The organism is Methylobacterium sp. Leaf104 (assembly GCF_001422885.1).
Taxonomy (GTDB): Bacteria; Pseudomonadota; Alphaproteobacteria; order Rhizobiales; family Beijerinckiaceae; genus Methylobacterium.
In genome coordinates this window covers 54,882-111,224 of record NZ_LMMZ01000005.1, presented here as the reverse complement: position 1 = coordinate 111,224, position 56,343 = coordinate 54,882, and the positions used below count along the sequence as shown (strand labels likewise).

The 56,343-nt window shown below is 70.2% G+C and carries 49 protein-coding genes and 1 tRNA gene (2 of these 50 running past the window's edge); 27 read left to right on the top strand and 23 right to left on the bottom strand.

Annotated elements, in window-relative coordinates; translation table 11 throughout:
- From ASF49_RS06990 to ASF49_RS06980, 3 genes are all read left to right on the top strand, one after another.
- Window positions 1–76: the 3' end of a hypothetical protein gene (locus ASF49_RS06990; RefSeq protein ID WP_056469811.1), read on the top strand. The gene continues 275 nt to the left of window position 1, outside the view; the window shows 76 of its 351 coding nt (coding positions 276–351); its start codon lies off the left edge, out of view; it ends in the stop codon at window positions 74–76.
- Between the two features lie 159 nt (window positions 77–235).
- A complete protein-coding gene (locus tag ASF49_RS06985) occupies window positions 236–1,528 on the top strand; it encodes an adenylosuccinate synthase (RefSeq protein ID WP_056469808.1) in 1,293 nt (430 codons plus the stop codon).
- 147 nt (window positions 1,529–1,675) lie between these two features.
- Window positions 1,676–3,190 carry a hypothetical protein gene (locus ASF49_RS06980; RefSeq protein WP_056469804.1) on the top strand — a complete coding sequence of 505 codons (1,515 nt, stop codon included), beginning with the start codon at window positions 1,676–1,678 and terminating at the stop codon, window positions 3,188–3,190.
- A 133-nt stretch (window positions 3,191–3,323) separates the two neighbouring features.
- Here the strand turns inward: ASF49_RS06980 and rpoH are convergent, their stop codons facing one another.
- Together rpoH and ASF49_RS06970 are read right to left on the bottom strand one after the other, a co-directional pair.
- A complete protein-coding gene (gene rpoH, locus ASF49_RS06975; RefSeq protein ID WP_056469801.1) occupies window positions 3,324–4,214 on the bottom strand; it encodes an RNA polymerase sigma factor RpoH in 891 nt (296 codons plus the stop codon).
- 235 nt (window positions 4,215–4,449) lie between these two features.
- Window positions 4,450–5,481, bottom strand: coding sequence for an RluA family pseudouridine synthase (locus ASF49_RS06970; RefSeq protein ID WP_272481496.1), 1,032 nt, complete (start codon window positions 5,479–5,481; stop codon window positions 4,450–4,452).
- 148 nt (window positions 5,482–5,629) lie between these two features.
- On the opposite strand from ASF49_RS06970, the gene ASF49_RS06965 reads away from it, so the two are divergent.
- Window positions 5,630–5,704 (top strand) — tRNA-Glu (locus ASF49_RS06965).
- A gap of 286 nt (window positions 5,705–5,990) precedes the next feature.
- On the opposite strand, the gene ASF49_RS06960 is transcribed toward ASF49_RS06965, so the two are convergent.
- Window positions 5,991–7,484 (bottom strand): FAD-dependent oxidoreductase, encoded by a 1,494-nt coding sequence (locus ASF49_RS06960; protein WP_056469800.1) that lies wholly within the window; start codon window positions 7,482–7,484, stop codon window positions 5,991–5,993.
- Between the two features lie 110 nt (window positions 7,485–7,594).
- On the opposite strand from ASF49_RS06960, the gene ASF49_RS06955 reads away from it, so the two are divergent.
- Window positions 7,595–8,017, top strand: coding sequence for a MarR family winged helix-turn-helix transcriptional regulator (locus ASF49_RS06955; RefSeq protein WP_243214615.1), 423 nt, complete (start codon window positions 7,595–7,597; stop codon window positions 8,015–8,017).
- Between the two features lie 125 nt (window positions 8,018–8,142).
- Here the strand turns inward: ASF49_RS06955 and ASF49_RS06950 are convergent, their stop codons facing one another.
- Window positions 8,143–9,561, bottom strand: a complete 1,419-nt coding sequence (locus ASF49_RS06950) for an ATP-binding protein (RefSeq protein ID WP_156652906.1) — start codon at window positions 9,559–9,561, stop codon at window positions 8,143–8,145.
- Complete coding sequence (locus ASF49_RS06945) at window positions 9,558–10,277, bottom strand: response regulator (protein WP_056469790.1); 720 nt, start codon at window positions 10,275–10,277, stop codon at window positions 9,558–9,560. The genes ASF49_RS06950 and ASF49_RS06945 overlap by 4 nt, the downstream gene beginning before the upstream one ends.
- 188 nt (window positions 10,278–10,465) lie before the next feature.
- On the opposite strand from ASF49_RS06945, the gene ASF49_RS06940 reads away from it, so the two are divergent.
- From ASF49_RS06940 to ASF49_RS06915, 6 genes are all read left to right on the top strand, one after another.
- Window positions 10,466–10,783 carry a GCG_CRPN prefix-to-repeats domain-containing protein gene (locus ASF49_RS06940; RefSeq protein WP_243214617.1) on the top strand — a complete coding sequence of 106 codons (318 nt, stop codon included), beginning with the start codon at window positions 10,466–10,468 and terminating at the stop codon, window positions 10,781–10,783.
- A gap of 83 nt (window positions 10,784–10,866) precedes the next feature.
- Window positions 10,867–11,301 (top strand): EF-hand domain-containing protein, encoded by a 435-nt coding sequence (locus ASF49_RS06935; protein ID WP_082510947.1) that lies wholly within the window; start codon window positions 10,867–10,869, stop codon window positions 11,299–11,301.
- 651 nt (window positions 11,302–11,952) lie between these two features.
- Window positions 11,953–12,156, top strand: coding sequence for a hypothetical protein (locus ASF49_RS06930; protein WP_056469781.1), 204 nt, complete (start codon window positions 11,953–11,955; stop codon window positions 12,154–12,156).
- A 2-nt stretch (window positions 12,157–12,158) separates the two neighbouring features.
- Window positions 12,159–12,719 (top strand): TetR family transcriptional regulator, encoded by a 561-nt coding sequence (locus ASF49_RS06925; RefSeq protein ID WP_056469778.1) that lies wholly within the window; start codon window positions 12,159–12,161, stop codon window positions 12,717–12,719.
- A gap of 42 nt (window positions 12,720–12,761) precedes the next feature.
- The gene (locus tag ASF49_RS06920; protein ID WP_056469775.1) at window positions 12,762–13,928 is read left to right on the top strand and encodes an efflux RND transporter periplasmic adaptor subunit; all 1,167 of its coding nucleotides are present in this window, start codon (window positions 12,762–12,764) and stop codon (window positions 13,926–13,928) included.
- Window positions 13,929–13,974: 46 nt separating this feature from the next.
- A complete protein-coding gene (locus tag ASF49_RS06915; protein ID WP_056469773.1) occupies window positions 13,975–17,133 on the top strand; it encodes a multidrug efflux RND transporter permease subunit in 3,159 nt (1,052 codons plus the stop codon).
- A gap of 107 nt (window positions 17,134–17,240) precedes the next feature.
- Here the strand turns inward: ASF49_RS06915 and ASF49_RS06910 are convergent, their stop codons facing one another.
- The 4 genes from ASF49_RS06910 to ASF49_RS06895 all read right to left on the bottom strand — a co-directional run bounded on the left by ASF49_RS06910 (window position 17,241) and on the right by ASF49_RS06895 (window position 20,962).
- Entirely contained in the window at window positions 17,241–18,410 is a 1,170-nt protein-coding gene (locus ASF49_RS06910) for a DUF3829 domain-containing protein (RefSeq protein WP_243214619.1), read from the bottom strand.
- A gap of 316 nt (window positions 18,411–18,726) precedes the next feature.
- The gene (locus ASF49_RS06905) at window positions 18,727–19,344 is read right to left on the bottom strand and encodes a methyltransferase domain-containing protein (RefSeq protein ID WP_056469771.1); all 618 of its coding nucleotides are present in this window, start codon (window positions 19,342–19,344) and stop codon (window positions 18,727–18,729) included.
- A gap of 183 nt (window positions 19,345–19,527) precedes the next feature.
- Window positions 19,528–19,920, bottom strand: coding sequence for a group III truncated hemoglobin (locus tag ASF49_RS06900; RefSeq protein ID WP_056469769.1), 393 nt, complete (start codon window positions 19,918–19,920; stop codon window positions 19,528–19,530).
- 280 nt (window positions 19,921–20,200) lie between these two features.
- Window positions 20,201–20,962: an isocitrate lyase/PEP mutase family protein gene (locus tag ASF49_RS06895; RefSeq protein ID WP_056469767.1), complete on the bottom strand. Its 762-nt coding sequence runs from the start codon at window positions 20,960–20,962 to the stop codon at window positions 20,201–20,203.
- Between the two features lie 476 nt (window positions 20,963–21,438).
- On the opposite strand from ASF49_RS06895, the gene ASF49_RS06890 reads away from it, so the two are divergent.
- From ASF49_RS06890 to ASF49_RS06880, 3 genes are all read left to right on the top strand, one after another.
- Window positions 21,439–23,601, top strand: a complete 2,163-nt coding sequence (locus tag ASF49_RS06890) for a marine proteobacterial sortase target protein (protein ID WP_056469765.1) — start codon at window positions 21,439–21,441, stop codon at window positions 23,599–23,601.
- Between the two features lie 58 nt (window positions 23,602–23,659).
- Window positions 23,660–24,268, top strand: coding sequence for a class GN sortase (locus ASF49_RS06885; RefSeq protein WP_056469762.1), 609 nt, complete (start codon window positions 23,660–23,662; stop codon window positions 24,266–24,268).
- A gap of 86 nt (window positions 24,269–24,354) precedes the next feature.
- The gene (locus ASF49_RS06880; RefSeq protein ID WP_056469759.1) at window positions 24,355–25,119 is read left to right on the top strand and encodes a helix-turn-helix domain-containing protein; all 765 of its coding nucleotides are present in this window, start codon (window positions 24,355–24,357) and stop codon (window positions 25,117–25,119) included.
- 130 nt (window positions 25,120–25,249) lie between these two features.
- Here the strand turns inward: ASF49_RS06880 and ASF49_RS06875 are convergent, their stop codons facing one another.
- From ASF49_RS06875 to ASF49_RS06860, 4 genes are all read right to left on the bottom strand, one after another.
- Complete coding sequence (locus ASF49_RS06875; RefSeq protein WP_056469756.1) at window positions 25,250–25,900, bottom strand: glutathione S-transferase family protein; 651 nt, start codon at window positions 25,898–25,900, stop codon at window positions 25,250–25,252.
- A gap of 323 nt (window positions 25,901–26,223) precedes the next feature.
- A complete protein-coding gene (gene katG / locus ASF49_RS06870; protein WP_056470066.1) occupies window positions 26,224–28,545 on the bottom strand; it encodes a catalase/peroxidase HPI in 2,322 nt (773 codons plus the stop codon).
- A 402-nt stretch (window positions 28,546–28,947) separates the two neighbouring features.
- Complete coding sequence (gyrB, locus tag ASF49_RS06865; protein WP_056469751.1) at window positions 28,948–31,395, bottom strand: DNA topoisomerase (ATP-hydrolyzing) subunit B; 2,448 nt, start codon at window positions 31,393–31,395, stop codon at window positions 28,948–28,950.
- Window positions 31,396–31,615: 220 nt separating this feature from the next.
- A complete protein-coding gene (locus tag ASF49_RS06860; protein WP_056469748.1) occupies window positions 31,616–32,260 on the bottom strand; it encodes an MBL fold metallo-hydrolase in 645 nt (214 codons plus the stop codon).
- 276 nt (window positions 32,261–32,536) lie between these two features.
- On the opposite strand from ASF49_RS06860, the gene ASF49_RS06855 reads away from it, so the two are divergent.
- The gene (locus ASF49_RS06855) at window positions 32,537–34,171 is read left to right on the top strand and encodes an ABC1 kinase family protein (RefSeq protein WP_056469745.1); all 1,635 of its coding nucleotides are present in this window, start codon (window positions 32,537–32,539) and stop codon (window positions 34,169–34,171) included.
- 15 nt (window positions 34,172–34,186) lie between these two features.
- On the opposite strand, the gene ASF49_RS06850 is transcribed toward ASF49_RS06855, so the two are convergent.
- From ASF49_RS06850 to ASF49_RS06840, 3 genes are all read right to left on the bottom strand, one after another.
- On the bottom strand, window positions 34,187–34,486 hold the full coding sequence (locus ASF49_RS06850; protein ID WP_056469742.1) for a HigA family addiction module antitoxin: 300 nt from the start codon (window positions 34,484–34,486) through the stop codon (window positions 34,187–34,189).
- Window positions 34,487–34,508: 22 nt separating this feature from the next.
- On the bottom strand, window positions 34,509–34,790 hold the full coding sequence (locus ASF49_RS06845) for a type II toxin-antitoxin system RelE/ParE family toxin (RefSeq protein ID WP_056469739.1): 282 nt from the start codon (window positions 34,788–34,790) through the stop codon (window positions 34,509–34,511).
- 181 nt (window positions 34,791–34,971) lie between these two features.
- Window positions 34,972–36,639, bottom strand: coding sequence for an alpha-amylase family protein (locus ASF49_RS06840; RefSeq protein WP_056469734.1), 1,668 nt, complete (start codon window positions 36,637–36,639; stop codon window positions 34,972–34,974).
- 216 nt (window positions 36,640–36,855) lie between these two features.
- Here ASF49_RS06840 and ASF49_RS06835 point away from each other — a divergent pair, with 216 nt between their 5' ends.
- Window positions 36,856–39,930, top strand: coding sequence for a penicillin-binding protein 1A (locus tag ASF49_RS06835; RefSeq protein WP_056469729.1), 3,075 nt, complete (start codon window positions 36,856–36,858; stop codon window positions 39,928–39,930).
- A 74-nt stretch (window positions 39,931–40,004) separates the two neighbouring features.
- Complete coding sequence (locus tag ASF49_RS06830; RefSeq protein WP_056469725.1) at window positions 40,005–41,075, top strand: hypothetical protein; 1,071 nt, start codon at window positions 40,005–40,007, stop codon at window positions 41,073–41,075.
- 269 nt (window positions 41,076–41,344) lie between these two features.
- Here the strand turns inward: ASF49_RS06830 and ASF49_RS06825 are convergent, their stop codons facing one another.
- Together ASF49_RS06825 and ASF49_RS06820 are read right to left on the bottom strand one after the other, a co-directional pair.
- A complete protein-coding gene (locus ASF49_RS06825; protein WP_056469724.1) occupies window positions 41,345–42,475 on the bottom strand; it encodes an FAD-dependent oxidoreductase in 1,131 nt (376 codons plus the stop codon).
- Between the two features lie 556 nt (window positions 42,476–43,031).
- Window positions 43,032–43,832 (bottom strand): pentapeptide repeat-containing protein, encoded by an 801-nt coding sequence (locus tag ASF49_RS06820; RefSeq protein WP_056469722.1) that lies wholly within the window; start codon window positions 43,830–43,832, stop codon window positions 43,032–43,034.
- A 172-nt stretch (window positions 43,833–44,004) separates the two neighbouring features.
- Between ASF49_RS06820 and ASF49_RS06815 the strand changes: the two genes are divergently transcribed.
- Entirely contained in the window at window positions 44,005–44,718 is a 714-nt protein-coding gene (locus tag ASF49_RS06815) for a Crp/Fnr family transcriptional regulator (protein ID WP_243214621.1), read from the top strand.
- Window positions 44,719–44,753: 35 nt separating this feature from the next.
- Complete coding sequence (locus ASF49_RS06810; protein ID WP_056469721.1) at window positions 44,754–45,392, top strand: LysE family translocator; 639 nt, start codon at window positions 44,754–44,756, stop codon at window positions 45,390–45,392.
- Window positions 45,393–45,720: 328 nt separating this feature from the next.
- On the opposite strand, the gene ASF49_RS06805 is transcribed toward ASF49_RS06810, so the two are convergent.
- A complete protein-coding gene (locus ASF49_RS06805; protein WP_056469719.1) occupies window positions 45,721–45,936 on the bottom strand; it encodes a hypothetical protein in 216 nt (71 codons plus the stop codon).
- 224 nt (window positions 45,937–46,160) lie between these two features.
- Between ASF49_RS06805 and ASF49_RS06800 the strand changes: the two genes are divergently transcribed.
- The 6 genes from ASF49_RS06800 (at window position 46,161) to ASF49_RS06780 (ending at window position 51,470) form a co-directional block, all read left to right on the top strand.
- A complete protein-coding gene (locus tag ASF49_RS06800; RefSeq protein ID WP_056220000.1) occupies window positions 46,161–46,412 on the top strand; it encodes a hypothetical protein in 252 nt (83 codons plus the stop codon).
- 191 nt (window positions 46,413–46,603) lie between these two features.
- Window positions 46,604–47,413, top strand: a complete 810-nt coding sequence (locus tag ASF49_RS06795; protein WP_056469716.1) for a Crp/Fnr family transcriptional regulator — start codon at window positions 46,604–46,606, stop codon at window positions 47,411–47,413.
- Window positions 47,414–47,453: 40 nt separating this feature from the next.
- Complete coding sequence (locus ASF49_RS06790; protein ID WP_082510943.1) at window positions 47,454–49,751, top strand: PAS domain-containing protein; 2,298 nt, start codon at window positions 47,454–47,456, stop codon at window positions 49,749–49,751.
- 87 nt (window positions 49,752–49,838) lie between these two features.
- Window positions 49,839–50,636: a heme ABC transporter permease gene (locus ASF49_RS06785; protein WP_056469713.1), complete on the top strand. Its 798-nt coding sequence runs from the start codon at window positions 49,839–49,841 to the stop codon at window positions 50,634–50,636.
- A 64-nt stretch (window positions 50,637–50,700) separates the two neighbouring features.
- Window positions 50,701–50,865, top strand: coding sequence for a heme exporter protein CcmD (gene ccmD / locus ASF49_RS22945; protein ID WP_082510941.1), 165 nt, complete (start codon window positions 50,701–50,703; stop codon window positions 50,863–50,865).
- Window positions 50,862–51,470 carry a DsbE family thiol:disulfide interchange protein gene (locus ASF49_RS06780; protein WP_056469710.1) on the top strand — a complete coding sequence of 203 codons (609 nt, stop codon included), beginning with the start codon at window positions 50,862–50,864 and terminating at the stop codon, window positions 51,468–51,470. The genes ccmD and ASF49_RS06780 overlap by 4 nt, the downstream gene beginning before the upstream one ends.
- Before the next feature lie 12 nt (window positions 51,471–51,482).
- On the opposite strand, the gene ASF49_RS06775 is transcribed toward ASF49_RS06780, so the two are convergent.
- Together ASF49_RS06775 and ASF49_RS06770 are read right to left on the bottom strand one after the other, a co-directional pair.
- Window positions 51,483–52,199, bottom strand: a complete 717-nt coding sequence (locus ASF49_RS06775) for a Crp/Fnr family transcriptional regulator (protein ID WP_056469708.1) — start codon at window positions 52,197–52,199, stop codon at window positions 51,483–51,485.
- 170 nt (window positions 52,200–52,369) lie between these two features.
- On the bottom strand, window positions 52,370–52,603 hold the full coding sequence (locus tag ASF49_RS06770; RefSeq protein ID WP_156652904.1) for a DUF6894 family protein: 234 nt from the start codon (window positions 52,601–52,603) through the stop codon (window positions 52,370–52,372).
- A gap of 576 nt (window positions 52,604–53,179) precedes the next feature.
- On the opposite strand from ASF49_RS06770, the gene ASF49_RS06765 reads away from it, so the two are divergent.
- Entirely contained in the window at window positions 53,180–53,809 is a 630-nt protein-coding gene (locus ASF49_RS06765) for a Crp/Fnr family transcriptional regulator (protein WP_082510939.1), read from the top strand.
- Between the two features lie 24 nt (window positions 53,810–53,833).
- Here the strand turns inward: ASF49_RS06765 and ASF49_RS06760 are convergent, their stop codons facing one another.
- Window positions 53,834–54,457, bottom strand: coding sequence for a septation protein A (locus ASF49_RS06760; RefSeq protein WP_056470052.1), 624 nt, complete (start codon window positions 54,455–54,457; stop codon window positions 53,834–53,836).
- Window positions 54,458–54,525: 68 nt separating this feature from the next.
- Window positions 54,526–55,977, bottom strand: a complete 1,452-nt coding sequence (gene ftsY, locus ASF49_RS06755; protein ID WP_056469697.1) for a signal recognition particle-docking protein FtsY — start codon at window positions 55,975–55,977, stop codon at window positions 54,526–54,528.
- Between the two features lie 41 nt (window positions 55,978–56,018).
- Between ftsY and ASF49_RS06750 the strand changes: the two genes are divergently transcribed.
- On the top strand, window positions 56,019–56,343 hold the start of the coding sequence (locus ASF49_RS06750; RefSeq protein ID WP_056469689.1) for an RluA family pseudouridine synthase. The gene runs 389 nt beyond the window's last position; only the first 325 of its 714 coding nucleotides appear in the window; its start codon is at window positions 56,019–56,021; the stop codon falls past the right edge of the window.

The following is a 56,343-nucleotide window of genomic DNA, read 5'->3' as shown; positions in this document are numbered from 1 at the left end:
TCCGAATCCGGGCGGAATGCCGGTGATCAAGCCCGGCGATCTGCCCGGCCGCCAGCCCGGCACGGAGGCCCGGTGAGGCAGCGCTGCCGGGGTGGCATGGCCGCCCCCGCAGGAGCGGGCGGCCCCCTTGCTTGATTTCCGCGCACGGATCGCGGAAAGACCCGAGGACAGCAGGAGCGGTTCGCCCGTCGGGTCGGACCGCTTTCGCGCGGGTTACGGCACAGGTTTTCAGTGAATGGCAAACGTCGTCGTCGTAGGCGCCCAGTGGGGTGACGAAGGCAAGGGCAAGATCGTCGACTGGCTCTCCGAGCAGGCCGACGTGGTGGTCCGCTTCCAGGGCGGCCACAATGCCGGCCACACGCTCGTGGTCGACGGCGTGACCTACAAGCTTGCCCTCCTCCCGTCCGGCGTGGTGCGCGGCGGCAAGCTGTCGGTGATCGGCAACGGCGTCGTGGTCGATCCCTGGCACCTCGTCGACGAGATCGCCCGGCTCCAGGCCCAGGGCGTCGAGATCTCGCCCCGCACCCTGCGCATCGCCGACAACGCCACACTGATCCTGCCGCTGCACCGCGAGCTCGACCATTTCCGCGAGACCTCGAACGCGGGCCTGAAGATCGGCACCACGAAGCGCGGCATCGGCCCGGCCTACGAGGACAAGGTCGGCCGCCGCGCCATCCGGGTCGTCGACCTCGCCGACGAGTCGACGCTCGAGGCCAAGATCGAGCGGGTGCTCACGCACCACAACGCCCTGCGCCGGGGCCTCGGCATCGCCGAGGTCGATGGGGGCGCCCTGCTCTCCGAGCTGAAGGCGATCGCGCCGACGATCCTGCCCTACGCCGATACGGTCTGGAAGCTGCTCGACGATGAGCGCCGCGCCGGCAAGCGCATCCTGTTCGAGGGCGCGCAGGGTGCGCTCCTCGACGTCGACCACGGCACCTATCCCTTCGTGACCTCCTCGAACATCGTGGCGGCCCAGGCGGCGACCGGCTCCGGCATGGGTCCCTCGGCCATCGGCTACGTGCTCGGCATCGCCAAGGCCTACACCACCCGCGTCGGCGAAGGCCCCTTCCCCACCGAGCTCTTCGACGAGATCGGCGAGACCATCGGCTCCCGCGGCCGCGAGTTCGGCGTGAACACCGGCCGCAAGCGCCGCTGCGGCTGGTTCGACGCGGTGCTGGTGCGCCAGACCGTGCGGACCTCGGGCATCGACGGCATCGCCCTGACCAAGCTCGACATCCTCGACGGCTTCGAGTCGATCAAGGTCTGCACCGGCTATCGCCTCGACGGCCAGGTGGTGGATCACCTGCCCGCCAACCAAGCGGCCCAGGCCAAGGTCGAGCCGATCTACGAGACCATCGAGGGCTGGTCGGGCACCACGGCGGGCGCCCGCTCCTGGGCCGACCTGCCGGCCCAGGCGATCAAGTACGTACGCAGGATCGAGGAACTGATCGGCGCGCCGGTGGCACTGCTCTCGACGTCGCCGGAACGCAACGACACCATCCTCATGCACAACCCCTTTGAGGACTAGGGCCGTTTTCGCTTGATGGGGGCAGGGCCGCGTGGGGAAGATGCGCCCACGCTGGTACCGCGGCGGTCGGCCGGTGCGCGTCCGTCCGTGGGGCTGCGGGACGAGGCGGCCAGCCAGCCGCCGGTGAGAGGGCGGACCTGAGGCACGATGGCCGACTATTATCCCCTGCTGGCACGGGCGCTCGACGCGATGCCCGACCGCTCCCCGGCCTTGCGCCAGGCCGTCTACGAGCGCGCGCGCGGCGCGCTGATCGGGCAGCTCCGGTCCCTCGATCCGCCCCTGTCCGAGGACGACATCGACCTCGAGCGCAACGCCCTCGAAGCCGCGATCCTGCGCCTCGAGCGCGACCACGGCGGTGCGGCGCCCGCCGCGCCGGCTCCGGAGCCGCTCGCCCCCGAGCCAGAGCCCTTCCTCCCGCCGCCGCCGGCCAACGACCCCATCGACCTGCCGGAAGCGACGCTGCCCGAGGCGACCCTGCCGCCCGCGCCGCCGCCGGTTTTCGGCGCGCCGGCCGCGACAGCGCCCGAGCCCGCGCCCGCCTCCCCCGAGCCGCCCGTTCCGGTCGCGCCGCCGATCCCGGTCGCGCCGCCGCGCGAGGCCCCGGTTTCGCCCGCGCCGAGGGAGGTCGCCCCGAACCCCGACACCATCCCGCCGCCCGTCCGCATCCAGGCCCGCAAGGCCAAGTCCCCGCCCTTCATGGCCGCCGAGGCGCCGGACGAGGCGGGGCAGCCGGTCCCGGCCGCCGACGAGGCCGGCTCCGAACTGCCGGCGCCGGATGGGAACGGCCAGCGCCAGCGACCGCGGATCGAGGTGGTCGGCCCCCGGCACGGGCGCTCGCGCCTCCTGCGCAACGTCCTCGTCGGCAGCATCCTGATCGCCGTGATCGGGCTCATCGCGGTGGCGGCCTTCCTCCTGCGCGACAAGCCTGCCGACTTCCAGCCGATCGCCACGGAGCAGCAGGCCGCCCCGGACGGCGCCGACTCGAAGTTCGCCGACCGGGTCGGCGGCGACGCGGCCCCGTCGGCTCCCGCCGCGCCGGCGCGGCGCGCCGCACCCGCGCCGACCCCCGCGCCGAGCCCCGCCGCTCCGAACACAGGCCAGCCCGACCTCGCGGTGACCCAGCGGGCCATGCTCTACGAGGAGGTGATGGGCGGTGGCGCCAACGCCGCACCGACGACCACCCAGGGCCGGGTGGTCTGGCGCCTCGACACGGTGCCGGGCGAGCAGGGCCAGCAGCTCGAGACCGTGGTGCGGGCCACGGCGGAGTTCGCGGATGCGGGCCTGACCCTCGTCATGACCCTGCGCCGCAACCTCGACGCCACCCTCCCGGCCTCGCACACCGTCGAGCTCGTCTTCACGCCGAGCGGTCCCACGGCCGCGCGCCACAACGTCCAGGACATCGGCCTCTTGCAGGGCAAGGACGAGGAGGGCGCCCGCGGCTCGCCGGTGGCCGGCCTGCCGGTGCGGGTGCGCGAGAACCTGTTCCTGATCGGACTCTCGTCGCTGCCCAACGACATCGAGCGCAACACCGACATCCTGCTGCACAAGAACTGGTTCGACATCACCCTGAAGTTCGCCGCCGGTCCGCGCGGGATCATCGCCTTCGAGAAGGGCAGCGCCGGCACCCAGGTGCTGCAGAGCGCCTTCGATCAGTGGCGCTGAGGCCAGACCTCACCGCACGGGCGCTGGTGGGTTCGCCCACGGGACGGCTCTTCCTCTGAACGAGAACGGCCCCCCGGCATCGCTGCCGGGGGGCCGTTCTCTTTTCGGAACCCTCGATTCGTGAGGGATCGTCTCAGGCGTGCGCCTCGGCCCGCGGAGCCTCGCGGGTGGCGAGGTTGCGCTTGACCGCCTCCTGGATCTTCTCGAAGGCGCGCACCTCGATCTGGCGGACGCGCTCGCGCGAGACGCCGAACTCGCCGGAGAGGTCCTCCAGGGTGATCGGGTCGTCGGCGAGGCGGCGCGCCTCGAAGATGCGGCGCTCGCGCGGGTTGAGCACCGAGAGCGCGTCGCGCAGGGCCGTGAGGCGGTTCTGACCCTCCTCCTCGCGGGCGAGCACGGTCTCCTGGCTCGGGCTGTTGTCCACGAGCCAGTCCTGCCACTCGCCTTCGCCCTCCTCGCGCAGGGGCGCATTGAGGGAGGTGTCGCCCGAGAGGCGACGGTTCATGTCGATCACCTCCTGCTCGGGCACGCCGAGCTTGACGGCGATCTGCGCGACCTGGTCCGGCTTGAGGTCACCCTCGTCGAGCGCCGAGATCCGGCCCTTGGCCTTACGCAGGTTGAAGAACAGCTTCTTCTGGTTGGCGGTGGTGCCCATCTTCACGAGCGACCACGAGCGCAGGATGTATTCCTGGATCGCCGCCTTGATCCACCACATGGCGTAGGTGGCCAGTCGGAAGCCCTTGTCCGGCTCGAAGCGCTTGACCGCCTGCATCAGCCCGACATTGCCCTCGGACACCACCTCGCCGATCGGCAGGCCGTAGCCGCGATAACCCATGGCGATCTTGGCCACGAGGCGCAGGTGCGACGTGACGAGGCGGTGGGCCGCGTTGCGGTCGCCCTTCTCGCGCCAGTCCTTCGCGAGCGTGAACTCCTCGTTCGGCTCGAGCATCGGGAACTTGCGGATCTCGTCGAGGTAGCGTGAGAGGCCACCTTCGGTGGCGAGCACTGGCAATGCGCCGGCCATGATCTTACCTCCTTGAAAGGACCCCCTGAGGGGCGGTCCGAAGCGAACCGCCGCTCCCTTGAGCCGGCCGTCCGATTCCCGAGTGTAGCGGGAAACCGGCGGAGACGGAAAGGTGACGCGTGGGACGCGTTCGTCATCAACGCGCGGGATCTCGCTTGGGTCTGTGATGGCACGAATGGCCGCAGCCCGCCGTGTCCTGGCGCACGCCCATGCGGCCTTGACTGTGTCGGCCGCGCTACGCCCCCGCCTTCAGCGTGGCGACGAGCGCCTGGAGATCGGCCGGCAGCGGGCTCTCGAAATGCAGGGTCTCGCTGGTGCGCGGATGGGCGAAGCCCAGCACGCTGGCATGCAGCGCCTGGCGTCCCAGGGTGGCGAGGGCCTCCCGCGCCGCCGGGCCGAGGCGGCCCGCCTTGGTCTTGAAGGCCCCGCCATAGACCGCGTCGCCGAGGAGCGGGTGACCGCGATGGCTCAGGTGCACGCGGATCTGGTGCGTGCGCCCCGTCTCCAGCGTGCAGCGCACGAGCGCCACCGGCGCGTCGCTGCCCAGCACCGCCTCGACGCGGTAATGCGTGATCGCGTGCCGCCCGCCCTCGCCGCGCACCACCGCGATCTTCTCGCGGTTGCGGACGCTGCGGGCGAGGTTCGCCTCGATGGTGCCGGCCCGCGGCTCGGGCACGCCCCAGGCCAGGGCGAGGTAGGCCCGCTCCAGGGGGCCGGTGCGGCCGTGATCGGCGAACTGCGCCGTCAGTCCCGCATGGGCGAGGTCGTTCTTGGCCACCACCAGCAGGCCGCTGGTGTCCTTGTCGATGCGGTGGACGATGCCCGGCCGGCGCACGCCGCCGATCCCCGACAGGCTGTCGCCGCAATGGGCGATGAGCCCGTTCACCAGGGTCCCGGATTCGTGGCCGGGGGCCGGGTGGACCACGAGCCCGGCCGGCTTGTCGATGACGATGAGGTCGTCGTCCTCGTAAACGATGGCGAGGTCGAGGGCCTGGGCCACCGGCTCGGGCGCCACCGCCTCCGGGATCGCGACGGCGAGCGCGGCCCCGGGGCCGACCTTCACGGACGGGTCGCGGCTGACGGCGCCGTCGCGGCGCACCTGCCCGGCGCGGATGAGGTCCTGCAGGCGCGAGCGCGAGACGTCGGGAAAGGCCCGGGCCAGGGCCCGGTCCAGGCGCTCGGTCGCGGCGTCCTCGGCGAGCGTCGCGCACCTTTCCGCAGATCCCGGCGCGTCCGCGAGTTCCGGCAAATCCTCGAGTCCCGGCAAAAAGGCGATCCTTCGGTTCAAAATGTCGCTTGCGCCGCGCCGGCGCGATTTCGGCCCTTGTCGGGCCGTGCGACCCTCGCTATACGATCGCCCATCGGCCGGGAAGCACGGATCGCCGCAGCGATCTCCAGGCGCTTCCCTCCGGTCCGCGCCCATCGTCTAGCGGTTAGGACAGGTCCCTCTCACGGATCAGACCGGGGTTCGATTCCCCGTGGGCGCGCCAAGAACTTTCGTTCCCCGACCTCTGTCCTCTTCCGGCGGCGTCCGATCGCGCGTGCCCCGTGCTCGTGGCCGGATCGATCCGGTGCCTGGATGGAAGGTCGATGCCGTCGGTACGCGAGGTCCGGAGCGAGCCGCCCCTGACGCCCGTCCGGGCGCCGCGCGCAACCGTTCACCACGAGGAGGGCGAAGCTCTCCGATCGCCGCCGTCGCGGCCGTCCGCCGGACCCTCTCATGCAGGCGGGCCGGCCCGTCCCGTCGCACGCTCCTTCTCGAGACGGCGACCGGAGCTAGGCGGCTCTCAATCCGACCTTCGTCAGGTAGTCGTTCAGCGCCGAATCGTCACCGGCGGAGATGATCGCCCCGACATAGCCGTCCGGACGCACCAGCACCCGATCACCGGGCGTGGCGCCATAGGTCGCCGGAAACTGTCCGGCACCGTCGGTGAGATCGCCATGCACGCCGATCGTGTGGACCTGCAATCCCGGCCGTGCGGCGATGGGCTCACCGCCATAGCTGAGCAGCGTCCAGTGCGGCCCCTTGAACAGGTCGAACAGGCGATGCGGCTGGCCCGCCGCGCCTCGGACCTGCGCGTCGGGCGCGCGGTCGCCTGCGAGGAGAACACCCTGCCGCCCGGGTGATTCCACCGCCAGTGGGGATTCGGGATAGCCGATATCGAGTTGATGCGTGCCGCGCCCGCGCCGCATCTCGCCACGCCTCGACGCATCGAGGAGGCCGGTCGTGAGGCCGAGCATGGCCTGTGCGATGGGGCGGCGCTCCGCCTCGTAGGTGTCGAGCAGGGCGTCCCCCGCGCCGCGCATCACCGCCCCGAGCTTCCAGCCGAGATTGTAGGCGTCCTGTACGCTGGTGTTGAGGCCCTGCCCGCCAGTCGGGGGATGGATATGCGCGGCATCGCCGACGAGGAACACGCGGCCGACACGGTAGCGGTCGGCGAGCCGCGCGTTCATGTGGTAGGCCGACGCCCAGGAGACGCTCCGGACGCGGAGATCGTCCCGGCCGGTCCGCTCGCGCAGTAACGCGGTCAGCCCCGCGGCCGAGAGATCGACGTCGCCGTCAAGCGCGATCGGTCCCTGAAGCTGGAAGAGGTCGGTCCCGGCCAGGGGGCAGGCGGCGATCCGGCGCTGCATGTCGCCTTCGCCAAAGTGGTGCCACGCGTCGCGCGACAGCCCCGACAGGATCACGTCGGCAACGATCGCCCGCACGCCCAGCGTCTTGCCCGGAAAGCCGATCCCGAGCGCGTGGCGGACGAAGGAGCGCCCGCCATCCGCGCCGACCAGCCAGCGGACGCGGATCGTCTCCGTGTCGGTCTTCGTGGCGACCCGGGCTGTCACGCCGTCGTCGTCCTGCGTGAAGCTGAGCAGTTCGCAGCCGAACGCGGGCGAATGGCCCAGCACGGCGAGGCGCTCGCGCATGACGCGCTCGGTCAGGAACTGCGGCACCATCAGCGGCAGGGAGTACGGCTCCGCGGGGGTCGCAGGCCCGGCTTCCATCACGTCGGTTTCGGTGAAGCGACCGCCATCCTGATAGGTGCGCTCTTTGGGATAGTGGCCTCCCGCCGCGGCGATCCGGTCGAGGATGCCGAGGTCTTCGAACACCTCCTGCGTGCGGGGCTGGATGCCCTTGCCGCGCGAGCCCCGGAACGGCTCGTCCAGCTTCTCGATCAGGCGAAATGAAATGCCGCGTCGGGCCAGATCGATCGCCAGCGTCAGACCGGCTGCGCCCGCGCCGCAGATCAGCACGTCCGCCGAAAAATCGTTTGTCATGCCACTCTCAATGCGTGCATTATGCACATACATGACGGGGCGGGTCCGGGTCAATGAAAAACGTGCATAATACACTTACACCGGAGCTGTTGCAGGATTTGCATGGAGCCATGATCGACATCACCAGCGTGATGAACCGCCCCCAGCGTGACGCGGTGATGGTCCGTGAGGCGGGCATCGTGCTCGATCGTGCGCTGTTCCCGCTGCTGGTGATGGTGCAGCGGCTTTGGCCGATCGGCATCGTCGACCTCGCCGACCGGGTGGGACGCGATCACACGACGGTCAGCCGCCAAGTGACCAAACTGGAAAGCCTCGGCCTGGTCGCGCGCCGATCGAACGCGGCGGACGGGCGTGTGCGCGACGCCGTGATCACGGCCAGCGGCAAGGCCCTGACCGACAAGATCGACGCGGCGCGCGAGGCGATGGCGCACAAGGTCTTCGCCGATTGGACAGACCAGGATGTTGTCGATCTGGCCCGGCTGATGCGCCGTTTCGCCGATGCCATACGGAAAGACCCCGAGGCGCAGAGCTGACGCTCTGTCCCGGTGGCGGCGGTCCGTGATGGGTGCGCGATATCCGCGGCGTTCGGCTTAAGGACAGCCTGCAGACCGCCCGACCCGGTCATGACGCGGACGGGCGGGTTCCGACCGGACCGGGGTCAGGATCCGCGGCTCGTCCCGAGTCCCGACCCGTCCGCAACCGTCGAGTCCCCGGCTCGGCGCCTCGCCGCAGAAGCGGGCAGGGTCACCTCCACCCTCAGGCCCCTGCCCTCCCGGTTGCGCAGGGCGATCTCGCCGCCATGGGCGCGGATGCCCGAGCGCGCGATGGCGAGGCCGAGCCCGACCCCGCCCGTCTCCACGCTGCGGGAATCGTCGAGGCGGGTGAAGGGAGCGAACATCTCTTCGATCCGCTCGGACGGGATGCCGGGTCCCTCGTCGTCGATCGTGCCGACGACGCCGTCATCCCGGTGTTCGAGGACGATCCTGGCACATCCGCCGTAGCGGACGGCATTGGCCACGAGGTTGTCGAACGCGCGGCGCAGGGCGGTGGCGCGTCCGTGAAACGGGAGGACATCCGGGGCGGACAGGGTCACGTCGTGCCCCAGGAGCCTGTGCTCATCGACGATGGCCGCCAGCAGCCCGGCGAGGTCGAACGGGGCGTCGTCCTGGCCGAGCGCGTCATCGCGCGCGAAGGCGAGCGTCGCCTCGACCATGTCGCGCATGTCCGCGATGGTGCGCACCATCGCACCGCGCAGGTCCGCGTCCTCGACCATCTCCGCGCGCAACCAGAGCGAGGCGATGGGGGTGCGCAGGTCGTGGCTGATGGCGGCCAGCATCCGGGTGCGGTCCGAGACGAAGGCCCGGGAGCGCGCCTGCATCAGGTTGAAGGCGGCCGTCATGGTCCGCAACTCGCGCGGCCCCCGCTCCGGCAGGGGCTCGACGGCCACGCCCCGGCCGGCGGATTCGGCGGCCCGGGCCAGGGCCTGCACGGGTCCGACGATGCCGCGCATGGCGATGCCGGTCACGACCAGGACGGCGACGACGCTGGCTGCGACCTGGATCAGCCCGATGCGGATCCAGGGCGGCGTCGACAGCGCGAGCGGCGCCTCGCCGTTGAGCCAGCGGCCGTCGTCGAGGCGGACGGAGACCCGCAGGACCTGCGGTCGGGCGGCGAGACGGTCCGACGACGCCCCGGGCTGCCGGTCCGGATCCCGCTCGACGAGCAGGAGCCGGGCCTGGCTCGCACCGTCCCGCATGCGCCGGTCGAGGCGACGGGCGAGCCTGGCCTCGTCGGCATCCATCGCGTTGTCCGGCACCAGGCTGGCGGTGTCGATGGTGAAGCGATGCCGGGGCGAACCGTAGGCTTCGATCACGCCGGGGACGGCGTCCGGCGGCACCGTCTCCAGCAGGCGAACGAGGATGGCGACGCGGTCGACGACCTGGGTGCGGGCCGCCGCACGACCGACCAGGGACGATTCCCGCGTGAACATCACGAAGGCGGCGGCCTGCGCGCCCACCACCGCGAGCACCAGCAGGAGCGCCAATCGGCCGGCGAGGGAGCCCTGACCCGGTCTCACGGCGCGGCCCTGACATCGGTCGCGAGGACGTAGCCGCCACCCCAGACGGTCTTGAGAAGCTCCGGATGGGCCGGGTCGCGTTCCAGCTTGCGCCGCAGCCGGCTGACCTGGTTGTCGATGCTGCGGTCGAACCCCTCGGCGGCCCGGCCGCTGGTCAGGTCGAGGATCTGGTCGCGCGAGAGGACGATGCGCGGATGCCGGGTCAGCGCGCAGAGCAGGCGGAACTCTGCGGTGCTGAGGGCCACCGTCCGACCCGCCTCGTCGATGAGTTCGCGGCGGTCGGTGTCGAACACCCAGCGGTCGAAAGCGAGCCGGCTTCCGTCGCCAACGTCGCGGAGGCGGGGAAGCGCCCGGGCGCGGCGCAGGAGGTTCTTGACCCGGGCCAGGAGTTCGCGCGGGTCGAACGGCTTCACGACGTAGTCGTCCGCGCCGATCTCCAGGCCGACGATGCGGTCCGTCCGCTCGGCCAGCGCGGTCAGCAGGATGACGGGCGTGTCGTGGACCTCGCGGATGTGCCGGCAGAGCGAGAGCCCGTCCTCGCCCGGCATCATCACGTCGAGGATGACGAGGTCGATGGCGGAGCCCGAGAGGACGGCACGGGCCGCGGCCGCGTCGGCGGCAACGCTGACGCGCAGGTCGTGCCGCTTGAGATAGGCCGCGAGGGGGTCGCGGATGTCGCGGTGGTCGTCGACCACCAGGACATGGGCGTGGTCCATGGCTGAGTGTCCCATCGGCGGGTTCTAGCGCGGCCGGAGATCCGGCTCTCGACGAAGTTGTCGCAACCTGTGCCAGGCCGCCCGGATCCGCGACCCTTCGCGACACAATCGGTGGCTCCCGGCAAAGTCCTGCGACAGGAGGCGGGCAATCTCGCCGCATCGCAATCACCCACCAGGGAGACCCTGCAATGACGGGACTGACGAACATCGCCTCCAGCGGACTGAAGCGCTTGGCTCCGGCGGCCCTCCTGGTCGCGGGGCTGGCGGCGCCGCTGGCCACCGCCGGCACGGCGGAAGCCCGCGACGGCTGCGGCCTCGGCTTCCACCGCGGCCTCTACGGCTATTGCCGCCCGAACCTCGGACCGCGCGTCGTCTACGCGCCCTACGTCGTTCGGCCCGCCTTCTACGGACCCCGGTTCTACGGTCCCCGCCGAATCGGCTGGGGCGGCCCGCGCTGGCACCGTTGGGGCGGCTACCGCCACGCCGGCTGGCATCACCGCTGGTGACGCGGCTGGCCCGGCCTTCCCCGCGCGGGATCGCGCCCGAGAGATGCGATCCCGTCCCCTCCCTCCAGCACAGGGGTGCCGCTATGGCCCGTCGAACCTTATGCCTGACGCTCGCGGTGTTCCTGTCGGCATCCGCCGCCATCGCCCAGACTTCCGGGGGCCAGCCCCCCGGGGCCCAGACTCCCGAGGCGCCCTCGCCACCGTCGAGGCTCGAGGACCGCAAGCCCGATGGTGTCGACCTGGCGACCTTCCAGGCGCGGCATCGGATGCGCCTGATGCGGGCGGACACCGACCACGACAACCGGATCAGCGAAGCGGAATGGACCGCCTGGTGGGCCGCCCATCCGGGCAAGGGCCCGGCCGATCCGGCGAAGCGCTTCCGCCGGCTCGACGCCGACCGGGATGGATTCGTCACGGCCGAGGAGATCGACGCCGTCACGGCCAAGCGCTTCGCGCGCTTCGACGACAATCACGACGGACGCGTCACGCGCGCGGAGCGCCCCTGCCGGACACGCTGAACCGGCCGGACCGGACGGACCCGACCGGCAGGCGTCGACCCGTGCCATCCACGCCCCGGCCCCGGCGTCTGGACGCGACGGCGACAGCCGTCGCGTCACCGGGCTTCTCCAGGCCGCGGGCTGGCAGGCCGGCAAGGCTCGGGTTCGACGCATCCGGCGTCGCGAGGAGATCCCGCGGAAACGCCGGCCGCGAAGCCGGCCGTGGCTGAACGATGGGCCGGGCGGACGGCGTCGGCCGCAGCCTCGCAATCCCGGTCGGCGCCTCGAACCTCGTCCAGGGCCGAACCCGTGACGGTCGAGCCTGGCGCATCCCGTCGCTGAGGCAACGGCTCGGAGACGATCGCGACGGCTTTGCGCGAGGGGTCGCCGAGACAGTCCCGCCGATTCGGTACATGGCGGCGAGATCGCCGTGGGCGACCGGCTCCCCCGAGAGCATCGACGGCAAGCGCGAAGACGAAGACCGGAAACAGGCGCTCTTCGCCTCGTTCGAGACGGTGCGGAGCGTGATCGGCCCGTGGCGGAACACCGACCAGCGCATTCGGCCGACGCATCGCCGGGATGCCGTGCACCGATGCCTGGGCCATCCCGATTCGCCCTTGAAAGATACCAAACAGTCGGTATTTATGGCGGCAACGACTCACCGGTGGGATCATGCCGAACCAGACCCTCGCCGACCCGGCGCCGCGTGCCGCCCGGCCCCGTAAAATCACCGACACGACCACGCTTCAGACCTCGGGGCGATGCAGGAAGGCGGTGCCGACGCTGGCCATGGTCGCTCGCGATCGTGTCGCATTCGACCCGATGTCGCATGCCCGCAGGGCGATGCCCCTCGCCGCGACCGAGACGGGACACTGAGCATGGACGCCGCCCGCCGCAGGAAGCAGCCCGAACGCGTCCGGCGCAGCCTCCTCGATTGCGCCGCCGCCCTCGCCCTCGAACAGGGACTCGCCGCCGTCACCGTGCAGGCCGTCTGCGAGGCGGCCGGCGTCACCAAGGGCGGGCTGTTCCACCACTTCGCGAGCAAGCAGGCCCTGATCGACGCCGTGGTCGCCGAGCTGCTCGAGAAGCTCGACGCCGACATCGAGGCGGCCATGGCCCGGGACCCGGAGGCCTGGGGACGCTTCACCCGCGCCTACGTCACCGTCACCCTGGACGACCTGATGCTCAACCAGAGCAGTCAGTGGACCGCCCTCTACATCTCGTCCCTCACCGAGCCGAGTCTGCGCCGGGTCACGGCGGCGTGGTTCGCGCGCTTCGTCGAGCGCCACCGCGCCACCGACGACGATCCGACCCTGGAGATCGTGCGGCTCGCCACCGACGGGGCCTGGCTCGCCGCCCTTCTTCGGGAGGATGGCGGACCGATGCCGGACCTGCCGGCTCTGCGCGAACGCCTCCTGGCGATGACCCGCCGGGCCTGACGGCCCGCGCACTCCTTCCTCGAGCCAAGGACCCGGACAGCCATGCGTGACCTCGCGCGCCGACGGTGGCCCGTCATCCCCCTCGTGACGCCCTGCATCGTGCTGCTCGCGGTGTTCGGCTGCAAGCCGGCGGCGAACGGCCCGGCCGAGCCCGGGGCGGAGGCCCCGGTGCCGGACGTCTCCACCGTGACCGTGGAGGGCACCACGGTTCCGCGCCTGCTCGACTTCGCCGGGCGTCTCGCCTCGACCCGCGTGGCCGAGGTCCGTGCCCAGGTCTCCGGCATCATCCAGGAGCGCGCCTTCGAGGAGGGCAGCCTCGTCGCCAAGGGCGACGTGCTCTTCCGGATCGATCCCGCCATCTACCGGGCCGAGGTCGACGCCAAGGCGGCGGCCCTCGCCCGGGCCGAGGCGACGCGCGTGCAGGCCCAGCGCCAGTCCGAGCGCACCGAGACGCTGGTGGAGCGACAGGCGGCGAGCACCGCCCAGCAGGACGTCGCCCTGGCCAGCCTGCGCCAGGCCGAAGCCGACGTCGCCAGCGCCCGGGCGCAGCTCGCCCGTGCGCGGATCGATCTCGACTTCGCCACCGTGCGCGCGCCCATCGCCGGGCGCATCGGGCGTGCGCTGATCACCGAGGGGGCGCTGGTCGGCGCGGCCGACGCCACCAGGCTCGCCGTCATTCAGCAGATCGACCCGATCTTCGCCGACTTCAACGCGCCGGCCACGCACCCGGACTCGCTGGCCGGACCGGCCGGCGACAGGCCGGCGACCGAGGTCCGGCTCCTGCAACCCGATGGCGGCCTCTATCCCGATGCCGGCCGCCTGCTGTTCACGGATGTCGGCGTCGATCCCGGCACGGGCCAGGTCTCCCTGCGCGCGACCTTCCCCAACCCGAAGGCCGCCCTGCTGCCCGGCACCTACGTGCGCGTGCGCGTCGGCCAGGGCCAGAAGGCCGATGCGGTCATCGTCCCGGCCCAGGCGATCCAGCGCAGCAGTGCCGGCGAGGCGCAGGCCTACGTGGTGACGGAGGGCCGGACCGCCCTGCGGCCCCTGCGCACCGGCCCCCTCACGGAGGCAGGCTGGATCGTCGAGGAGGGGCTGAAGGCCGGCGAGACCGTAGTGGTCGAGGGCTTCCAGAAGATCCAGCCCGGCATGGCCGTCAAGCCGGTGCCCTGGGCGGGCGCCCGCGCCGCCGCCCTTCCGGCGCCCTGACCGAACGCGCCGTCCACCCTCCCCCCGCTCCCGCAGGCGCAGTCCCATGACCCGGTTCTTCATCGACCGCCCGATCTTCGCCTGGGCGATCTCGCTCTTCATCGTGCTGGTGGGGGCGATCTCGCTCGTCGTGCTCCCCGTCTCGCAATACCCGGACGTGGCCCCCGTCACGATCCAGGTCACGGCGAGCTATCCGGGCGCCCCGCCGGAACGGCTCTACGACGGCGTCACCCGCATCATCGAGGAGGAGCTGAACGGCATCCCGGGGCTGATGTACTTCGAGTCCACCAGCGACACTTCGGGCCAGACCCAGATCATGGCCTCCTTCGCGCCGGGCTCGGACGCATCGCGGGCGACGGTGGCGGTCCAGAACCGGATCAAGCGCATCGAGGCGCGCCTGCCCCGCGCCGTGACCCAGCAGGGCGTCATCGTCGAGGAAGCGAGCACCAGCTTCCTGCAATTCATCACCCTGAGTTCCCGCGACGGCTCCCTGAGCGAGACGGATCTGGGCGACATCGCCGCCCGGCGGGTCCTCGGCGAGCTGCGGCGGGTGCCGGGCGTCGGACGCGCCACCCTGTTCTCGTCGGAGAAGGCGCTGCGCATCTGGATCGACCCGGTCAAGCTCGTCGGGTTCAGCCTGACGCCGGCCGACGTCACGGCCGCGGTCGGCGCGCAGAACGCCCAGATCGCGTCGGGCATCGTCGGCGCCCAGCCCGCCCGGGACGGCCAGCGCATCGCCGCCAACGTCCTGGTGAAGGGACAGCTGACCTCCGCCCGCGAATTCGGCGCGATCGTGCTGCGCGCCAACCCGGACGGTTCGCTGGTGCGCCTGCGCGACGTCGCCGAGGTGGAACTGGCGGGCCAGTCCTACACCATGCAGACCCGCCTCGACGGGCGCCCCGCCGCCGGCATCGGCATCCAGCTCAGCCCCGGCGGCAACGCGCTGGCGGCGGCCACCGGGGTCCGGGCCCGGATCGCGACCTTGGCGAAGACGCTGCCCGCCAACGTGGCGATCACGATCCCCTACGACACGACGCCCTTCGTCGAGGTCTCGATCCGCAAGGTGCTGGTGACCCTGGCCGAGGCGATGGCCCTGGTCTTCGCCGTGATGTTCCTGTTCCTCCAGAACATCCGCTACACCCTGATCCCCACCATCGTGGTGCCGGTGGCCCTGCTCGGCACCTGCGGCGCCCTGCTGCTGGCGGGCTTCTCCATCAACGTGCTGACCATGTTCGGCATGGTGCTGGCCATCGGCATCCTCGTCGACGACGCCATCGTGGTGGTCGAGAACGTCGAGCGCATCATGGCCGAGGAGGGCCTGGCGCCGCGCGAAGCGACCGCCCGGGCGATGGGCCAGATCACCGGCGCCATCGTCGGCATCACCGTGGTTCTGGTCGCGGTGTTCGTGCCGATGGCGTTCTTCCCCGGCTCGGTCGGGGTGATCTACCGCCAGTTCGCGGTCAGCATGGCGACCTCCATCGCCTTCTCGGCCTTCCTGGCCCTGTCGCTGACGCCGGCGCTCTGCGCCACGCTCCTGAAGCCCATCGCGCCGGGCCACGGCCACGGTGGGCACGGGGTCTTCGGCTGGTTCAACCGGTCCTTCGCGGCCGGGACCCGCGCCTACCGCTCCGGCGTGGACGGGACCCTGCGCCGGCCGCTGCGGGCACTCGTCGTCTACGCCGGGCTGATCGCGGCGCTCGGCTGGGGCTACGCGCGGATGCCGTCGAGCTTCCTGCCCGTCGAGGACCAGGGCTACATCATCGTCGACGTGCAGACCCCGCCGGAATCCGCCACCGGGCGCACGCTCGACGTCGCTCAGGCGATCGAGGCGCATTTCGCCCGGGAGCCCGGCGTCGACAACCAGACCTTCCTCCTCGGCTTCGGCTTCTCGGGCCAGGGCCAGAACGCGGCGCTCAACTTCATCGGCCTCAAGCCCTGGGGGGAGCGCGGGCCGGCGGACAGCGCCGACGCGATCAGCGCCCGCGCCAACGCCATGCTGGCCGGGCTGCCCGACGCCGTCGCCATGTCGCTCGCCCCGCCGGCCATCGATTCCCTGGGCAATTCCAGCGGCTTCAGCTTCCGCCTCCAGGACAAGGCCCAGCAGGGCTACGCCGCCCTGGCCGCCGCGCGCGACCAGCTGCTGGCCGCCGCCACGAAGAGCCCGATCCTGCAGGGCGTCTACGTGGAGGGCCTGCCGACCGCGCCGCAGGTGGAGCTCCTGATCGACCGCGAGAAGGCGAACGCGCTGGGCGTCACCTTCGCGGACATCAACGACACCCTCTCGACGAGCCTCGGCTCGGCCTATGTCAACGACTTCCCGAACCAGGCGCGCATGCAGCGGGTGATCGTCCAGGCCGAGGCCGGCCGGCGGATGAAGGCCGAGGACCTGCTCGACCTCCACGTCCGCAACGCCAGGGGCCAGATGGTGCCCCTGCAATCCTTCTCGCGCCTCGACTGGACGATGGGGCCGGCCCAGGTGGTCGGCTTCAACGGCTATCCCAGCATCAAGTTTGGCGGCACGGCGGCGCCGGGCTTCGCCAGCGGCGACGCGATGGCGGAGATGGAGCGCCTCGCCGGGCAATTGCCCGCCGGTTTCGACTTCGCCTGGACCGGGCAATCCCTCCAGGAAAAGCTCTCGGGCTCCCAGGCGATCTACCTGCTCGCCCTGTCGCTGGTCTGCGTGTTCCTGTGCCTGGCCGCCCTCTACGAGAGCTGGTCGATCCCGCTCGCCGTCCTGCTGGTGGTGCCGACCGGGATCGTCGGCGCGGTCTTCGCCATGCTGATGCGCGACATGCCCAACGACGTCTACTTCAAGGTCGGCCTGATCACGGTGATCGGCCTGACGGCCAAGAACGCCATCCTGATCATCGAGGTCGCCAAGGACCGCGTGGCGCAGGGGCGGCCCCTGCACGAGGCCGCCCTGGAGGCCTGCGCGCTCCGCTTCCGGCTGATCGTGATGACTTCCTTCGCGTTCATCCTCGGCGTGGTGCCGCTCGCCATCGCCACGGGGGCCAGCATGAACAGCCAGCGGGCCATCGGCACCGGCGTGCTCGGCGGCATGATCAGCGCGACGGTGCTGGCGGTGTTCGTCACCCCGCTCTTCTACGTGCTGATCGCCTCCGCCTTCCGGCGGCGCGCGCCCTCCGCCGGCGCCGAGGCACCGCCGCCTTCGGCGGATCGCCACGGGGAAAAGGCACCCGCATGAGGCGCGGGCGCGGGACGCCGGCCGGTCGCGCAGGGCCGTCGGCGCTCCGAAGCCGAAGGAGCGGGTGACCGGCCGGACGGGGACTTTCCGAGGTCCCGCGAAGACCCTCAGCTCGGCCGCATCCGGTCCTCGTTCCTCTGGCAGGATTCCAGGTCGCGGACCGAACGATTGTAGGCCTCGTTGAAACGCTGCGCCGGCTGGCTCGGATCGCCCTTCGCGCGAATGTCCCGAGCGACATCCCGGCCGTGGCCGATCAGGCGCGCGACCGTGTCGGTGTAGCCGGTGCAGGATGCGTTCGCCTTCGGGCTCATGCCGTCGAAGGTCGTACCGAGCTGGCGATTGGCGTTCGATACCTCGCCGAGGGCGGCCAGGAAGGGGGCGACATCCGCCCTGGGACCGAGGGCCTCGAACTGGCGGATCGCGCGGCGCAGCGTGAGGCTGGTGGCGACGAGACTCCGCGCCGGCGCATCCTCCGACAGGGCCGACAGGCGGCGCTCGTCCCGGGCGATCTCGCGCTCGAACAGGGCCGTGCCGTAGGCGTCCATCGCCTTGGCCGCCGCCTCGACCCGCGGGACGAGGATCGCGTGCTGCTCGCGCGCGAACTTGAAGCCGTCCTCCTTGAACGCCCGCGTGGTCTGGTAGCGCGTCAGCGCCTTCAGGGTCGGATTGACCTCGCGCAGGGCCGCCAACAGCCGGGCGGCCTGGGCATCGACCTCCGGCACGGCGCCCGGCAGCGCGACGGCCTTCTCCAGCTCCTCGATGACGCCGTCGAAATCCACGATGCCGAAATGGTACCAGGCATTGGCGCCGAGCTTCGTGCCGAGCCTGAGCACCCGCTCGTTGTCACGCCGGTAATCGGCCAGGTGTTGCGTCAGAGGATGCGACCGGACGAGGTGGTTCTGGGCCTCGGTGTAGGCGTTCGCCTTCGCCAGATTCTGAGACTCGGGCGATTGCGTCGGCGCCGGACGGGCGGGCGCCCGAGCCGAGGCGGGCGGCGGTGGCGGGCTCTGCAAAAGGGCCTGGGAGGCCGCGGGTGCGGCGGGGAAATCGCACTTGAAGGCCTCGACCAGGCTCTTGCGGACGGCCTCGTGGGCCTGTGCGCACTGATAGGCCACGGTCGCCCGCGCGGCTTCGTTGCGCGCGACCGAGTCCCGGAAGCTCTCGCGCATCGTCCCGATCCCCTGACGGATGCCGGGGCGGGCGGCCTCCGGCACGTCGGGGCTGGCGGCGCATTGGGCATAGGCGGCGAGGAAGGCGTCGCAGCTCTCGACGCCCACCGGTGTCACCGGCGTGACTGCGTGAGCGGGCGTCGGCGCGCACCCGACCAGGATGGCCACCACGGGGAGGACGTCACGAAACGATCCGATCCCGAATGCCCCTGCCCCGAGTCTCCGTGCCGGTCCTCGCATCCCCGTTCCTTTCCTCGAAGCGCCGATTGCGTTGAAGCGTCGCGCGGGACCCCGGCAGGGTCCCGCCGCTCGCCGGCCACCGGATCCGGTTGGCCCGAGCCGTTGGAGCCGTCCCCGTGCCATGCGCGTGTCGCCCGGCTCGCTCAACCGCGGCGGCGGGAAACGGGTCTCACGCGCCTGACGTTCAGCCGATCACCGCCGTCAGCGGATCGCCGAGGCCATGTTCCGGGATCGGTGCGTGCACCGCGGTCCGCGCGAAGCCGGCATCCTGCAGATAGCGCTCGACCAGTCGCGCGCGCCCCGCCCCATCCAGAGCGTTCCAGATCGCCACGGCCTTGGTCGGGAAGCATCGGTTCGAGAAGCTGATGACCACGGGCGCTCCCGGGCGCGACACGCGCGCGACCTCGGACAACACCGCGATCGGCTTCTGCAGGTACTGGACCGAGACGCACAGCAGCGTCGCGTCGACGCTCGCGCTATCCAGGGGAAGCCGGGGCGCGGCGTTCAGATCCTGGACGAAGTGCTCAGTGAGGCGGGGGTTCGCCGCAAGTTCCGAGGCGTTCAGCGCGTGGCCGATGACCCGCGCGAAGGCCAGGTCCTCGGGCAGGTGGCTGACGCAGCTGGACATCAGGTCGAGAACCGTTCCTCCGGCCGGAACGACCTCCCGGTAGAGGCGCGTGACCGCGGCGATGGCGTCGTCGTCGATATGCGTGACGAAGCGCGGTTGCCGGTAGAACTGCGGATCGGGGCTCGGATCGTCCTTGGCGAACGCCTCGGGCGGAAAATCTGTCACCGGTGTCATCGAATTCTCGCGCTGCCTGTCGCCGACACGCTGGCCGAGGCCGGATCACGGAGCGCGATCCGGCCGGAGCCCATCGTGGCGAGGTCCAACGGTGCTGCGGGGCGATCGATCCTTGTCCACGGAAGGGACGAGTCGCGTGTCGGGGGGGGGGCGTCGCGCCACGGGCGGGCGACGCACGGGATCTCAGCGGTCTCGCTGCAGGGATTCCGGTCTGAAGAACAGGCCCGCCTGCAGGCTGTCGCCGATCCGGTTCGCGCGCTCGGTGAGAAGCGCCGCCACGTCGGCGGGATACATCTGCCGGGCCGTCTCCTCGAAGAGAGCCAGCCAACGGGCAAAGTGGGCGGGGGTCAACGCACCGAGCCCCTGGTGCTTGCCGAACGGATTGCCCTTGTAGCGGCCGGATCGCAGCAGCAGCGAGGACCAGAAATCCTGGATCACCGCGAGGTGGCGGGGCCAGTCCCCATCCGGGATGGCGCGGGCAAAGACCGGCCCGATCAGGGGATCGCGCCGCACCTTGGCATAGAAGGCGGCCAGGAAGGTTCGAAGGCTCGCTTCCGTCAGGGTGTCGGTGAGCATCTGGAACCAACCCGTTGCGACTCGAGGCGGGGCTGCCGAGCCTGTAACCGGAAATCGTTGTCGGGAGCCAGAGCATCCCGGCGCGAGTGATGCGATGCCGGCTCGGCGAGCCTGCCGGCGGAGCGAGATGCGCGGACATCCTCGTCGGGTCGGACGTCCCTGCGCCTGCCCGATCCAGGCATGGCTCACGGATAACCACCGAGGACCGGCCGGCGTTCACGACGCCGCCACCTGTTCCGCGATGGGGTGGACAGGCCGTTGGACCGTCGCGTCGCGACCCTCAGGATCCGTCGCCCGGGTCGTAGCGCCGCAAGCTCTGCGCGGCGGCATCGAAGGCCGCCCAGGTCCTGCGGGCGAGGCTTCCGCCCACGCTGCAACGACGAACCCCGAGTTCGGCGAACACCCGGATCGCCGCGTCGTACTCGTGCACCACGACGTTGACCGGCTTCGGGGCGACGGCCGCGACGAGTTCCGCGACGGCACCGTGATCGAGGATGAAGGGCACGAAGAGGCAGTCGGCGCCGGCCTGCGCATAGGCGACGGCGCGCGCGATGCTGGCACCGACCGACAGGTCGGGGACACGGAAGTTCTCGTTTCGACCGACGAGCATCACCGTGGGATCGACGGCGTCGATGGCGCTGCGTGCGGCGGCGATCCGTTCGACGGCGTGATCCGTCTCGTACAGCGCGGTTCCGGACCAATCCTCGATCGACAGGCCGGCCACGCCCGTCTCGACGGCCAGGGCGACGGTCCGCGCGACATCCTCCGGACGGTCGGCGAAGCCGTTCTCGAAATCCGCGTTGACCGGCAGGTGGGTGCTGGCGACAAGCAGTCTGAGGTGGTCGAGGGTGGCCTCCAGGCCGAGTTCCCCATCCTGCTTGCCGGCGGCCCAGGCCGCCCCCGCGCTCGTCGAGGCGATGGCCTTGAAGCCGAGCGTGGCGAGCCGAACCGCGCTGCCGGCATCCCAGGCGTTGGGCAAGAGGAAGAAGCCGCTGTCGTGAAGACCGCGAAAGGCGCTCCGCTTCTCCGCCGTGCTGGCCATCGCTTGCTCCATCGTCGTCAGGCCCGACGATCGTCCCGTCGCCGCCGCCGCGCCATGGCCCGCCCCCGAAGGAAGCGGCCGATCCCGATGATGCCGTGGGTCGGATCGCTCCGCATCCGGGCCGGGCGCCCTTCGGCGCGTCGCATCGCTCGATCGATGACATCCCGGCAGGACGAGGTCCACCTCCAGGGCAGCCGGTCGTGGCCGCAGGACCGGAGCCGGCCCGGGGGCTCGGCCGCCGTCGTCGATCGCTCGTGTTCCGGATGCGGACGACCCGGACGCGGATGGCGCGGTCCGCCGGGGAGCGCCGGGGGGCGTACGGCGCCGCACCGGCCCCGCACAGATCCGCCCGGGCGCGGCGGGCGGGTGCGGTTCCGGCCCGGGAAAGGGCGAAGTTTCTCGTGGTGGCGGAGAGGCCGGCGCGGGAGCTTCAGCGGCGAGCCGGCCCCGATCCGCCGGCGCAGGAGGTTTCCCCGATGCCGTTCTCTTCGCCACGATCCGCGGTCGAGCTCCCCCGCAACGCCGCGCCGTCGCCGCTCTTCCTCGCGCTGCTGGCGCTCCTCGTCCTGGTCGCCTCGGCCCAGGCGTCGCCGGGGCCGACCCGGGGCGGCCTGACGCTGCGCGGGTCGGCCGGCGGCGCGCCGGCCGAGGCCGTCCAGCTCGCGACCGACATCAGCGTCGATGTCAGCGGCCCGACCGCCCGGGCCGTCGTCACCCAGGCCTTCCGCAACACCGGTGCGGACTGGGTCGAGGGCACCTACGTGTATCCCCTGCCGGAGGACGCGGCCTTGGACGGCATGAAGCTCGTCGTCGGTTCCCGGGTGATCGTCGCCGACATCCGCGAGCGGGCGGCGGCCAAGCGCGCCTACGAGGCCGCGAAGGCGGCCGGGCAATCGGCGGCCCTGACCGCGCAGGCGCGGCCCAACATCTTCACCAACGCGGTCGCCAATATCGGCCCCGGCGAGACGGTGCTGGTCCAGATCACCTATCAGCAGACGATCCCGGTCTCCGGCGAGACGCGGATGCTGCGCCTGCCCCTGGTGGTCGCGCCCCGCTACAATTCCGCCCCCGCCGCGCTGGACGCGGTCTCCCTCGACGGCGTGGCCGAGGCGGCCCGCGACCCGGTTCCCGATCGCGCCCGGATCAGCCCGCCGGTGCTCGACCCGTCGGTCTCCCGCCCGACCAATCCCGTCGCCGTCACGGTGCGGCTCCGGGCGGGCTTCGCCGTCGGCAGCCTTCGCAGCGCGACCCACGCGATCCGCGTGACCGAGGCGGGTCCGGAGGCCCGGACCGTCACCCTGGCCGACGGCGTCGTGCCGGCCGACCGCGACCTCGAGCTGACCTGGGCGCCGGTCCCCAGCCGGATGCCCGGCCTCGGCCTGTTCCGCGAGACCGTCGCCGGCCGCACCTATCTGCTGGCCGCCGTGAACCCGCCGGAGACCGGGCCCGACGCGGCGACCAGGCCGATGCGCGACGTCACCTTCGTCATCGACAATTCCGGCTCGATGTCCGGCGCCTCGATGCGGCAGGCCAAGGCCGGGCTGCTGGCCGGCCTCCGCCGCCTGACCCCGCAGGACCGCGTCAACGTCATCCGCTTCGACGACACCTGGGACGCGCTGCATCCCGAGCCCGTCCCGGCGACGCCGGATGCCCTGGCGGAGGCCGAGCGCTTCGTCGCCGCCCTGGAGGCGCGCGGCGGCACCGAGATGCTGGCCCCGCTCGAGGCGGCCCTGGCCGATCCCCACCCGGAGGACGGGCGCGTGCGCCAGGTCGTGTTCCTGACCGACGGCGCCGTCGGTGACGAGGAGCGGATCTTCGCGGCGATCCACGCGCATCTCGGGCGCTCGCGCCTGTTCATGGTCGGCATCGGCTCGGCGCCCAACGGCCACCTGATGCGCCACGCCGCCGAGATCGGGCGCGGCAGCTTCACGGAGATCCGCGACCTCGCGCAGGTCGGGGAGCGGACCCGCGCGCTCTACGAGAAGCTCGAATCCCCCGCCGTCACCGACCTGACCGCGACCTTCTCGGTCCCGGGCGTCGCGGTGACGCCGGGCGCGCTTCCCGACCTGTACCGCGGCGAGCCGCTGGTCTTCGCCGCGCGCCTGCCGGGGGAAGCCCAGGGGACCGTGACCGTCGCGGGCCGGGTGGGTGGCCGGGCCTGGAGCCGGACGCTGCCGCTCGCCGAGGCGGGCGCGGGCGCCGGTATCTCCAAGGTCTGGGCGCGCTCCCGGATCGGCGGGACCGAGACGGCGCGCATCACCGGGCGCCTCGGCCCGGACACGGCCGACGCCGCCATCCTGGCCCTCGCCCTGGAGCACGGCCTGACGACGCGCCTGACCAGCCTCGTGGCGGTCGACGCCACCCCGCGCCGGGCACCGGGCACCCCCCTCGTCGCCGCCGACCTGCCGCTGAACCTGCCGGCGGGCTGGGACTTCGCCAAGGTATTCGGCACGGACCGGCCCGGCGCGGAGCCCGCCGACGACGGGGCGGCCCGGATCGTGCCGATCGGCGCCGACGGCGCGGCCGTCGACCTGCCGCAAACCGGGGCCGGGATCCTCGCGCAGCTTGGTCTGGGTCTGCTCCTCGCCCTCATGGGCCTGCTGCTGTGCGCCGGTCTGCGGACCGGGGACCTCCGATGAGCCGCCGCCGCGCGACGAGCCGTCGCCTCGGAACCGGACTGCGGACCGGGGACCTCCGATGAGCCGCCGCCGCGCGACGAGCCGTCGCCTCGGAACCGGACTGCGGAGGGCCCTCGCGGCCCTCCTCACCCTCGCGGGCCTCGGGCTGACGGTGCAGGCCGCCTGGATCCCCGCCAAGGCCGCCCTGGCGCAGGGGCTGCTGGAGCGTGCCTTCGCCCGCAGCCTGGCCTCGGGGCGGCCCGCCCGGCCCTGGCCCTGGGCCGATACCGAGCCCGTCGCCCGGCTCACCGTCCTGGGCCGCAGCTTCGTGGTCCTGCGAGGCGGGAGCGGGCAGGCCCTGGCCTTCGGCCCCGGCCATCTGGACGGCACCCCGGAGGCTGGCGCACCCGGCACCGCGGTCTTCGCCGCGCACCGCGACACGCAGTTCGCGGGGCTGGGTCGGCTCGGTCCCGGCGATCCGGTGGTGGTGACGGGCCGGGACGGCCGAACCCGGCTCTTCCGCGTCACCGGCACGCGGGTGGCGCGCTGGGATGCCTCGGGCATCGACCCGCAGGCCCCCGGCCGGCATCTCGACCTCGTCACCTGCTGGCCCCTGGAGGCGCTGCAGGCCGGCCCGCTGCGGCTGATCGTGGAAACCGCCTTGGTGCAGGAGGCGGGGCGTCCCTGATGGGTCGGCGGGGATGACCGGCTTGGCCGCCCTTGCGCAAATGTGCGGTTTCGTGCGGATCTGTGCGGGTCGAGCCTGCGCGAGCCATGTCCGTGAGCGATGTCGAACTGTCCGAGGCGCAGAGCCGCGCCATTGCCCAGATCGTGCGCGAGGCGCTGGCCCGCCGGCGCATCTCCCGGCAGACACTGGCCGAAGAGGCCCGGATCAGCCTCTCGACCCTGGAGAAAGCGCTCGCCGGCCGCCGGCCGTTCACCCTCGCAACCACGATCCGGCTGGAGGAAGCGCTTGGCCAATCCCTGCGCCAGCCGGCGGGGCAGGCACCGGCCTCGGAACCGCCCCGTCACGCCCCCGACGAACTCGGGGCCTACGCGCGGCAGGGCGTGGCCTGGCTGGAGGGCCGGTACCTCACCCTGCGCCCCTCCTTCGAGACGGCGGGCGTGATCTTCGCCTACCGGACCGAGATCGCCTGGGATGCCGACAGCGCGCGCCTGGTGTTCCGCGAGGCCGAGCGGATCGATGCGCCGTTCGCACAATCCGGCAGTGTCGCCGTCCCGAGCCAATCCGGCATGATCTACCTGGTCACCAACTGGCACGGGCAGCATCGTCTGGCGGTGTTGTGCCGTCCCAATATCCGCGGCGAAATGTACGGGATCCTGACCACCCTGCACGCGGGCCGCGGGACCCAGCTCACGCCCGCATCGGCACCGCTCGCCCTGCTGCCGGAGCGCGACGCGGCCGAACTCCGCTACGGCCGCGTCGCTCCGCACGAGCCGGCTTACGCCGCCTATCGGGCGCATCTCGATCGCGTCCACGCGGACGGATACGCCACGTTCTTCACGAGCGCGTCCTAGCCGGACCGACAGCGGTCGCGGCCGACAATCCGGGCGGACGCCTGCGGCGACCCTGTCGACCGCCCACCTTCGAGCGCGCGATCGAAGCGCGCGCCTGTCGGGCTGTCCGACGGGCGGGCCACCGCAATCCCTAACCGGTGCGGTGCTCGATCTCGCCCTCGAGGTCTCGGGCGAGCCTCTCGTCGATCGCCTCGGCCCGGACGATGGCGGACCGGGTGCGGAAGCGCTCGACATACCGCAGCAATTCGAGGTTCGGCGGCACGAGCTTCCGGCGCGTCGTCCAGTCGAGGGCCGTCGCCCAGAGGACGTCGGCGGCCGTGAACCGCTTGCCGAACAGGTAGGGTCCCCGGCGAAGCTGCGCCGTCAGCGCGTCCATCACGGCGTCGTAGCTGCCATACGGCGACATCGCCGGAGGTCCCGGATCGCGCGTCATGGCGCGATCGACGATCGCGGGTTCGAAGGAGGCGCCGTGGAAGGCGAGCCAGCGCAGGTAGGGACCGCGCAGGGGGTCGTCGAGCGCCGGGGCGAGCTTCGCCTCGGGGTAGAGGTCGGCGAGGTAGATGACGATCGCCGCCTGCTCGGTCACGACCACGTCGCCGTGCACGATCGCCGGCACCTTGCCGAGCGGATTGACCGCGAGGAACGCGGGTGCGCGGTGTTCGCCCGCCTTCAGGTCGAGGGTGCGGAGCCCGTAGTCGGCCCCGAGCTCCTCCAGCAGGGCCAGGACACCCGACGAGCGGGTGCGCGGCGCATGGTAGAGCGTGATCCGGCGGGAATTCATCGCGAACAGCTCCGTCGTTCGATGATCATGGCGTCGCACAAGACACTGCGCGGCTCGAAGGCGACCTGCCTGCCGTCCTTATTCGCCATCGGCGGGGATGGAGACAAGCGACGCGCGTCCCCGACGATGACGGGTGTCGCATGCAATCTCGACGGATCGTCGGGAACCCGCCGAGATCTCGGCGCACCCCGACGGCCCGGATCCGCGGGTTCGTGTTGCCGCAAAGGCCCGACGGCATCTCGCATCCAGGGGCCGCGAGAACCCGGAAGCGGGTGCCTCCGGGCGGCGGGATGGGGTCGCGGGCAGCCCGCGACCCCCGTCTCTCAGGCCGCCATCGGCCCGGAGCGCCGGTGGCCCCTGACGTCGAACCGGTCGAGCATCATCACCTTGTCCCAGACCCGGACGAAATCCGCCACGAACCGGGCCTGGCCGTCGCTGCCGGCATAGGCATCGGCGATGTTGCGCAGCTGCGCGTTCGATCCGAAGACGAGATCGTTGCGCGTGGCCTCGAACTTCGCCTGGCCGGTGTCGCGGTCCTTGAGGGCGAAGGACGTGCCCGTCGCATCGGTCTTCTCCCAGACCAGGTTCGTGTCGGTCAGGTTGCGGAAGAAGTCCGTCGTCAGCACGCCCACCCGGTCGGTGAAGATGCCCCGGTTCGACCCGTCGTGGTTGGCGTTGAGGGCCCGCAGGCCGCCGGTCAGCACCACCCATTCCGGCGCGGTCAAGGTCAAGAGATTGGCCTTGTCGAGGAACATCTCCTCCGGGGACAGGCGCTGGGCCATCGCCCCGAACCCGTCATCGACGTAGTTGCGGAAGCCATCGACGACGGGCCTCAGCCACTGGAACATCTCGATGTCGGTCAGGTCCTGGGTGGTGTCGACCCGGCCGGGCGTGAACGGCACCTGCGCCTCGACCCCGGCATCCCTGGCCGCCTTCTCCACGGCGGCGCAGCCGGCGAGCACGATGAGGTCGGCGAGCGAGACCTGCCTGCCGTCGCTCCGCCCGGCGTTGAACGCGGCCATGACACCGCGCAACGCCTCGACCACGGGCGCGGCCCGGCGGTTGACGGCCCAGTCCTTCTGCGGGGCGAGGGCGAGCCGCCCGCCATTGGCGCCGCCGCGCTTGTCGCTGTCGCGGTAGGTCGAGGCCGCCGAGAAGGCCGTGAAGGCCAGGTCCGAGATCGGAAGGTTCGTGGCCAGGATCGCCTGCTTCAGGGCGGCGATCTCGGCCCCGCCGATCGGCGCATAGGCGGCATCGGGGATCGGGTCCTGCCACAGCAGCCCGTCCTCGATCGTAACCTCCGGGCCGAGGTAGCGGTGCTTGGGTCCCATGTCGCGGTGGGTGAGCTTGTACCACGCCTTGGAGAAGGCCTGCGTGAAGGCGTCGAAGTCGCCGAGGAACTTCTCGCAGACCTTGCGGTATTCCGGATCGACCTTCAGGGCGATGTCGGAGGTCATCATCATGAGGGGATGCATCTGGCCGGCGACATGGGCGTCGGGGGTCTTGGGCGCGTCCGGATCCTTCGGGGTCCATTGCAGGGCGCCGGCGGGGCTCTTGGTCTGCTCCCAGTCGAACCTGAAGAGGTTCTCCAGATAGGCGTTGTCCCACCGGGTCGGATCGGGGGTCCAGCTGCCCTCGATGCCGTTGGTCATGGTGTCCTTGCCCGAACCCGCACCCTTCGGGTTGTGCCAGCCGAGACCCATCGCCTCCATCGGCGCCATCTCCGGCGGCGGCCCGATCTCCTTGGCGGGGGTCATGCCATGGCTCTTGCCGAAGGCGTGGCCGCCCGCGATGAGCGCCACGGTCTCCTCGTCGTTCATGGCCATGCGGGTGAAGGTCACCCGGATGTCGTTGGCCGAGCCCTGCGGGTCGCCGTTCGCGTAGGGTCCCTCGGGGTTCACGTAGATCAGCGACTGGTGGGAGGCGGCGAGCGGGTTCTCCAGGTCGTACTCGGCGTCGCCGTTTTGGCCGCGCCAGCGCTGGTCGCGATTGACCATCTCGTCGAAGCTCGAGACCGTGCCCATCTCGACGACCTCGGGACCCCAGTAGGTGGCGTTGTCCGCCTCCCAGGCGTCGAGGCGCCCGCCGGCGAATCCGTAGGTCGGCAGGCCCATGATCTCCAGGGCGCAGTTGCCGGTCAGCACCATCAGGTCGGCCCAGGAGAGGGCGTTGCCGTACTTGTGCTTGATCGGCTGCAGGAGGCGGCGCGACTTGTCGGTGTTGCCGTTGTCCCACCAGCTCGAGATCGGCGCGAAGCGCTGCATCCCGGTGCCGGCGCCGCCGCGCCCGTCCGCGATCCGGTAGGTGCCGGCCGAGTGCCAGGCCATGCGGATCATCTGCGGTCCGTAATTGCCGTAGTCGGACGGCCACCACGACACCGACGAGGTCAGGAACTGCTTGATGTCGCTCTTGAGCGCCGCGAGGTCGATCGTCCCGAAGGCGGTGGCATAGTCGAAATCCGGCCCGAGCGGATCGGCCGCGAGCCCGTTCTGGTGCAGGAGCTCGACCCGCAAGCGGTGCGGATACCAGTTCTCCAGCGCCGGACGGCTGCCGAGAGCCCCACCGATCCGGTCGCCTCCGAACGGGCACCGGCCCGCCATCGGATAGGACTCGGTGTCGGTCTTGTCGGTCGTCATCGTGTTCATCAACATTCCCCTGGGCGCGGGATCGGCTTCACCGGAGGGTCGGGGCCTCCGGTCCGCTGCCGACGGAGGCGTGAGGCGCGCAGCACCTCACGAAAAGCAACTTTTGCGCGATCCGGCCGAGAGCGAAATCAGGCGATCTGATCAAAAATCAAGGCGCCGCGGACCTTATGCGCCGGGCGGCGGCGGGATCGCCCTGGAAGCGACGGCCTCACGTTTGCGCGAGTCCGCGACGCGCGATCCCTCGGTGGCCACGGCCACGCCCTGGCCACGCGCCGGAGGCCCGATGGTCGAGCCGTCATCGCAAGCCGATCCTTCGGCGGGCGCCGGCCTCGGCAGCCAAAGCCGTCCCGGGAGCAAATCGCACGCGATCGGCGATCCCGCGTGGGACGGCCGCCCGCGGTCTCACACGTCGAGGTTGGCGACGCTGAGCGCGTTGTCCTGGATGAACTCGCGGCGGGGCTCCACCACGTCGCCCATCAGCTTCACGAACAGGTCGTCGGCGTCCTGGGTGTCCTTGACCTTGACCTGGAGGAGCGAGCGCACGTCGCGGTCGAGGGTGGTCTCCCAGAGCTGCTGGGCGGTCATCTCGCCCAGGCCCTTGTAGCGCTGGAGCTGCAGGCCCTTGCGGCCGAAGGCCATCACCGCCTCGAACAGGCCGACGGGTCCGTGCAGGACCGTCTCGTCGCCCTTGCGGGCGTAGGTGACGGGCTGGTCGTAGATCTCGCGCAGGGCCTCCGCCCGATCGGCGAGGCGGCGCGCCTCCTGGGAGGCGAGCAGCGAGGCGTCCAGGGTCGCCACCTGGCGCACGCCGCGCAGGGTGCGGCTCAGGACGTAGCCGCCGTCCGAGACGGACCCTTCCCAGCCGCGCTCGATGTCGTCGGCGATCCGGTCCATGCGCCGGGCGACCTCCTCGGCCAGCACCTCGGCCTCGGCCTGGGCCTCGTCGACATTGGCCCGGAAGGCGCCGGCGATCAGCGCCTGCTCGACCACGGCCCGGTCGTAGCGGGTGTGGAGGGCCTGCATCAGCCCGCGGAACTGGCGGGCCTCCTCGACCAGGGATTTCAGCTGCGCGCCGCCGAACTCGGTGCCGGAGGCCAGCCGCAGCACGGCGCCGTCGACGCCCGCATCGATGAGGTAGTCCTCCAGCGCCCGCTCGTCCTTGAGGTAGATCGCGGACTTGCCCTTGGCGGCTTTGTAGAGCGGCGGCTGGGCGATGTAGAGGTGCCCGCGCTCGATCACCTCGGGCATCTGCCGGAAGAAGAAGGTCAGCAGCAGGGTGCGGATGTGCGAGCCGTCGACGTCGGCATCCGTCATGATGATGATGCGGTGGTAGCGCAGCTTCTCGGGGTTGAAGCCCTCGCGGTCCGTCGACGAGCGCCCGATGCCGGCGCCGAGCGCCGTGATCAGCGTGCCGATCTCCGCCGAGGACAGCATCCGGTCTGCCCGCACCCGCTCGACGTTGAGGATCTTGCCGCGCAACGGGAGAACCGCCTGGAAGGTGCGGTCGCGGCCTTGCTTGGCCGAGCCGCCGGCGGAATCGCCCTCCACCAGGAGGATCTCGCATTTCGAGGGGTCGCGCTCCTGGCAGTCGGCGAGCTTGCCGGGCAGCGAGGCGATGTCGAGGACGCCCTTGCGGGTCACGGTCTCGCGGGCCTTGCGGGCGGCCTCGCGGGCGGAGGCCGCCATGATGACCTTGGCCATCACCGAGCGGGCCAGCGCCGGGTTCTCCTCCAGCCAGTTCGAGAGACCCTCGTTGAGGACGTTCTCGACGGCCGGGCGCACCTCGGAGGAGACGAGCTTGTCCTTGGTCTGCGACGAGAATTTCGGGTCCGGCACCTGCACCGAGATCACGGCGGTGAGGCCCTCGCGGCAATCCTCGCCGGTGAGCGAGATCTTTTCGCGCTTGGCGATGCCCGACGACTCGGAATAGCCCGTGATCTGCCGGGTCAGCGCCGCGCGGAAGCCCGCCATGTGCGTGCCGCCGTCGCGCTGCGGGATGTTGTTGGTGAAGGGCAGCACGGTCTCGTTGAACGAGTCGTTCCACCAGAGGGCGACCTCGACGCGGATGTTGTCGCGCTCGGCCCGCACCATCACGGGCTTCTGCATGCCGTCGATGGGTTTGCGCGAACGGTCGAGGTAGCGCACGAAGGCCTCGATGCCGCCCTCGTAGAACAGCTCTTCGCGCTTGTGCTCGGCGTGGCGCGCGTCGGTGAGCACGATGCGCACGCCGGAATTGAGGAAGGCGAGCTCGCGCAGGCGCTTCTCCAGCGTCGCGTAGTCGAACTCGATCATCGTGAAGGTGTCGGTGGAGGGCAGGAACGACACCTCGGTGCCGCGCCGGCCGTTGCCGTCGCCCACCACGATCAGCGGCGAGACCGCGTCGCCGTGGCGGAACTCCATCGCGTGCTCCTTGCCGTTGCGCCAGATGCGCAGGCGGAGCCATTGCGAGAGGGCGTTGACCACGGAGACGCCGACGCCGTGCAGGCCGCCGGAGACCTTGTAGGAATTCTGGTCGAACTTCCCGCCGGCATGGAGCTGGGTCATGATGACCTCGGCCGCCGAGACCCCCTCCTCCTTGTGGATGTCGGTGGGGATGCCGCGGCCGTTGTCCGAGACCGTGACCGAGCCGTCGGCGTTCAGCGTGACGGCGACGAGGTCCGCGTGGCCCGCGAGCGCCTCGTCGATGGCGTTGTCGACCACCTCGTAGACCATGTGGTGCAGGCCCGAGCCGTCGTCGGTGTCGCCGATATACATGCCGGGGCGCTTGCGCACCGCGTCGAGGCCCTTGAGGACTCGGATGGATTCCGCGCCGTAGGCATCGGCCGCGAGGTTATGGGAGCTGTCGGACATGAACTTCCTCGGGCAGGCGGGCATTCAGGCCGGGCTTGCCGGCCCAGGCCGGGCCCCCGCCGCCTGCGTTTCTTCTTGACCCACGCAATATAAGCATTTCCCACTGGAAATGCATCGTTTTCGGGCGCTCGGGCGCCCGCGATCGCGACCACGATGCCCCGTCCGCGTTAACCGCCCGTCAAGGCCCCGCCGGGATCCGGCCGACGGGGCCCGGCGGGACTCAATCCTGCAGGAAGGGGTTCGACACCCGCTCCTCGCCCAGCGTGCTGGTGGGGCCGTGGCCGGGGATGAAGGCGACGTCGTCGCCCAGGGGCAGGACCTTGTCCCTGATCGCCCGGATCAGCTGCTCGTGGCTGCCGCCGGGCAGGTCGGTGCGCCCGACCGAGCCCTTGAACACCACGTCGCCCACCAGAGCGAAGCGCGCGTCGCGGCTCATGAAGACCACGCTGCCGGGGGAGTGGCCGGGGGCGTGCAGGACGTCGAAGGCGAGGCCGCCCACCTCGACCAGGTCGCCGTCGGTCAGCCAGCGGTCGGGCGTCACCACCCGGGCGCCGTCGATGCCGTAATTGGCCCCCGTCTCCGGCAGGCTGTCGAGGAGGTAGCGGTCGGCCTCGTGCGGGCCCTCGATCGGCACGCCCAGGCGCTCGCGCAGCTCGGCCGCGCCGCCGGCATGGTCGATATGCCCGTGGGTGAGCAGGATCTTCTCGATGGTGATGCCCTGGGCGGCGATGGCCGCCTCGATCCGGTCGAGGTCGCCACCCGGATCGACCACGGCCCCGACCTTGGTCTCGTCCGACCAGATCAGGGTGCAGTTCTGCTGGAAGGGGGTCACCGGAATGATTCCGGCGCGGGGCGTGCCTGGCATCGGGAGTCTCGCGGGATGGCGCCGCGGCGGTCCGGACTGGCCGCCCGCCCCGGCAGGGGGTCGGCGCCGCTCCGGTGCCGATGGAGGCCTGTCTAGCCCGAGATCGGCGCGGGCGCGAATCCGCCGCGAGTGCGATTCGGCCGCGCTCGCCGCGGCCTCATGGTCAAACTTCGGCCTCGCCACGGGCCTAACGGAGCCTTAACCACGGTCCGGCCGCACCGCCTCGCCGGCCGACCCGTTCCGCTTCCCCTCTCCCCATCCGGGCCCCTTGCGCACATGCTGAAAACCGCCTTCGTCGCCGCACGGGACCGGCAGCGCCTCGGGGAGATCGCGTCCGTCCTCATCGGCTTCGGCGTCACCAAGGTGGTCGAGCGCCTGGGCCTCGCCCAGGTGGCGCGTCTGGCCAAGCGCCGGACGCCGCAGGTGGACATCGCCCGCCTGTCGCAGCCCCAGCGGGTGCGCCGGGCGATCGAGACCCTGGGGCCGACCTTCGTCAAGCTCGGCCAGATCCTGGCGAGCCGGCCCGACCTGCTCACCCCGGAATGGACCGAGGAGCTGGAGAAGCTCCACAGCCAGGTCTCGCCGATCCCGTGGGAGCGCATCCGGCCCCAGCTCGAGGAGGATCTCGGGGCGCCCCCCGCGGAGGTCTTCGCCGAGTTCGACACCACGCCGCTCGCCGCCGCCTCCATCGCCCAGGTCTACCGCGCCCGCCTGCAGACGGGCGAGGAGGTGGTGGTGAAGGTGCTGCGGCCGGGCCTGCGCAAGACCATCGAGGCGGACCTGCGCCTGATGGGCCACGCCACCCGCATCGTCGTGGACGAGTGGCCGGAATTCGGCCGCTACCAGCCCCAGGAGCAGATGCGCCACCTGGCCAGCGGCCTCTACGGCGAGCTCGACCTCATCAACGAGGCGCGCAACTGCGAGACCATCGCGGCGATCTTCGCCGACCGCGACGACATCGTGGTGCCCAAGATCCACTGGGAATGGACCTCCGAGCGCGTGCTCGTGCAGGAATTCGTGCACGGCATCCCGCCCAACGACCATGCCCGCCTGGACGCCGCCGGCTACGACAAGGTGCTGCTCGCCCAGAAGGGCACCGACGCCTTCCTGCAGATGGCCCTGATCGAGGGCGTGTTCCACGCCGACCCGCATCCCGGCAACATGCTGATCATGCCGGACAACCGGATCGGCTTCATCGATTTCGGCATCATCGGGCGCCTGTCCCAGCGCCGGCGCACGCAGCTCCTGATGCTGATCGGCGCCATGCTCAAGGAGGATTCCGACGGGCTGATGGCCGTGCTCCTCGACTGGAGCGGCTCGAGCAACCCGGACCTGACCAAGCTCGAGGCCTCCTCGCAGGCCTTCGTGGCCCGCCACACCGGCGCCACCCTCGATTTCGGGGCACTGCTCACCGACTTCATGACCATGGCCCGCGAGAACGACCTCGCCATGCCCACCGACCTCGCCATCCTGTTCAAGGGGCTGGTGACGGCCGACGGGGTGATGCGCCAGCTCGATCCGGGCTTCGACCTGTTCTCGGCCGCCGGCCCCACCGTGCGGCGCAAGCTCGCCTCGCAATTCTCGATCAAGGGCCTCACCCGCAAGGTCGAGGCGGTGGGCGCGGGCCTGTTCGGCGCGGCCTCGGAGCTGCCGACCCTGATCCACCTGATGCTGGTGCGCCTGAAGCAGGGCCGCGTCACCGTCGAGATCGAGCTCAAGGGCATCGAGAAGCTCACCCGCGGCATCGAGCGCGCCGCCGCCCGCATCGCGGTGGCGCTCATCGTCGCCGCCTTCGCGACGCAGCTCGCCCCCCGCTTCATGGACCTCGGCACCCCCGCCTTCATCACCGTCGGCGCCATGGTCTGCGTGATCGGGATCGGCTGGCTCGTGCTGCTCGGGCGCAACAAGTAGCGGATCGGGCGATCCTCAGGACGTCGCGGCGGCCTCGGTCTCCCGGGGTCGGATACCGGAATAATCCACCGTCGCGCGCGCCTTCGACAGGTCGTGGGCGTTCTGCAGGTTGAGCCAGAATTGCGGCGCGGTTCCGAAGCGGACGCCGAGCCGGATCGCGGTATCGGCGGTGATGCCGCGCCGCCCCCGGATGATCTCGGAGACGCGATTGGGCGGCACGCCGATCTCCGTTGCGAACTGCCGGGCGGAGAGGTCGAGCGGCGTCAGGTATTCCTCTACGAGGATTTCGCCGGGATGGGTGCGGATGCGGGCCATGGCCGATCTCCTGGACGGTCTTTCAATGATAGTCGACGATTTCGACGTACTCTGGACCCTGTTCCGTCCATGCGAAGCAGATCCGCCACTGATCGTTGATGCGGATGCTGTACTGGCCGGCGCGGCTTCCCTTCAGAAGCTCCAGCCGGTTTCCCGGCGGTGAGCGCAGATCATCCAGGGTCGTCGCCGCGTCGAGCATGTCGAGCTTGCGCGTCGCGACCTTTTCGAAGGCACGCCACTGACGATGGCATGGACCGCCATCGAAGAGTGCTTCGGTGTGCTTGTCTGCGAAGCTCTGGATCATCAGTCTGGTACGCGATACGTTAAATGTATCGCTTGGGCGTGGTGTTTGCAAGCGTGGGATGTCGGACCTCCGTTGTGTATTCCACATACGAAGGACCGAGCACGCCTTACGCCTCGCGTCCGTACCTCAGGCCGGAGAAGGGGGCGGCTGGCTGGTCCTGCTCGGGCGCAACAGGAGCGCTTCACCCCACCCGCCGCTTCAGCGGCGCGTCGAGGCCGCCGACGCGGAACCAGTGGTAGCCGTAGCGCTCCATCATCAGGCAGTGGCGGCCCGCCTCGTCCGCCTCGCAGCGGCGGCCGGTGAGGAGGTCGACGAGGATCCGGCCCTCCGGCCCCTCGATCCCGGCCGAGAGTTCGATCTCCATCGGCGTGCCCGCGAGGTTGTGCACGCAGAGCACGGAATTGCCCTCCCAGTCGTAGCGGATCGCCAGGATCGCCGGCGAGGCCGTCTCGATCACCACGAAGTCGCCCCAGCCGATCTCCGGCACCTCCTTGCGGGTGCGGATGATGCTCTCCATCCAGTTCAGGAGCGAGCCGCGGTCGTGGCGCTGGCGCGCCACGTTGACGTGGTCGAAGCCGTAGGCGCCGTGGTCGATCACCGGCAGGGTCGGGGTCTCGCTCTTGGTGAAGCCGCCCTGGGCCTCGGCGTTCCACTGCATCGGCGTGCGGGCGCATTCGCGCTCCTTGAGCGCGAGGTCGTCGCCCATGCCGATCTCGTCGCCGTAGCGCAGCACCGGCGTGCCCGGCAGGGTGAACATCAGCGAATAGGCGAGCTCGATGCGCTGCTGGTCGCCCCCGAGCATCGGGGCGAGGCGCCGCCGGATGCCGCGGTCGTAGAGCTGCATCCCCCTCTCGGGTCCGAAGGCGGAGAACACCGTCTGGCGCTGGGCCTCGGTGAGGCGCCCGAGGTCGAGCTCGTCGTGGTTGCGCAGGAACACCGCCCACTGGGCCGAATCCGGCCGGTTCCAGGTCTTGCGCATGGCCTTGGCCAGCGGGCGCCCGTCGCCGGAGGCGAGCCCGTAGAACAGGGCCTGGTTGACCTGGAAGTTGAACAGCATGTGGAGCCGGTCGGCGTCGTCGCCGAAATAGTCCAGGTCCTTCCTGGGCAGGATGTTGGCCTCGCCCAGGATGATGGCGTCGCCCTGGCGCCATTGCAGGAACTCGCGGAAGTCGCGCAGCATGTCGAACTGCTCGTCGGGCTCGCCCGTGACCTCCGGCCCCTTCTTGGCGATGACGAAGGGCACCGCGTCCATGCGGAAGCCCGAGACCCCGAGCTGGATCCAGAAGCCCATGATCTTCTGGATCTCGGCCCGCACCGCCGGGTGGGCGGTGTTGAGGTCCGGCTGGAACGGCATGAAGCGGTGGAAGTAGTAGGCCCCCGCCTTGGCGTCCCGGGTCCAGGTCGTGGTCTGGACGCCGGGGAAGACCATGCCCTCGTCGGCGTGCGGCGGGCGGGTCTTCGACCAGACGTACCAGTCCCGGTAGGGTGAGTCGGGGTCCGAGCGGGCCGACTGGAACCAGGGATGCTGGTCCGAGGTGTGGTTGACCACGAGGTCGATCAGGACGCGCAGGCCCCGCTGCTTGGCCGCGTGGGTGAAGGCGACGAAGTCGCCGAGCGAGCCGTAATCCGGGTCGACGCCGTAATAGTCGGAGATGTCGTAGCCGCCGTCGCGCTTGGGCGAGGGCTGGAACGGCATCAGCCAGATCGCCGTGATGCCGATGCCCTGCAGGTAGTCGAGCCGGCGCTCCAGCCCGGCGAAGTCGCCGATGCCGTCGCCGTTGCCGTCGAGGAAGGTCCGGACCGACAGGCAGTAGACGACGGCGTTCTTGTACCAGAGGTCCTTGATCATGCCGCCATCCCCGGGGGCCGATGCCCCGGGCCCAACGCGGATCCCCGGGAAAGCGTTGCCGTGCGCGGCGCCGGGGGCGGGAGGCGTCGAGCTTGGCCGCGCCGTCCTTAAATCAGCCGCCTTGTGCAGTGCATCTGCCACGCTCCGGCGCGCGGTCTCGGCTATGACCGTGCGGCCCCGACCGCGCCACGCCCAACCTCCGGTATCCCGGCCCGCATGAACATCATCCTGATCAAGCTGTTCGCCACCGCGCTGACGCTCAGTCAGGTCACGACGCGGCCGGACGCGGTGAAGACGCAGTTCGATCCCGTGGCCGACAAGGCCCAGGTGGTGCAGATCCTGCGCGACGGCTGCGCCCACATGCGCAAGGCCTTCGACATCGAGGACATCAACCTCGACGAGCTGATCTCCACCGCCATGGAGGACCCGAGCGCGGTGGCGGGCGCCAGCGCCCCGAAGATCCTGCACGGCCTCGACATCGGCGAGCTGAACGTCAGCTACCGCCAGTTCTGCAAGGGCGAGAACCCGAAGGACTCGCCCTTCGACGCGGCCGAGGTCATCGCCTTCTACAACAAGGCGGTGGCCGACCTGCCCTCGGCCGAGGCCCTGAAGGAGCGCAAGCTCCCCGGCGCCAGCCTCATCCTCGACGGGGCGGGCAAGCGCTACGCCGAGGCCTTCGAGGCCAACGGCCGGCGCCTCAGCGTGCCGATCGCCGAGGTGCCGACGCTGGTGCAGAAGGCCTTCGTGGCGGCCGAGGACAAGCGCTTCGAGACGCACAAGGGCATCGACGAGCGCGGGGTGATCCGGGCCTTCATCGGCAACCTCGCCTCGCCGGGCCGCCCGGCCGGCGGCTCCACCATCACCCAGCAGGTGGTCAAGAACCTCTCGGTCGGCGACGACGTCACCTACGAGCGCAAGATCCGCGAGATGATCGTGGCCTCCCGCCTGGAGCACATCCTGGGCAAGCCGCAGATCCTGGAGCTCTACCTCAACGGCATCTATCTCGGCCGCGGCGCCTACGGCATCGAGATGGCGGCGCGCAGCTACTTCGGCAAATCGGTGGGCCAGCTCACCGTGCCGGAGGCCGCGCTGCTCGCCGGCATGCCCAAGGGCCCGAACTTCTACAGCCCCGACAAGTATCCCGACCGGGCGCGCGAGCGCCGGGCCTACGTGCTCGCGCGCATGAAGGAGGAGGGCCTCATCACCGAGGCGCAGCTCGGCGAGGCGGCCAACGCGCCCCTCGGCCTCAAGCCGATCGAGGCGGCCCGGCGCGATTCCGGCTTCTACTTCGTCGACCACCTGGCCCGGGAGGTGCGCACCTTCGCGGGCGTCGAGTCGCTGACCGCCGCCAGCCACGTGGTGCGCTCCACCCTCAATGCCGGCCTGCAGACCGCCACCGAGACCGCCCTGCAGGAGGGGCTCTCCACCTACGAGCGCTCCACCGGCCGTGCCCGCTACGAGGGGCCGGAGCTCAACCTCGCCGACGCGGTGCGCAGGCTCGAGGCGGCGGTTCCCGCGGCCGAGGCCTCGCCGCTGGGCGTGCCCCTGCTCACCGGCGATCCGGTCAAGCCGGCCCCGGCCGCGAAGCCGGCCCCGAAGACGAAGGCGGAGCGCAAGGCCGCCGCCGCCGAGAAGGCGGCCGAGCAGGCCGCGCCCAAGGTCGAGCGCCCGAAGCCGGCCTGGCAGCGGGCGCTGGAGACCGCCCGCCCGGTCCTCTACGACGTGCACTGGCCTCTCGCCGTGGTCCTCGAGGCCGGCCGCGGCGGCGCTGCGAAGGTCGGCCTCGCCGACGGCCGCACCGCCAGCCTCGAGCCGGGGCCGGCGCGCGGCAAGCTCCAGCCCTACGACGTGGTGCGCGTGAAGCTGCGCGATCCGAACGCGAAGGTGCCGCGCGCCGACCTGCGGGTCCGCCCGAGCGTCCAGGGGGCCGCCCTGGTGCTCGAGAACCGGACCGGGCGCATCCTCGCCATGGCGGGCGGGTTCTCCTATCCGGTGAGCCAGCTCAACCGCGTCACCCAGACGGTGCGCCAGCCGGGCTCGACCCTGAAGCCCCTGACCTACCTCGCCGCGCTCAATGCCGGCCTGCAGCCCAACACCCTGGTGATGGATTCCGCCATCACCCTGCCGCCCATCGGCGGGGTCGGCGATTCCTGGTCGCCGAAGAACTACGAGGGCGCGGGGGCCGGGGCCACGACCCTGCGCCGGGGCCTCGAATTCTCGAAGAACCTCGTCACCGCCCGCCTGCTCCAGGGCGGCATCGCCGACAAGGCGCCGGCCAGCCTGCAGAAGGTCTGCGACCTCGCCCTGGAGGCCCAGATCTACGCCGAGTGCGAGCGCTACTATCCCTTCGTGCTCGGCGCCCAGCCGGTGCGGATGGTGGACCTCGCGGCGTTCTACGCGGCGGTGGCCAACGAGGGCGCCCGCCCGGCGCCCTACGCCCTGGAATCCGTCGAGCGCGACGGCAAGACCCTCTATACCCGCGAGGCGCGAGCGCCGACCCGCATCGGGTCGGCCGACCGGGTGGCGTTCTACCAGTTGAAGACCATGCTGCAGGGCGTGACCAACCACGGCACCGCCGCGGCGCTCAGCCGGTTCTCGTCCTCCATCGCCGGCAAGACCGGCACCTCCGAGAACGAGAACGACGCCTGGTTCGCGGGCTTCACCAACGAGATCACCATCGTGGTCTGGGTCGGCTACGACAATGCCGACGGCACCCGCCGGACCCTCGGGCGCGGGCAGACCGGCGGCCACCTCGCGGTGCCCATCGCGGGCACCATCCTCCAGGCGGCCTGGGCGAACGGCGTGCCGCGCACGTCGCTGGCACCGCCCTCCCCGGAGGCGCGCCCGTACCTCGCCGATGCCGGCATCGACCCGCGCAGCGGCGAGCGCGTGGAGGGCGGCGGCTTCCAGGAGCATTTCCGGATCAAAGACGGCCGCATGGCCGACACCCAGTACAAGCTGCTGCCGCGCGAGACCCGGACCGCCATGCGGCCCGATCCCGAGGACGGCGACCTCGGCGCCGCGGACGAGGCCCCCGACGTGGCGGGCGGCCTGTTCGGCGACCTCGACGGCGGCAGGCGGGTGCAGCCGGATTACGATCGGCGGCGCTCGCAGCCCGATTCCGATTTCCTCGATCCGTTCGGCGAGCGGCGCAATCGCCGGGCGCAGTCCGAGACCTACCAGCCCTGGCCGGGCACGCAGCGCTCGCCCTTCGGCGACGAGGAGGAGGTCCGGCCGCGCCAGCGCCGCCGCGATCCCGACTACCTGTTCGGCGACGAGCCGCGCTTCTGAGGGCGCTCCGCCCCGGGCGCGGCCCCCGATTCCCTTGTTTCCGACCTTTTCTTGCCGACCTCCGAGGCCCCGACGTGCACAGGCAACTTCCGGCGACCCTTCTCCTCGCGCTCGCCCTGACGGGCGGCGCCCTCCGTCCAGGGCTCGCCCAGGAGGGCATCAAGCTCCAGCCGCCCGCCGCCCCGGCGGTCTCGGAGCGGATCAAGGATGTCCCCGCCATCGAGGCGGCGGGTCTGGCGAGCCTGAAGCCCGGCACCATCCTGTTCACCGACCATCGCGACGATCCGGCCAAGCCCGAGAACGGGCTCGTGCCCTATCTCGACTGGGGCAAGCTCCGCCCCGGCGAGCGCGCGGTGCTGGCGCCCCACCCGGACTACGCCGAGCCCGACTACGTGCAGACCCTGAACGGGGTCGCCAAGCGCCGGCACGAGACCCTCAAGGTCTACGTGGCGCAGGGGCGGTTCGTGGTGGCCAAGGCCCCGGAGAGCATCGACCTGGCCTCCTACGCCACCCTCGGCTTCGTCTCGAAGATGGACCCGGTGATCAAGCACAAGGCGCTCAACCCCGCCGACGCGACGCCCAACAAGGACCCGGCCGCCGCCTTCGCCAAGCGGCCGGACCGGCCCTGGTGCGAGGTCGGCACCACCTGCATCGAGTCGCGCTACGATCTCGAGGGCAAGCTGCCGCTGGGCGTGAAGCTCGCCAACCGGCTCGAGGATGGGGCCGCGAAGAAGATCGCCGAATTCGTCTCGTTCCAGAGCGAGCTGCGCACCCTCCCCCCGGCGGAGATCGCGGCGCTGGGCAACCTCACCAAGGTCGACACGCCGGTGACCGGCGGGCTGGAGCAGACGATCTTCTGGGTCAACCAGATCCTGCGCTTCGGCAAGTTCCTGGCGGTGTTCCAGCCCATGCCGGGCGACCCGGGCAAGACCGTGGTGACCACCTACATGGCGCTCGCGATCAAGGGCGACGTCCTCGACCGCAAGCAGGAATACGCCCGCGTGCCGGTGCTCAAGAACCTGCTGCCGGCCCAGGTGCTGATGGGCAACTCGTCCTTCAACACCGGTACCTCGATCAGCGCCGGCCTGCCGACCTACGCCCGCAACCGCATGATCGCCTTCGCGGACGCGCTGGCCAAGAACTGAGGCAGCGGGGGATGGGCGGGAGCGCTGGCCTCCTGTCCCTCGTGGGGCGAAGTCGGAGGCGGGGGGCTCCGCTCGGGGTCGAAACCCGATCCGCTCGGCCCTGCGCGGGGCTGCACACGACCTTTTGCAGACCCTAGGAACGTCCGCTTCGCGGCAGCTTGGTAGAAGATGACCGACGTCCGGGCTGGGTGGATTTGAGACGGACTGCTTCTGAGCTGAAAAGGGAGAAAGCGGACGCCATCCTCGCGCTCATCCGTGATCCCTAATGCTCACGATAGCTGAGGCGCGAACATCGCGGCGACGCTGTGAGGGGCCTCCGCGCCAAAGAACCGGGCAAGGTTCCCAGCTGAGGCGTCGGCGATCCCGGCGCTTCGGGGGAACAGGTTGTGCTCGTAAGCGGTCAGCGCGGCGGTGATGTCGTCGGGCGATGCGATGATCGCTTTCGCGAGTTCGGCACCGTCGTAGAGCGCGAGGTTGGCTCCCTCCCCCGCGAAGGGCGACATCAGGTGCGCCGCATCGCCTAGGAGGGTCAGGCCGGGCACGCGGTCCCACCGGTAGCCGACAGGCAGCGCGTAGATCGGACGAAAGATTGGGGCCGTGTCGCTGGTCGTGAGGAGGGCGGTCAGGTGCGGTGCCCATCCCGCAAACTCGGCCGCGATGCGGGCCAGGGCCGCCCCCGTGTCGCCGAAGTCGATTGCGCCGAACCACCGCTCCGGCCTGTTCAGAGCCGTATAGGTGTGGAGCCGCCCATCCGCATGGCGGTGCGCCAGGATGCCCAGACCTGGCCCCACAGCCATGAGCGTGCCCATGCCGACCGCGTCCGTGCTGGCCTCGAGGCGTGCGTCACCCGTGCGGATGGTCGTCTCTACGAACGAGGTGCCTGTGTAGGTGGGCGCTGTGCCCGAGAGCAGAGGACGCACCTTCGACCAGGCGCCGTCCGCGCCCACGAGCAGCTCGGTGGTGATCGTCGCCCCGTTCGCGAAGGCGACTGCGTGCCGGCCGCCCCCGCATGTGGCGACCGCCACCGCCTTGTGGTTCCATCGGATCGTCCCTGCCGGGAGCGAGGCGATCAGCATCCGTCGCAGGTCCCCGCGATCGACCTCGGGCCGATGCCCCACGGCTGTGCCGGGTCTGTCGAACAGGACATGGCCGTTTTGGTCGACCACGCGCTTGGCATCTTCGCCCGGGCGGACGAGGTGCAGGAAGGCGTCGGAGAGGCCCGCGGCCTTCAGGGCAATCTGGCCGGTGTGCTCGTGAATATCGAGCAGGCCGCCTTGTGACCTTCCGTCGGCCGACAGTTCGCCCTCGTAGAGCGCTGCTGCGATCCCGTGAACGTGGAGGATGCGGGCCAGCGCGAGGCCACCGAGGCCTGCGCCGAGGATCGTGATCGACGGTCGCATAGGTGCGCTCCTGAGACCGCAGGCGCGCAGCACGCGTCGGTGCTAGTCGCTGCGGCTGCCCGTCTGTCGGGCATTTGCTTCGGAGACGCTGGCCGACCCGCGCGGGGCGAGGATGGCGTGTATTCAACAGCCCAAACCGGACCGGCGTTTTTCGCGACACCGCCGAGGTTACCTCCAATCGCATGGTCGAGCAATTGCCCGACCGCCACGGCGAGCTCAACCCGCACTGCTTCACTGCGGCTGCAGAGGCGTGACCGCTTTCGGGAAGCCTCACGGCCTCTCCGAATGCCCGGCTTGGGTCGGATGCTGTCTGACCGGATCGGGTGGCTTTATGCCGGTCCGCTTTCAGGCAGTAACGCACGAGACCGGACGTTGCGACCGCGCCCGCTAACGACCCTTTGCAAAAGCCCGTGACGTCCGCTTGCGGGCGGCATGGTGGGGCATCGTCGTGCAGCCGGAACAGTCGGCTTTTTGTTGTTTGATCCCGTTTTCGCAAACAACCGCAGCAGACGTTCGAGCGCCTTCTCTACAATCAGCGATGATACGCCACTAACACTTAGTTGACCGTCTGTGTGATCGCGCGGTCAACGTTTATGCGGGCCGACCAGTCCTTGGCGTTATCCTGGCCCTTGAGATCGATGAGACGGGCGGCGCTGACATCGACGTTCTTGAAGTCGGCCCCTGCGATGGTCGCGCCTGTTAGGTTGGCCCCCGACAGGTCGGATCCCATCAGCACCACGTCGGTGAGATCGGCATCAGTGAGGTCGGCGTATTCCAGGCGCGAACGCCCGAGGTTTGCTCCCTTCAGTTTGGCGCCCCTGAGGTTCACCGAGACGAACACCGCCCGCATCAGGCCCATGGACTGGTTCTTGATGTCTGCTCCGCCCTTGAGGTCGACCAGGGTCGCCCCGCTCATGTTGGCACCCTTGAAGTCGCCGATGGGCATCGACCGGCTCAGGTCGGCTCCGCTGAGGTTGGCGTCGCGTGCCGTGATGCCGAACATCTTGGCGCCGACGAGCTTGGCTCCCGACAAGTCTGCCTTGATGAACCAGGCCTGTTCCAGGTTCGCCCCGGTCAGGTCGGCGCCGCGCAGGTTGGCCTTGTTGAGGCGGGCGGTCCGAAGGTTCGCTCCCCTGAGGTTCAGGCCGGAGAGGTCGAGGCCAGCGAGTGCCCTGTCCGACAGGTCGACGGGCTTGCCGTCCGCCTTGGCAATCAGGGCTTCAACGTCGGCTCGGGTCATCTCGGCCCGGGTCATCGCGGCCGAGCCCATGTCGGCCCCCAGGAGCAGATCCTGCTCCGCGTGGGCCGGAGCCGCCAGAAGAACGGAGGCGACCAGAAGGGGGGCGAGACGGCGCATGGTTTCTCCCTATGGTTCGCCTCGGCCCGTCGAAGGCGCTCGCCTCCTCACGGTAGTGCCCAAGCGGTTTTTTGTTCAGTTCTGACAGTGATACGAGGAGCCTGTCCAAGCGTATGTGACCGAGGTCACCGAAGGCTGCGGATTTGGGGGCGGCAACGTTTGAAACAGGGTCATGGCGGAATCCGACGACCGCCTGTCTCGGGGGAACATCATGCGGAGCGCCCATCAGGTCGAGCGCTGGATCGAGCGTTTCCCGCTCGTCCGGAATTTCAGTGCCGCCCATCTCCAGATCGCGCGAGGTACGGTCAGCTTTCCTGTGCTTGAGGCTGGTGCGATTGCCTACGAACTCCAGGACGCCTGCGCGAACTACCTGATGTGCATCGACGGCAGGACCCGCGTCTTCCGGATGTCTGAGAGCGGCCGCGAAATGCTCATCTACAAGGTGGGTGCCGGCGGCACCTGCGTCCTCACCACCCAATGCCTCCTGTCGGGCGGCGGCTTCCCGGCGCAAAGCGTGGCGGAAGCTCGGACCGAGCTCGCCGCGTTGCCAGCGGACACCTTCCGGCAGCTGATGCGCGAGAGCGAGGCGTTCCGGGACTTCGTGCTCGACGACTACACCAAGCTCCTGTCGGGGATGTTCGATCTGGTCGAGGAGGTCGCCTTCGCCCCCTTGGAGCAGAGGCTTGCGCGGCGCCTTCTGGTCGAGGCCGACGCGGGCGGCATCGTCTGGAAGACGCACCAGCAACTCGCGTCGGATCTCGGGAGCGTGCGCGAGGTCATCAGCCGCCTTCTCGGGGAATGGGCGGATTCGGGTCTCGTTGAAATTCGCCGCGGCCAAGTGCAGGTGATGGACCGCGCGAGCTTGGCGGCGAAAGGGCCGAACTGACCCTTTCGACCCGTCGAGCGGAGGAACTGACCACTATGCTGCATGCCTATCTCGCCGCCCTGATCGGCATCTCCCTGGCCCAGGTCAGCCCCGGTCCGAACCTGTTTGCCATAGTGGGTGCCGCTCTCGGACGAGGGTTCAGGACCGCCCTGTTCATCGTTGCCGGCATCGCGACCGGCACGGTGGTCTATGTCGCTGCGGCGGCCCTGGGCCTCGGGGCGCTCATCACCCTCTACCCGGCCATCCTGACCGGAATGAAGGTTCTCGGAGGCGGCTATCTCTGCTTCCTGGCGTTCAAGGCTCTCAGGTCCGCCGTCGTCGGAGGCGGGTCCTCGATTCAAGTCCGTTCGGACGCGTGGACGCCCTTCTCCGCCTGGCGGCACGGGTTGCTCATCACGTTTTCCAACCCGAAGGCCGCACTGGCCTATGCCTCGGTTGCGACCTTCCTCTACGGCTCAGGTCTGACGCCGTTGCAGGTGCTCGGCTTCGCGCCGATCGGCTGCGCCTCTGCGCTCGTCATCTACGGCATCTATGCGCTGCTGTTCTCGACGGGGCCGGTGCGTCGGATCCAGGCGCGGTTCGCGCGCACCACCGAGGCTCTGTTCGGACTGGCCTTCGGTGCGATCGGCGCCCGCATCCTCACGGATGGTGTGCGGGAAATCGTTCGGCGCTGACAAGAGGACGGCCAGTTCGGGACCGTGGCCGTCGAGCCGGTTCAGAACGTTCACTTCGAGCCACAAGGCCAAAGTCCGCTCCCCACCCGCAGCAACCCTTCGCAGGGTCGCGCGGATCGGGTTTCGACCCCAACCTCCGCAGCCCGAGAGTCACCCAGTCATCCCGACGCCGGACCTCTCCCCCGCGCGGCGGAGAGGGATGCGCCCTGCGTCCAGGACGGGCGTCACGGGAGGCCGGCCGCTTCCAGCCCTCGAAGGCGCCCGGCGGGCGGCCTCCCGGGCCGGACCGTGGGCGGCCCCGGAATGCGCCGGGGCGAACCCCGCCGGCTCAGTTGCCGCGGAACGCGATCGAGGGAATCGAGGGCTGGGTGTACTGGCGGTTGACGTCGCGGCGGGTCTGGGTGCCGTTGGTGTCGCTCGACTGGCGGTAGTTGCTGGTGTCGAAGGCATCGGAGATGCCGCTGCGCCCGCTCGGGCTGTCGCTGTTGCAGGCGCAGAGCCCGCCGAGGAGGGCGGCGGCGAGGGCGAGGGAAGCGAGGCGCATCGGTGTTTCCTGTGACGAGAGCAGCGTCCGTGGTGCTGCCCTGCCCCCTCGCCCGTCAAGCGAAAGGCTAACGAATCGTCGCCGGTTCCTGCCGCACTGATGTCGCCGTGCCACGAAAATGCTCACCACCTCGGCAAGGAAGCAGCGGTTCGGGGGGTGTAGATGTGGAATCCGGGGGTTCCCAGGCTGGCGCTTTGCCCGCGAACACGCGAGACATGGTGCCAATGAGCAACGTCGTCCCCTTCCTCCGCCGCCCCGCCGCTCCGCCGGTCGTCGTCACCGACGTGGTGGCCGTCGCCGACGACCTCTTCGCGCTCCTGGAGCAGCTGGAGCTCGTGAGCGCCCGGGCCGCCGCCATGGGACGCCCGGCCCGCGAGGTCGAGCGCACGGTCCAGAACCTCCTGGACGCGGTGACCGCGGTGGAGCGGGCGCTCGACTGCATCGGCGAGGGCGACGAGGCCGGACAGGCCCGCTGAGCCCGCAGCGAATCAGCTTTTCCCACGGCCGACGCCTCCCGGATCGGGATTTCACCGCACTCGTCAAACATTCCGCCGGCCTTCCCATCAAAACGACAAAATTGTCTCAGCAAAGGTCTACTTGTAGACAGACGGATGCGACGGCTCTGCGCTAGAGGCCGGAGAGACAGACGGTGAACACAGCGCGTTGCATGGGCCCGGCCTCCGATCGACTCACGGGCAACCTTCTCCTCGACGGCCTCCGGCCCGAGGACCGCGCCCTGCTCGACCCCCATCTCGACCCCCTGCCGCGGGAACGCGGCGAATCGCTGTTCCAGGCCGGCAGCGACGTCACCACCATCGCCTTCCCGTGCCGGCAGACGGTGGTCACCCTCATCGTCGCCATGCGCGACGGCCGCAGCGCCGAGGTCGCCACGGTGGGACGGGAGGGCGCCGTCGGCGGCGTGGTCAGCAGTGGCTTCCTGCCCGCCTCCTCGAACGCCGTCGTTCAGATCGGCGGCCCGATCCTGCGCATGGACGCGCTGCGCCTCCAGGAGGCCAAGCGGCACTCCCCGGCCCTGCGCAACCTGTTCACCCGCTACGCCGACTGCCTGCTCGCCCAGGTCCTGCAATCGGTGGCCTGCAACGCCCTGCACCCGATCGAGTCGCGCTGCCTGCGCTGGCTCCTGACCCTGCAGGACCGCATCGGCACCGACGTCCTGCCCGTGACCCACGAGCTGCTCGCCGCCATGCTCGGGGTGCAGCGGACCTACCTCACCCGCATCCTGCGGGCCCTGCAGCAGCAGGGCCTGATCGAGGTCGGGCGCGGCCGCATCACCATCCGCAGCCGGGCGCTGGCGGAGATGGCCGCCTGCGAGTGCCACGGCGTCGTCCGCAACCATTACGAGACGGTGCTCGGTGCGGTCTACGATCCCGGCGGCGCCCTCGTGGCGGTGGAGCCGCCTCCCGACCGGCGGGAGACCGAGGCGCCGCGCGAACTCGCGACGCCCGAACCGGCCTGACCCCCTCTCTCGCGACGATCCGATCCCCCGCCCGCCCCCGATGACGAAGCGCGCCGCAGACCAGAAGCCCGGCCCGGCCTCGGTCGTCCCGTCCCCGGCCGACGGAGACGGGACGACCGCCGTCGACCCCGCCTTCGATCCCGCCGAGGCGGCGGTGCTCCTGCGCCTCGCGGCGGACCCGACGGGCCTCGGTCTGTTCGCCTACGACCCCGCCGCCGGGACCCTCCGCGGCGACGCCCGCCTCCAGACCCTGCTCGGCCTCGCCCGGGACGGACCCGTCGCCTATGCCGGAGGGTTCCTTCCGGCCCTTCACTCCGAGGATCGCGCCGTCGTGAACGCGGCTTTCGGCGCCGCCCTCGATCCGGCGGGTGCCGGGACGCTGGACTGCACCTTCCGGAGCGCGACCTCGACACGACCCCGCTGGATACTGGCCCGCGCGCGCCGCGTGGTCGACCACGCACACCCGGCCCGCCTCGTCGGCACGATGCGCGACGTCACCGCGTCGAAGACGGCCGAGCGGACCGTCCGTCCCACCCGCGACGCCATCCGCGACTGGGACCTCGCCACCGGCACCATGCGGTGGAACACCGACCTGGCCGCCTACGGCTGGGCGCCGGACGCGGTCGCGCCGACCTGCGCCTGGTGGCTCGCCCACATCCATCCCGGCGACCGGTCCGGCGTCGAGGCCGGCCTGCGCAGCGCCATCGCGGGCGACGGCGAGACCTGGAGCCACGAGTACCGCTTTCTGCGCGCCGACGGCAGCTACGCCGACGTCCTCGACCGGGGAGCCCTGGTCCGCGACCCGGACGGGACTGCCCTGCGGGTGGTCGTCGCGATGCTCGACCTCACCGAGCGCAACCGCGTCGGTGCCCAATTCCGTGCAGTGTTCCAGGGCGCCAATATCGGCATCGTCCAGTTCGATCCGCGCACCGTCCGCGCCTTCGCGGTCAACGCCAAGCTCTGCGAGATCTGGGGGGCGCCGGAATCCGAGATCCTCGGGCACTCGCTCGCCCGCTGGACCCCGCCCGAGGACGACGACGCCCGGGCCGCCCTGCACGCGCGCCTCGCCAACGGGGAAACCCTGCAGCTGCGCCTGGAGAAGCGGTACCGCCGCATGGACGGACGCATCATCTGGGCGCGGGTCAATCTCGTCTCGCAGCGCCTGGGGGGCGAGGTCCACGCCACGGCGATGATCGAGGACATCACCGAGGAGAAGCGCACCGAGGCCCGCCGCGAGGCCCTGATCGGTCTCAGCGATCGCCTCCGCGACCTGCACACCCATGTGGACGTGGTGGCGGCCACGGCCGAAAGCCTGGGCCGGACCCTCGCCGTCGCCCGCGCCGGCTATGCCCAGGTCGATCCCGGCGGCCAGATCGCCTCGCTAAATCCCGACTGGACCGCCGAAGGTGTCGCGGACCCCAACATCGCCCTCGGCCTGCCGACCGCGTCCCGCTCGACCCTGGCCGCGAGCGTCGACCGATTGGGTCGCGGCGACATCATCAGCGTCGCCGACGTGGCGGCGACCCCCGAGCGCGTCGACGATCCGGAGGGCTATGCGCGGCTCGGGATGCGGGCGGTCATCAAGGTACCGGTCCTGCGTCGGGGACGGCTGGTCGGCATCCTGTACGTTCTCGACCGGGAGCCCCGCGCCTGGAGTGCCGGCGAGATCGCCTTCGCGCGAGAGGTGGCCGATCGTGCCTGGGGTGGCCTGACCCGGATCGAGGCGGACGAGCAGCAGCGCACCCTCAACCGGGAGCTGAGCCATCGCCTGAAGAACACCCTCGCCATGGTCCAGGCCATCGCCTCGCAGACCCTGCGCAGCGTCACCGATATCGAGGCGGCCAAGGAAGCCCTCGCCGCCCGCCTCATCGCCCTGGGCAAGGCGCACGACATCCTGCTCTCCGGCGCGCACGAGAGTGCCGAGATGGAGGCGGTGATGCGCGGTGCCCTCTCGATCCACGACGACCGGCAGCCCGGCCGCTTCCATGTCTCGGGGCCGCCGGTCCTTCTCGGATCGAAGGCGGCCCTGGCTCTCGCGCTCATGCTGCACGAGTTGGCGACCAATGCGGCCAAGTACGGTGCCCTCTCGGTTCCCGATGGCCGCGTCACCCTGGATTGGAGCCTCGACGACGGCGCCGCCGGCACCATTGTCCGGCTGATCTGGTCGGAGATGGATGGGCCCGGCGTCACCCCGCCGACGCACAAGGGGTTCGGCTCGCGGCTGATCGAGCGCGGCCTCGTCGGGGCCGTCGGCGGCACCGTCAGCCTCGAATACCTTCCGGGCGGCCTCGTCTGCCGCGTCGTGGCTCCGCTCGATGGCTTCCAGGCCGGCGGGTGAGCGCCTGAGAACGTGACCGGAATCGCGCGTCCTGCGCGTAACCCACGCATTGCTGCTGCACCGCACCTTGGGCTAGAGGGCCGGACCATGTGGACACGCATCGCCCATCCCGGCCACTTCCTGCGCTGGACTCAGCCCGCGATGCCCTGGCTCGCCGGACTGTCGGGTTTGCTGCTCGTCATCGGCCTGTATCTGACCTGGTTCGTCGTGCCGCCCGACTACCAGCAGGGCGAGACCGTGCGGATCATGTACATCCACGTGCCGGCGGCCTGGCTCGGCGTCTTCTTCTACGGCGCCATGGCGATTTCCGCCGTCGGAACGCTGGTCTGGCGTCACCCCCTGGCGGACGTCGCCCAGCGTGCAGCCGCTCCGATCGGAGCGGCCTTCACGCTGATCTGCCTCGTGACCGGGTCGCTGTGGGGCAAGCCCATGTGGGGCACCTACTGGGTCTGGGACGCGCGCCTGACGTCGATGCTCGTGCTGTTCCTGATCTATTGCGGAATCATAGCGCTGTGGCGAACGATCGAGGACCCGAACCGGGCCGCACGCGCCATTGCCATCCTCACTCTGGTCGGCGCGGTGAACCTGCCGATCATCAAGTTCTCGGTGAACTGGTGGTCGACCTTGCATCAGCCCGCCTCGATCATGCGGATGGGCGGTTCGTCCATCGATCCGAGCATGCTCTACCCGCTGTTGGAGATGATCCTCGCCTTCACACTCCTCGGCGTCACACAGCATCTCTACGCCATGCGCACGGAAATCCTGCGCCGCCGCGTGCGTGCCCTGACCCTTCGTGAGGCCGAGCGCCTGGATGCCGGTCCGGTGCCGGGCCGTGACCTGCCGATGGAGCATGCGCCGATCGGCCGGGTGGTCGAGGGTCTGTGAGCCTCGCATCGATGTGCGCCCGGAAATTGAGCGTCCTGAAACCCTCGTTGATGTGGTCCCGACCATGAATCTCGGCCAACATGCCGGCTACATCCTGGGCGCCTACGCCTTCGCGACCCTGGTGATCGCTGGATTGGTCGTCCACGGTTTGCGCGATCATCGAGCCCAGAAACGGGCCCTGGAGCGTCTTCAGGGCGAGCTGAAGGATGATGCGGGAGGCCGGTCTTGAGCGCGTCGGAGCCCACCGCGCAGGCCCCGGAGCCGGCCCGACGGTCTCTCCTTGTGATCCTGCCTCTCGTCACCTTCGCGGTCCTAGCCGGGATCTTCTTTCTGCGGCTGCGCTCGGGCGCTGATCCGGCGGCCATTCCCTCCGCACTGATCGGCAAGCCGGCGCCCGCCTTCACCCTTCCCGGCATGCCGGGCCTTGCCGCCGACGGATCGCCGGTCCCCGGCCTGTCGCACGCCGATCTCCTCGGACAGGTCACGGTGGTCAACTTCTGGGCTTCGTGGTGCGCGCCCTGCCAGGTCGAGCACCCGCAGCTCATGCGGCTGGCGCGCGAGCCCGGCGTCCGCTTGGTGGGCATCGACTACAAGGATACCGCGGAGAACGGGCGCCGCTTCCTGACCCGGAACGGCGTTCCGTTCCAGGCGGTCGGCATGGATTCGGAGGGGCGAACCGGAATCGATTTCGGCGTCTACGGCGTCCCCGAGACCTTCATCGTCGGACCGGACGGTATCATCCGCGACAAGCTCGTCGGCATCCTCACGCCGGAGAGCTATCCGAGCGTGCTCGACAGAATCCGCGCCATCGGAGGCCCCCCCACGTCCCGCTGACCCGCCGCGTGGTCAGCGACCCGACCGGATCAGTCGTCGGTACTCGGTCTCGGGCACACCGTAGCTGTCGCCGGCTGCGGCCTTCAGCTTGGTCCGGTCGAGGACCTGTACGTACGAGCGCCTGGCCTTGATCATGCCGGCCCCCTCGAGGCTGTGGATCGCCGTCGTCACGCCGGGTCGCCGTACGCCGAGCATCGTCGAGAGGAACTCGTGGGTGACCGGAAATTCATCCCCGTCCACGCGGTCGTGGCACATCAGCAACCAGCGAGCGAGGCGTTCCTCTAGGGCGTGACTGCCGTTGGAGAGCGCGGTTCCAGCGGTCTGGAGATGGGCCACATAGGCATAGTGAGCAAGGATCCGACGCAGGCTCTGCCGATCCTCGATGAGGCGCCGAAAGATTGCGGCTTCGATCCGTAAGGTGTCTCCCTCGATCTGCACGAATGTCTCGTGTGGCGTCCGGTCGACGTCGAGCAGAAGCGGGACCCCGATCATGCCCTCCCGGCCGGTGATGCAGACCTCGATGCGGCGTCCCTCCGGCGTTGCGGCCACCTCCGAGGCGATGCCTGACTCCAGGAAATGGACATGCGTAATCGGTTTGTTGGCAGCGATCAGGATGTCCCGACGCCCCATTGCCACGCCCTCCGATGCAGCTTGAATCGCCTCATAATCATCGGAATCGAGGATGCTGAGGAGGTGGTTTCGAACGTATCGCTGGGACGGCACCGACATGAAACGTAGCGGCTCGGTAGAGCAGCTACTGAACGTTTTGCTGCTCGGATAGGGGACGGATGTCTCTCATAGCCGGATCCAGGTTCTAAGGAACCGCGTAGGAAGGCATCTGTACTATGTCGTACAATCCGCATGGCCAGGCTTCGTCTGGTTCTGCTTCGTCCGGTACGTTACCGCACGCTGGAAAAGGCGATTTCAAGCAAAATCTCGCCGGATTGATCGGTGACTTCAAAACTGCGGCTGTTCCAAAGGTCTGGGCAGCCGTAAGTTTCCGGGCGCCTGCGGATGTCGCGGACGGTTCGCTCGACCAGATCACGCGCTTCGCGTAGGCCGGGAAGGACGTCGCCTTCGGGATCAAGGATCAGGGTGCCTCGGTCCCGGATGTTCAGGAAATACTGGGGCATCGTGGCTTCATCCGCCAATGGCCTGGATATCCTCGCATCATACGGAGGTTGAACGGTGCCGCGCCATGCGTGTTCCCGAGATCGAGCGTCTACTTCGTGGTCCGACGAATCAAGTTTCCCCTCCATCTGAGTCCCCTCCGAAGACATATTGGAGCTCGAGGACCGCGCTTCCGAGTATTGTCGGGCATGCATTCCTCCAGGCCTTGCCCGCGATGGCGAATACAATTTGAAATAGAACGAATTATTGGTAGTTTTATTATTATATTACTGTAGAAATCTATACTATCTCAACGTACTGGTTGGGCTTGCGCGCTTAGGGTTGTGTTCGTAGTTCCAAGAAGTGCTATTTGTCTGATGGCGGACTGAGATACGACTCGGCATTCTCTTTCCAATAGAGAGCTGGTGTGTCATGTCCGCTCCGTCGCCCACAGGAAATCCGGGCTGCGGGTGACCTTGCGTTCGCACTCCCGCTTATCGATTGCCGGAATTGTGACGTCGATCATCCTTCAGTCCGAGGTTCGCAACCGCCTCCTTCGCGCATTGCCCCCACGTGAGTTCGAGCGTCTCCGACCATCTATGGTGCGATGCTCGTTCGACCAGGGCGCGCGTCTGGAAGCTCCTGGCGAGTCGATCGCGGCAGTGCATTTTCCCGAGCCGGGAATGATCTCCGTCATCGCCCACACCGTGGACGGATGCCAAGTCGAGGCCGGTATAGTCGGGCCGGAGGGGATGGTCGGCCTCGCCCTGCTGAATGGTGTCAGCGCGTCACCGCACACCGTCTTGGTCCAAGTGCCGTGCCGGACCGTGCAGATCGACGCGGCTGCGTTCCGAGATGCCCTGGCCGAGAGCCGGGCCTTGCACGAACACCTGCTGCGCTATGCGCAGTGCTTCACCGTGCAACTCGCTCAGGCCAGCCTCTGCAACGCGCATTTCACGATTGAGCGGCGCCTCGCCCGCTGGCTGCTGATGTGCCACGACCGCGCTGACCGCGAGGATCTGCCCCTGACGCACGAGACGCTCTCCCTGATGCTTGGTGTGCGCCGCGCCGGGGTGACCACCGGGCTGCGTCTACTTGAGCTCGCCGGAGCCCTGAAGATGCGGCGGGGTGGCATCGGAATTCGCGATCGTGCCGTTCTCCTGGCGATCGCCGGTGCGTCCTACGGTGTTCCGGAAGCCGAGTACGCTCGCCTTCTCGGGGAGGTCTGAGGACCGTCACCCGACCTGATATCCTCAGGCTGGCCCAGCACCCGCATCTGGCGCTTTGCGCTCATGGCGCATCAGGAGCGGCGTTTGAGCCAGTGCGAACGCGATGGTCAGCGGCATGATGCCGAAGACCTTGAAGCTGACCCAGAAATCTTCCGTCTGGGTGCGCCACACCACCTCGTTGATGGCTGCCAGAACGAGGAAGAACATGCCCCAGCGGAAGGTGAGCTTGCGCCAGCCGTCCTCCGTGAGAGCGAACATCGAGTCGAGTACCACCGAGAGCAAGGACTTGCCGAAGGCGAGGCCGCCCAGCAGCACCAGGCCGAATAGCGTGTTCACGATGGTGGGCTTCATCATGATGAACGTCTTGTCCTGGAGCGCCAGGGTGAGGCCGCCGAACACCACCACCACCACGCCGGACACCAGAGGCATGATGGGCAGGCGCCGCATCAGTGCGTAGTGGATGCCGAGCGCCACCACGGTGGCGGCGATGAAGATGCCGGTGGCCACGAACAGCTTCTGGTCGGGATGCACACCGAGGCGCTCCGCGTAGGCGTTGCCGAAGAAGAAGACCATCAGTGGCCCGAGCTCGAGGGCGAGCTTGAGGAGGGGCGGAAGGTGGCGGCGCGGGGGAACGGCTTCGATCTGCATGAGGTCCATCTTAGGGGATTGCGGGCGATGACCCGCCGCGACAAGGCGCTTCAGGGGCGAGTGCTGGCTCAGCCGGCGTCCAGCCCCGCGATGGCGCGGGCGAAGTCACGGGCCGCGAAGGGCTCCAGGTCCTCCACCCCCTCGCCCACCCCGATGAAGTGAACCGGCAGACCGAACTTGGCCGCCAGTGCCACCAGGATTCCGCCGCGGGCCGTCCCGTCGAGCTTGGTCATGACGAGGCCGGTCACGTTGGCGGCCTTCGAGAACAGTTCGACTTGGCTCAGCGCGTTCTGGCCCACCGTGGCGTCGAGGACGAGGATAACGGCGTGGGGCGCCTGCGCATCGATCTTGCGGATCACCCGCAGGATTTTCTCCAACTCCGCCATCAGCCCGGCCTTGTTCTGGAGTCGTCCGGCGGTGTCGATGAGGAGCACGTCGGTGCCCTGGGCTTTCGCCGCCTCGTAGGCGTCAAACGCGAGGCCCGCCGCGTCCGACCCTTGCGCCCGGGCGATCACCGGGGTCTGCGTGCGCTGGCCCCAGACCTTGAGTTGCTCGATGGCTGCCGCCCGAAAGGTATCGCCTGCCGCCAGCATCAGGGAGTGCCCCTCCGCCTTGAGTTTGAGTGCGAGCTTGCCGATGGTGGTGGTCTTGCCGGCCCCGTTGACGCCGATCATCAGGATCACGAAGGGCTTCTTCGTGGAATCGATGTGGAAGGGGATCGCCACGGGGGTGAGCGCGCGCTCCACCTCTGTCGCCAGGATCTCTCGCACGGCATCTGGCGAGATGCCCTTCTCGTAGCGACCCTTGCCCACGGCCTCCGAGATCCGCATCGCTGTCTCGATGCCGAAATCGGCCTGGATCAGAGCGTCCTCCAGTTCCTCCAGGGTATCGGCGTCGAGCTTGCGCTTGGTGAACAGGCCGGTGACCCGCTCGGTCAGCGCCGTGGAGGTGCGCTTCATGCCTCCCGTGAGGCGACTCCACCAACCACGCTTGGGCTCCTCCCCCGCCATGTCGGGCTCGGGCATGAAGATCTGTGTCGAGACCTCGGGCTCGGGTTCCGGCATGGGCGCCGGCTCGGGCACGACGGCAGGTTCCGGGGCGAAGGCCTCGCTCGTCGTGTCGGCGGCCTCGGCGCCCCGATGCGGATCGTCGCCGGCCGTGCCGGCGGGCGGACGCTCTTCGGCTCCCTCCACGGGCTGCAGGTCGGCCCCTTCGAGTTCGTCCGGCACCGCGTTCTTGTCGGGCGTGCCTGTGGCAGGCTCGCCGGGCGGTGGGGGCACGTGGGAGACATCCGTCGCGGCGGTGGCGAAGTCCGGCTGGCCTTCGGAGAACGAGGCCGGGGAGTCCGACGGTGGCGCGGTCGGGACGACGGCCGGCTCGGGCTCCGCCGCGGGCGCAGGACGTTGTCTCTGGACCGGCTTCGGGTCCGGCGGCTGCACCGGCACCGGCGCGGGCCGCTCCTCCTCCTTGGTGCCGAACATCTTGCGCAGCAGCCAGCCCGGCCTCTTGTCTTCGCTCATTCCCGCTTGCTCCCCGGACCCGGCATGGTTAGCGCGAGGGTATGCCCCCAGCCGATGCCCTCCTAACAGACATAGGCGCGCGCCTCCTCTATCGCGATGCCCTTGTGCTCGTCATCGACAAGCCGGCCGGTCTGCCCGTGCATCCCGGTCCCAAGGGGGGCGAGACCCTCACCGATCACCTCGACGCCCTGCGCTTCGGGCTGCCCCGCCGGCCGGAGGCCGCACACCGCCTCGATCGCGACACCTCCGGCTGCCTCGCCCTCGGGCGCCACGCCAAGGCGCTCGCGCGCCTCAACAGGCTGTTCGCCGCCAGCGGTACGGTGGAGAAGACCTACTGGGCCCTGGTGGAGGGCGGACCCGAAGAGC

What these genes read in the sequence shown, in the direction of transcription:
- ASF49_RS06770 (WP_156652904.1), bottom strand. Translation starts at nt 52,603, where the DNA reads ATGCCCCAGTATTTCCTGAACATCCGGGACCGAGGCACCCTGATCCTT.
- ASF49_RS06890 (WP_056469765.1), top strand. Translation starts at nt 21,439, where the DNA reads ATGCCGTTCTCTTCGCCACGATCCGCGGTCGAGCTCCCCCGCAACGCC.
- ASF49_RS06900 (WP_056469769.1), bottom strand. Translation starts at nt 19,920, where the DNA reads ATGCTCACCGACACCCTGACGGAAGCGAGCCTTCGAACCTTCCTGGCC.
- ASF49_RS06835 (WP_056469729.1), top strand. Translation starts at nt 36,856, where the DNA reads ATGAACATCATCCTGATCAAGCTGTTCGCCACCGCGCTGACGCTCAGT.
- ASF49_RS06775 (WP_056469708.1), bottom strand. Translation starts at nt 52,199, where the DNA reads ATGTCGGTGCCGTCCCAGCGATACGTTCGAAACCACCTCCTCAGCATC.
- ASF49_RS06790 (WP_082510943.1), top strand. Translation starts at nt 47,454, where the DNA reads ATGACGAAGCGCGCCGCAGACCAGAAGCCCGGCCCGGCCTCGGTCGTC.
- ASF49_RS06905 (WP_056469771.1), bottom strand. Translation starts at nt 19,344, where the DNA reads ATGACACCGGTGACAGATTTTCCGCCCGAGGCGTTCGCCAAGGACGAT.
- ASF49_RS06785 (WP_056469713.1), top strand. Translation starts at nt 49,839, where the DNA reads ATGTGGACACGCATCGCCCATCCCGGCCACTTCCTGCGCTGGACTCAG.
- ASF49_RS06885 (WP_056469762.1), top strand. Translation starts at nt 23,660, where the DNA reads ATGAGCCGCCGCCGCGCGACGAGCCGTCGCCTCGGAACCGGACTGCGG.
- ASF49_RS06940 (WP_243214617.1), top strand. Translation starts at nt 10,466, where the DNA reads ATGACGGGACTGACGAACATCGCCTCCAGCGGACTGAAGCGCTTGGCT.
- ccmD (WP_082510941.1), top strand. Translation starts at nt 50,701, where the DNA reads ATGAATCTCGGCCAACATGCCGGCTACATCCTGGGCGCCTACGCCTTC.
- ASF49_RS06855 (WP_056469745.1), top strand. Translation starts at nt 32,537, where the DNA reads ATGCTGAAAACCGCCTTCGTCGCCGCACGGGACCGGCAGCGCCTCGGG.
- ASF49_RS06930 (WP_056469781.1), top strand. Translation starts at nt 11,953, where the DNA reads ATGCCGAACCAGACCCTCGCCGACCCGGCGCCGCGTGCCGCCCGGCCC.
- ASF49_RS06760 (WP_056470052.1), bottom strand. Translation starts at nt 54,457, where the DNA reads ATGCAGATCGAAGCCGTTCCCCCGCGCCGCCACCTTCCGCCCCTCCTC.
- ASF49_RS06765 (WP_082510939.1), top strand. Translation starts at nt 53,180, where the DNA reads ATGGTGCGATGCTCGTTCGACCAGGGCGCGCGTCTGGAAGCTCCTGGC.
- ASF49_RS06825 (WP_056469724.1), bottom strand. Translation starts at nt 42,475, where the DNA reads ATGCGACCGTCGATCACGATCCTCGGCGCAGGCCTCGGTGGCCTCGCG.
- ASF49_RS06985 (WP_056469808.1), top strand. Translation starts at nt 236, where the DNA reads ATGGCAAACGTCGTCGTCGTAGGCGCCCAGTGGGGTGACGAAGGCAAG.
- ASF49_RS06895 (WP_056469767.1), bottom strand. Translation starts at nt 20,962, where the DNA reads ATGGCCAGCACGGCGGAGAAGCGGAGCGCCTTTCGCGGTCTTCACGAC.
- ASF49_RS06980 (WP_056469804.1), top strand. Translation starts at nt 1,676, where the DNA reads ATGGCCGACTATTATCCCCTGCTGGCACGGGCGCTCGACGCGATGCCC.
- ASF49_RS06915 (WP_056469773.1), top strand. Translation starts at nt 13,975, where the DNA reads ATGACCCGGTTCTTCATCGACCGCCCGATCTTCGCCTGGGCGATCTCG.
- gyrB (WP_056469751.1), bottom strand. Translation starts at nt 31,395, where the DNA reads ATGTCCGACAGCTCCCATAACCTCGCGGCCGATGCCTACGGCGCGGAA.
- ASF49_RS06840 (WP_056469734.1), bottom strand. Translation starts at nt 36,639, where the DNA reads ATGATCAAGGACCTCTGGTACAAGAACGCCGTCGTCTACTGCCTGTCG.
- ASF49_RS06795 (WP_056469716.1), top strand. Translation starts at nt 46,604, where the DNA reads ATGGGCCCGGCCTCCGATCGACTCACGGGCAACCTTCTCCTCGACGGC.
- ASF49_RS06845 (WP_056469739.1), bottom strand. Translation starts at nt 34,790, where the DNA reads ATGATCCAGAGCTTCGCAGACAAGCACACCGAAGCACTCTTCGATGGC.
- ASF49_RS06920 (WP_056469775.1), top strand. Translation starts at nt 12,762, where the DNA reads ATGCGTGACCTCGCGCGCCGACGGTGGCCCGTCATCCCCCTCGTGACG.
- ASF49_RS06810 (WP_056469721.1), top strand. Translation starts at nt 44,754, where the DNA reads ATGCTGCATGCCTATCTCGCCGCCCTGATCGGCATCTCCCTGGCCCAG.
- ASF49_RS06880 (WP_056469759.1), top strand. Translation starts at nt 24,355, where the DNA reads ATGTCCGTGAGCGATGTCGAACTGTCCGAGGCGCAGAGCCGCGCCATT.
- ASF49_RS06815 (WP_243214621.1), top strand. Translation starts at nt 44,005, where the DNA reads ATGGCGGAATCCGACGACCGCCTGTCTCGGGGGAACATCATGCGGAGC.
- ASF49_RS06935 (WP_082510947.1), top strand. Translation starts at nt 10,867, where the DNA reads ATGGCCCGTCGAACCTTATGCCTGACGCTCGCGGTGTTCCTGTCGGCA.
- ASF49_RS06960 (WP_056469800.1), bottom strand. Translation starts at nt 7,484, where the DNA reads ATGACAAACGATTTTTCGGCGGACGTGCTGATCTGCGGCGCGGGCGCA.
- ASF49_RS06800 (WP_056220000.1), top strand. Translation starts at nt 46,161, where the DNA reads ATGAGCAACGTCGTCCCCTTCCTCCGCCGCCCCGCCGCTCCGCCGGTC.
- katG (WP_056470066.1), bottom strand. Translation starts at nt 28,545, where the DNA reads ATGAACACGATGACGACCGACAAGACCGACACCGAGTCCTATCCGATG.
- ASF49_RS06850 (WP_056469742.1), bottom strand. Translation starts at nt 34,486, where the DNA reads ATGGCCCGCATCCGCACCCATCCCGGCGAAATCCTCGTAGAGGAATAC.
- ftsY (WP_056469697.1), bottom strand. Translation starts at nt 55,977, where the DNA reads ATGAGCGAAGACAAGAGGCCGGGCTGGCTGCTGCGCAAGATGTTCGGC.
- ASF49_RS06945 (WP_056469790.1), bottom strand. Translation starts at nt 10,277, where the DNA reads ATGGACCACGCCCATGTCCTGGTGGTCGACGACCACCGCGACATCCGC.
- ASF49_RS06925 (WP_056469778.1), top strand. Translation starts at nt 12,159, where the DNA reads ATGGACGCCGCCCGCCGCAGGAAGCAGCCCGAACGCGTCCGGCGCAGC.
- ASF49_RS06860 (WP_056469748.1), bottom strand. Translation starts at nt 32,260, where the DNA reads ATGCCAGGCACGCCCCGCGCCGGAATCATTCCGGTGACCCCCTTCCAG.
- ASF49_RS06955 (WP_243214615.1), top strand. Translation starts at nt 7,595, where the DNA reads ATGATCGACATCACCAGCGTGATGAACCGCCCCCAGCGTGACGCGGTG.
- ASF49_RS06875 (WP_056469756.1), bottom strand. Translation starts at nt 25,900, where the DNA reads ATGAATTCCCGCCGGATCACGCTCTACCATGCGCCGCGCACCCGCTCG.
- ASF49_RS06820 (WP_056469722.1), bottom strand. Translation starts at nt 43,832, where the DNA reads ATGCGCCGTCTCGCCCCCCTTCTGGTCGCCTCCGTTCTTCTGGCGGCT.
- rpoH (WP_056469801.1), bottom strand. Translation starts at nt 4,214, where the DNA reads ATGGCCGGCGCATTGCCAGTGCTCGCCACCGAAGGTGGCCTCTCACGC.
- ASF49_RS06805 (WP_056469719.1), bottom strand. Translation starts at nt 45,936, where the DNA reads ATGCGCCTCGCTTCCCTCGCCCTCGCCGCCGCCCTCCTCGGCGGGCTC.